This is a genomic window from Streptomyces sp. NPDC053673, assembly GCF_055585225.1.
Map to the genome: position 1 here is coordinate 340,185 of NZ_JBVJKN010000001.1, position 45,215 is coordinate 385,399.

The window sequence follows — 45,215 nt, forward strand, 5'->3', positions numbered from 1 at the left end:
TCGAACGCCGCCGCCGAGGCGGTCTTCGGTACGGGGCCGGCCGGGATCGCGCTGTCGGTGACCGCGGCAGTCCTGGGCACCGCGCTCGCGGGTGTGGTGTTCTGCGAGCTGCGTCGCCGGTCCGGGAGCCTGATCCCCCCGATGGCGCTGCACTGCGCCCTCAACAGCGCGGGCTATGCGCTGGCCTGGGCGGCCGGCCGCTGGTGGGGCAGCTGACCGCCGCGCCACCCACCCCGGGTCACTAGTGCCCCTCCCGGCAAGCTTTGCCCTGTCGCGCCGTCCGGCACGCACCCTCGCTGCGTTGGCCGAAAGCCCTGGTAGCTCCGCTACAAGGACTTCCGGCCGCCTTGCGATCGCACGCACCGGACGCCGCGGGCCCGCCCTCCGGGCGGACGGCGCTACTTTCGCAACACGCCCTGGCCCCGGGGCGGGCGGCGGCGTGCGAGGTCAGGCGCCCGTCGGTACGTGCGCCGGGCGGCCGTTGCCGCGGCTGAGGCGGTAGCCCCAGATACCCGCCAGGGCGGCGAGCACCGCGCCCCCCGCCGTCCACAGAATGCGGGACGACCACCAGCCGGAGGCCCAGCCGCCGTCCGGCTGGATCTCGGGGCCCGACGCGGGTACCAGCGGTGCGGCGAGGGTGCCGTCCACTGCGGCGGCGCCTCCGGAGTCGGCCGCCGTGACCTCCACCGAGGTGTCGACGGGCTGGCCGAGGTCCTCGGCGGGCGCGTCGACGACGGTCAGGCGCACGTAGTACGCGCCGGGCAGAGGGTCGTTCGCCGCCGGCTCGGACCAGGCCCGGACCGTGCGCAGTGCGCAGGACAGCTCGACGGACGCGGCCTCGGCCGGGGCCGCCTTGGCGTCGCTGCCGTAGCGGCACGCCTGACGGCGGCGCAGCCCGTCGTACACGTCGAGCCGCCAGGTGTGGGCGCCGTGCCGGGCCGCGGACTTGGGCAGCTTCACCGTGGCCCGTACGGTGGCCTGCTGCTCGGCATCGGCGGCGAACTGCCAGTAGAGGTAGTCACCGGTCGACGCCTGCGCCGTGGCCCGCTGGCCGGGGCGGACGACGGTGGCCGTACGGAAGGTCGTGCCTGCCTCGGTCGGCGCGGCGCTCTCCTCGGAGCCCTCACTCGGCGTGGGGGAGGCGGTGTCCGCGGCAGCGGTCCCGGGGAGCGAGATGAGTGCGGCGGCCGCGAGCAGGGCGCCTGCGAAGGTACGTACGGTACGCATCAGTTGGTCCTCCAGACGGCGATGCGCCAGCGCGAGATCCAGCCCCACAGCAGACCGGCCGCGAAGCCCGCGAGCGTCAGCAGTCCGAGCAGCCACCAGCCACGGCCGAGGCCGTAGAAGGCGACGTCGGAGGCGTCGTGCGGGCCGTCCACCACATCGAGGGTCAGCTCGACGGGCAGACCGGGAGCGGTCTTGACCGAGGCCGGGGCGGAGAAGGAGTTGCTCACCCGCAGGCAGACCGTCTCGGCCGCGGGTTCGTCCGTGTCCGAGTCCGTGTCCGAGCCCGAGTCCGCGTCCTCGGGCTTCGGATAGCGCAGTCCCGTCGAGATGACGTCGGTGCGTCCGTCACCGGCGGCCTCGCCGCGTACGATCTCCCGGCCGTGCACGGTCGATGCGCGCAGCAGCACACCGTAGTCGCGGTTGACGGCGCGGTCGGCCGCGATGCTCACCGAGGCGCGCAGCTCCTGCCCGGGCCGCAGGTCCACCCGGTACCAGCGGTGCTGGCCGAAGGTCTCACGGTCGTTGTAGAGGCCGGCCTTCAGCTGCGGCGCGTCGTCGCAGCTGTCGCCGCCCTTCGTCGCGACCGGAGTGACGACCGGTTCGGCGGCGCGGTCGACCAATTGGCTGACCCGGTCGGACAGTTCCTCCTTGTGCTGCACGGACGTGTACGTGCCGCCGGTGGCCTCGGCGATGCACATCAGCTGGGCACGCATCTTGGCGTTGGGGACCAGGCCGAGCGTGTCGATGGTGATGTTGATGCCCTTGGCCGCGATCTCGCGTGCCACCTCGCACGGGTCGAGCGGGGCGCAGGTGTCCTCGCCGTCCGTGATGAGCACGATCCGGCGGGTGGTGTGACCGCCTTCCAGGTCGTCGGCGGCGCCCAGCAGGGCGGGCCCGATCGGAGTCCAGCCGGTCGGTGCGAGCGTCGCCACCGCCGTCTTCGCCTCGGTCCGGTCGAGCTCGCCGACGGGGTAGAGCTGACGGGTGTCCTTGCAGCCCGTTTTCCGGTCCTTGCCGGGGTAGTCGGCGCCGAGCGTACGTATGCCGAGCCGGACCTCTTCCGGCACCGCGTCCAGTACCTCGTTGAAGGCCTGCTTGGCCGCGGACATACGGGACTGCCCGTCGATGTCGCGTGCCCGCATCGAACCGCTGACGTCGAGGACGAGTTCGACCTTGGGCGGTTCCTTCGCGGCCGGTTCGTCGGCGGAGTCGCCCGAGTCGGCGAAGGCGGCGGCGGGGAGGAGGCCACCGGTCAACGTGACCAGCAGCGCGCCGCACAGGGCGGCCGCCAGTCGTTTTCTTGTGATCATCGGCGGATCATAGTGATCGCGGCGGGTGCTGCCCAACTCCGTGCGGACGTGCCGGGGCCGCAGGAGCCGGCGACCACTTCCGACCGGCGTCCCGACCGCCGCAAGTGGCCCCCGTCCCGCGCTGAACTCCGTTGAAAGTCACCGTCGGTCGGCAGCGCCCGAATCGAGAAGCACGCCCGGGTTGAGGATGCCGGCAGGGTCGAGCGCCTGCTTCACGGCCCGCAGGGCATGAGCGAACGGCTCCGGGCGCTGGCGGTCGTATCCCGGACGGTGGTCGCGGCCGACCGCGTGATGGTGGGTGACGGTCGCGCCGTGGTCGGTGAGGATCTGCATGGCCGCGGACTTGATCTCGTCCCACATGGCGACTTCCTCGCCGCGCTGCCCGGGCGCGATGACGGTGAAGTACGGCGCGGGACCGTCCGGGTAGACATGGGTGAAGCGGCAGTTGATCGTGCCCGCGGTGCCCGTCACTTCCCTCACGACGTCTCCCAGTCGCCGGCGCACCGACTCGTACAGCTCCGGAGCACGGTCCCAGGTGCAGGCCGTCTCGAACGTCTCGGTGACCACGCTCATCCGCGCGAGCCCATCACGCAGGTACGGCATCCGCAGGAACGCCGAGCGCCAGGTGCCGGCGGCGGCGTCCCCGGCCGTGTCCTCGGCGCCGGGCGCAGCCGGCGCCGGTGACCCGCCGTGGTCACGCGCGAGGGTGACGAGATCGGCGAGGCGCTCACCGACGGGGCTGTGAGCCGACTCCACCCCGAGGACGAGCACGCTCTCGCCGTCCCGTGCGACACCTGCCAGAGCGGCTTCTCCGGGGTCGAGCAGCCGGCAGTTGGCCGGGTGCAGACCCGACTGCGCGATGGCGCGTACGGCGTCCATCGCATCGCCGAAGTCGCCGAACAGCACCGTGGCCGAGGCCTTGTGAAGCGGACGGTCCTGGAGCCGCATCCAGGCCTCGGTGATCACGCCGAGGGTGCCCTCGGACCCCAGGAACAACCGGTCGGGAGAGGGGCCTGCTCCCGAACCGGGCAGCCGCAGCGACTCGTTGACCCCCACGGGTGTCACCACGCGCATCGACTCCACCAGGTCGTCGATGTGGGTGTACAGCGTGGCGTAGTGACCGCCGGCGCGGGTGGCCAGCCAGCCGCCCAGGGTGGAGAACTCGAAGCTCTGCGGGAAGTGGCGCAGAGTGAGTCCGTGCGGCCTCAGCTGCGCTTCGAGGCCGGGGCCCAGGGCGCCGGCCTGGATCCGGGCGGCTCGGCCGACGCGGTCGATCTCCAGCACGCGGTCCAGTGACGAGAGGTCCAGCGACACCACGCCCCGGTGCCGCGCCGCGCGGTACTCGACCCCGCCGACGACCGAACTGCCGGCTCCGTACGGCACGACGGCGACGTCAGCGTCCGCCGCCCAGTCGAGAACATCGATCACGTCCTGCTCGGAGCGGGGGAAGGCGACCTGGTCGGGTGCGGCCGAGAGGTCACCGTTCAGGGCCCGGACCACATCGCGGTACGCCTTGCCGTAGGTGTGCGAGGCCCGGTCCCGCGGATCGGCCGACATCAGAGGCGCGAGCGCCGTGGGCGGCTCGATGCGCACCTTGGGCAGTTCGAGGGCGGAGATGTCGGGCACCGGCAGCGGGGTCGCCGCCGCGCCCGGGACCAGTCCGCCGAGTGCGGTGCATTCGGCGTCGGGCAGTGCCTTGTCCGCCGCGCCCCAGCCCCACCAGGAGCGGTTCCGGGAGAAGTTCGAGCTGGAGCTGGAGCTGGAGCTGGAGCTGGAGCTGGAGCCGGAGCTGGAGCCGGAGCCGGACACGGGCGGAGTACTGTCGACCACGAGATATGACCTCTCGGTAATTTACCTCTTGGTAAGTTACCGCAATGTATAGTTCCCGCTATGACCGCTGCAAGTGCCTCGGCCACTCCGGATCCGGCCGGCGCCGCCGCATCTGGCGGATCCGGCGGTACGCAAGGAATCCGGGGCCGCAGCCGCGGCGCCGGAACCAAGGGCGTCCCGCGTGCCCGCCGTGAGGAGCAGATCGTGGCCGCGGCCCTGGAGGAGTTCGGCCGGCACGGCCATGCCGCGGCGTCGATGGCCGCGATCGCCCGGCGCGTCGGGGTCACCAAGCCGATGCTGTACACGTACTTCGGTTCGAAGGACGGCCTCTACGCGGCCTGTCTCGAACACATCGGCGCCCGCCTTCTCGCGGCGATCAACGAGGCCATGTCATCGAGTCCGTCGGAGGACCGGTTGCCCCACGCCGTCCTCACCGCGGTCTTCGAAACGCTGGAGGACCAGCGGCACGCCTGGTTCGTGCTGTACGACCGGACCCTGCCGCACGGCTCCGAACCATGGCGCGCCGCCCACCGCCACCGCGAGGCCATCGACGACCTGGCGGCCTCCGGCACCGCGTCGCTGCTGCGTGGCCACGGCAATGACGACGTACTTGACGCGGACGCCCTCAAGCATGTGTGGACGGGCACGGTCAGCGCCCTCGTCGGCTGGTGGGTCTCCCATCCCGACCTGTCCGCGCAGGACATGAGCGCGCGCTGTGCCCGTCTGCTCTCCGCCATCCGCGACGGTGGGTGAGACTGCCGCCACGTGCGGTCGGACTGCCCTTGAGCCGTACCGAGAGCGCCGCGGCGTGCGAAAGGCCCGCCGCTGAGCAGCGGCGGACCCGTATCTCGTAGCCGGGCACCCCCCGCTCGAGGCGAGCGGGAGCTCGGTGTCATCTCACCAGTTGTCGTAGCCGTCCCAGCTCCCGTAGTCCGGATACTCCAGCGACCGCGGCCACGACGGTGGCCACGGCGATCACGGCGATCACGGCGACTACGGCGATCACGAGGCACGGTCAACAATTTAGAGCAAAATGTAGCAAAAGGGACGGAGTGTGCATTGTCTGTCACGCACTGCAGAGCGCTGCGCGTATGCGCGCCCGACCCGCACCTCAGGTCATCTGTCGCCGTACCAGCTCGTGCAGCCGCCCGCTCGTATCCGCCAACAGCTCCGCCGGCGGCCCCACCTGCACCACACGCCCCTCCGACATGACGACGACCCGATCCGCGTCCATCACCGTCGACAGCCGGTGGGCGATGACGACACGGGTGGCCCGCAGTGCACGCGTGCTCTCGATCACCGTGCGCTGGGTCGCGTTGTCGAGCGCGCTCGTCGCCTCGTCGAAGAAGAGGACCCGCGGCCGTCGTACGAGGGCCTGGGCGATCATCAGGCGCTGTCGCTGTCCGCCGGAGATCGCGCCGCCGCCGGCGATCATGGTCTGCATGCCCATCGGCATGCGCCGGATGTCCTCGGCGAGGCCCGCCATCTCGGCGGCCTCCCACGCCTCCTCCTGCGTGAACGGCTCGGCGCCGCAGATGCAGTCCAGGATCGACCCGGTGAACGGCTGGGCGTTCTGCAGGACGACACCGCACTGGCGACGGACCGCCGCCTGGTCGAGTGCGGCGAGGTCCTGGCCGTCGTAGAGCACGCTGCCCGACGCGGGTCTGTCGAAGCCGATGAGCAGGCGGAGCAGGGTCGTCTTGCCGCAGCCGCTGGGGCCGACGATCGCGACGAACTCGCCGGGCCGGACCGTGAGGGACACGTCGTCGAGGACGAGCGGGCCGTCGTCGGCGTAACGGAAGGACACCTTTCGGGCCTCGATCGACCCGGACAGCTCTCCGGGCTGGGTGCTGGCGCCGCGTACCTCGGGCGCCTCCTCCAGAACCGGCTTGATCTGTTCGAACATCGGCAGGACGGCAGCGGCGGAGACGAGCGCTCCGGTCAGCTGTGTCACCGACGCCAGCATCATCGTCACGGCGGTGTGGAAGGTGAGGAACTCACCGGCCGTGAGGCTCCCGCGCGCCGGGCCCGCCAGCAACATGAACATGATGAGCGCGCAGAGCGGCAGGTAGACCGCGTCGAGGACCGTGGTCAGATTGCGTATCCGCCCCGCCCGCCGCTGCAGCTCGCGGCTGCGCGCGAACTGCCGCGCCCACGCCGCGTACGCGAAGCTCTCCGCCGCCGCGACCCGCAGCTTGGGCAGCCCGCGAAGTGTCTGGAACGCCTGGTTGTTGAGCTTGTGGCCGAGCTCCACGAGCCGCCGCTGCCAGCGCAGCTGCCACAGCCCGAGCCCCAGGAACACGACTCCGATGACGGCCAGCATCGCGATCGCCGCCAGCGCCAGCGGGACGCTGTAGGCGAGCAGCAGAACGAGGTTCATCGCCCCGACCGTGCTCGCCTGGACGACCACGGGGCCCACGCCCGACAGCAGTCTGCGGATCGCGCTGATGCCCATCGCCGCGCTCGCCAGCTCTCCCGTGGAGCGCTCGGCGAAGAACTTGGTCGGCAGCCGTAGCAGCCGGTCCCACACGGCGGGCTGCAGCGTGGACTCGATGCGGCCCTCCATGCGCAGGATGGTGAGGTTCTGCAGCAGCATGAACGCGGCGGAGACGACGCCCGCGACCATGACGGCCACGGACACCTGCACGATGAGGCTGGTCTCGGCGTTCGGTACGTACACCCCGAGCACCTGCCCCGTGGCGATCGGCACCAGCGCGCCCAGAGCGACCGTCACCAGCCCCGCGATCGCGAGATTGCGCACGTCCGGGCGGCTGCCGTGGAGGCTGAAGCGCATCAGCCGCCACAGACTCATCGGGCGTTCGGGCAGCGGCCGGTAGAACATGACGGCACGCGGCTCGAACTCCTCCGCCGTGTCCTCGTCGACACGGATGCGGCTGCCCGTTGCCGGGTTGACCGCCTGATATCCGCCACGCCGCCACAACAGGGCGACCGGTGCACCGGACTTGGCACGGTGACCCACCAGAGGGCCGCAGTTCTCCCGCCACCACTTCCCGTCGAGCCGTACCGCGCGGGTGCGGATCCGCGAAGTGAGCGCGATGCGTTCGACCGGCCCGATCCGCTCGTTGACCGGGCCGCCCTGCGTGGGCTCCGCGAGCGTGACGCCGGCCGCCGAGGCGACCAGCCGGCAGACGGAGTACACGGCGTCGTCGGAGGCGGCGCCTGTCGACCGCGCGGAGGAAGTCCTGCGGGAGCGGCCCATGGAGGCCAGCAGCGCCTGGTCCGCGCCCGCGCGTACCGCTTCGCCCGCCTTGATGCCGGCGGCGGCCCTGTCCTCGTGGGCCCGTTCGAGCCGCTCGATCCAGCGGTCGAGCCCCGACAGCAGCCGGTACTGCTGGTTGACCATCTGCTGCCACAGGGCGCCGTCGACGAGGAGATCGGCGGCCGCCTCCGCGCTGAACGCTGCGCCGTACTGCACGCTGCCGGGGAAGACCGGCAGCCACAGGATGTCGTCGTCGGCGACCGCCTCGTCGTCCGTCGTCCGGCCGTCGAGCGGGGCTTCGAACAGCACGCGCTGGCCGCGTCCGACGCCGAGCGCGAAAGCGTGCTCCAGCAGGCTCAGGGTGCCGTCCTGGCTGTCGTACTGGCTCTGGTACTGGTTCTGGTACGACCACGCATCGGCGTACCCGGACGGCTGATGCAGCTCCCGCAGCGGGATCCGGCGCAGCACGCACCCCTGCAACGGCCTGCCGACCAGGGTGTGCTGGGGCCCCTCGACCGGGCCGAGCAGCAGGGTGCCCGTCTCCAGCCGGCCGAGGAAGTGCCAGTGCCCCTGCTGCACGGCGTCGACGGCGAACAGGTCGAGTGCCCCGCCCACGACGAGCCACAGCACCTGCGGTCCCTCCAGCGACAGACTCCGCAGTCCGGAGCTGTCCACCTGCCGGCCGAGGCCGCCCAGCGCCGCCAGTACCATGTCGTCGGGATACGCCGAAGGGGCCTGATGGCCGGGCTGAACGGGGATCACCTCAGTGCTCCTTGACCAGTTCGGCGTACGCGCCCCCGCGCGCGACCAGCTCTTCGTGCCGCCCACGCTCCACGACCGAGCCGTGGTCGAGCACCAGGATCTCGTCGCTGTCGCGCACCGTGCTGAGCCGGTGGGCGATCACCACGCATGCGCAGCCGCGACGCCGCAGATTGTCGATGATGAGCTGCTCGGTCTCCGCGTCCAGTGCACTGGTCACCTCGTCGAGGACCAGCACACTGGGCCGGCGGACCAGCGCCCGCGCGATCTCCAGACGCTGCCGCTGCCCACCCGAGAAATTGCGCCCGTCCTGCTCCACGCGGCCGTGGATCCCACCGGGCCGCCGGGCGACGACGTCGTACAGGGCCGCGTCCTTGAGCGCGTCGACGACGGCGTCGTCCGGGATCGAGGGATCCCACAGCGCCACGTTGTCCCGCACGGTGCCCTCGAAGAGGAAGACGTCCTGGTCGACGAAGGACACCGAGGCCGCGAGCGCACCCCGCGGGATGTCGTCGAGCCGCTGCCCGTCGATCCGGATCGTCCCCTCCCACGGGCTGTAGAGCCCGGCGATCAGCCGTGAGACGGTGGACTTGCCACTTCCGGAGCCGCCGACGAGCGCCACCTGCTGCCCCGGACCGACGGACAGCGAGAAGCCGGTGAGCAGCGGCTTGTCGAGCGGGCTGTAGCCGAAGGTGATGTCGTCCAGCGTCACATGACCCATCAGCCTGCGGGTGCTCGCGGCCGGTTCGCGGCGGGTGTACAGGCCGTCCGCGGGGAAGTTCTCGACGTCCTTGAGCCGGGTGACGTCGGCGGCGAAGTCCTGGATCCGGCTCGCCATCCCGTTGAGCCGGGTGATCGGCGCCGTGAAGCGGGTCACCAGCGCCTGGAAGGCGACGAGCAGACCGATCGAGATATGGCCCTCCACGGCACGCAGCCCGCCGATCCACAGGATCACCGCGCTGTTGAGTGTGGCGAGGGTGGGGGCGACGACCGCCAGCGCCGCGCTCGGCACGCCCAGACGCTGCTGCTCCTCCAGCGTGGTCGCGTGCTGCCCGGCCCAGCGGCGGAAGTACCCGTTCTCGCCCCCGGTGGCCTTCATCGTCTCGATCAACTGGATACCGGTGTACGAGGTGTTGGTGAGCCGGGCGCTGTCGGCGCGCAGCTTCTGCGTACGCGTGGCACGCAGCCGTACCACGACCCGCATCGCGACCACATTGAGCAGCGCGATCAGTACCCCGATGACGGTGAGCTGCGGGTCGTAGGTCCACAGCAGCACCGCGTAGAGCACGACGACGGTTCCGTCCACGCCGAACGCGGTGAGATCGCGGGCCAGGGTCTCCGCGACCGCGTCGTTGGACTGCAGCCGCTGCACGAGGTCGGCGGGGCTGCGCTGCGCGAAGAACGTCACCGGGAGCCGGAGCAGATGCCGGAAGAAGCGGGCGCTGCTCAGCGTGGACGAGATGATCCGGCCGCGCAGCAGGTTCGCCTGTTGCAGCCCGGTCAGTACGGCGGTCAGCGCCACCATCGCGGCCATGGAGGCGAACAGAACGCCCAGCAGCGAGGTCTGACGGCCCACCAGGAACATGTCGATGTACGTACGGCTCAGCGCGGGGAGCGCGGCGCCGACCGCGACCAGGAGGAGGCTGGCGAGCAGCGCGGCGGCCATCGTGCCGGTGGTTCCGCGCAGCCGGGCCGGCAGCGAACCGAGGATCCCGGGCCGGCGCCCGCCCGGGCGGAACGCCTCACCGGGTTCGAAGACCAGGACCACACCGGTGAAGCTGGTGTCGAAGTCCTCCGCCGGCACGAAACGGCGGCCCTTGTCGGGGTCGTTGATGTGCACGCCCCGGCGGCCGAGGCGCCGTCCCATGCCGTCGTAGACGACGTAGTGGTTGAACTCCCAGAAGAGGATGGCGGGTGCCCGCACGCCCGCGAGCGCGGCCGGCTCCATCTGCATGCCCTTGGCCTGCAGCCCGTAGCTGCGTGCCGCCTTGAGGATGTTGCTGGCCCGCGAGCCGTCGCGGGAGACGCCGCACGCGATACGCAGCTCTTCGAGGGGTACGTGCCTGCCGTAGTGGCCGAGGACCATCGCGAGCGCTGCGGCGCCGCATTCCACGGCCTCCATCTGGAGCACGGTGGGCGTGCGGACGGCCTTCTGCTGCACGGGCTTCTGTGCACGGCGGGGGCTCGCGCGGCGGGCGTTCGCGCGGCGCCGTGCGGGGGCGTTGCGGGGCGGTGCGGTCACGGCAGCAGCCAATCGATCGGACGCTGGTCGGCCAGATGGACGGCGCCGGTGGCCAGGGTCATGGAGTCGATCGCGTACGGCGGCCCGTCCGCCGACGACCACGCGTAACCGGACTTCGTACGGGACGACCGGTCCAGCTGCACCAGCACGGGCACCGGCCTGCCCTGCCGCGAGAACTGCTCGCCCAGCTGGCTGTCGCCGAGGAAGCCGGCGATCTGCGCCCGCGTCTGCGAGGTCCTGCCGATCGCCTTCACCCGGCCCCGCAGCACTCCGTACTGCTGGGCCGGCACGGACTGCACGGTGAGATCGACACGCGCGCCCACGGGGACCGTCGAGCCGTTGTCGGCCGGGAGGTAGAGCATCACCGTCAGAGGTGCGTCGGCGTCGTCGACCCGCTCCACGACCGCGACGTTCGCGCCGGTGGTGACGACGGCACCGATGGTGGCGACGAGGGTGGTCACCCGGCCCGCTGCGATCGTACGGATGACCGTGCCGTCCGCCTTGTCGCCGTCCGCCCCGTCGCCCTCCGCCGTTTCGCCCTGCTTCTTGTCGCCCGCCGTCCTGTCGTCCTGGGCGGTACGGACCTTCAGCAGCGGTGCGCCCGCGGGCAGCTGCTTGCCCTCCTCGGCGAGGACTTCGGTGACCTGGCCCGCGACCGGACTCTGCAGGACATAACTGCCCTGTGCGTGCGTAAGAATGCCGGGGACGGTGAGAGTGGACGAAACGGAACCTTTTACGGCCCAGAAAGAAGCCGCTGCCATGGCGACAACCGTGATCGTGAGGACGAGCCAGCCCTGTGGGCGGGCAAAACGCACCGGCAGATCTATTTCTTCGGGCGATTGCAGCTTGGAAAGGGCCTTTTGGCGGAACTGCACGTAACTCTTCCCTCGACTGCAAATGTCCGGGTCAGGGTATGATGACGCGGTGAGCCCCGGAACCTTGACCGTTCCGGGGCTCACTCATGCGGGTCTCAGAGGCTGGCGGCGTAGCCGGTGAGGGCCGCCGAGTTGAGACCGGCGAACGACTCGACGGCGCCGAGGGCTCCGGTCGCGACGTCGGAGACCGGGGCGATGGAGTCGAGGGTGGCCGTCGCGTTGCCGAGCGCAGCACCGGCAACGGCGCTGTGCAGGCCGCCGGAGACGTTGTCGAGGTCGGCGTCGGAGATCTCGGCGGTCTCGACCTGGGGGGTGAAGTTCATGATGGAGCTTCCCTTCATGTGGATATTTCTCAAAAGCCGCAGCCGGCCCCGCAGGAAACGACCTCGGCCGCGTAACGGTCGTGCGGACGCCCAATACATCAGGCGTCGTTCGTGCAACTCCCGCGGTGCGACGGATCAAAGCACGCCGAAGCGCCGGACAGCCAATCGGACAACTCCCGGTCAGGGCCTCATCCGGCACGGATTTAAGTTCACGTGCAGGCGCGTCCACGCCTCGGTGGCGACTTCTTCACAAGCTTCACGTTCCCGATTCCCTTCGGGTGGAGCGCGCCGCCGAAGCGGAATCGGACACTCCCGCCCCAATGGCCTGCCATGCCGCCAACCCCGCCGCACCCGGTGAGCCTCGGTCAGCTGCTGTGCACCGGTTGCGCGTTCGGTGTGCAGGTTTGCGGAAGACTGTGTTCCGGAGGCCGTCGGCCGGTGGAACCGCCCGAGCGGACCGGGCGTCCAAGTGCCATGACCAAGAGAGCCGGACGGATCGTGTGCGCCCTCGCGCTGGCTGCTGGTGCCCTCACGGGCTGCACCGAGTCGGGGGAGGCAGCGGAGGCCGGTGAGGCAGGGAAAGCCGGTACGGGCGAGGCCGTGGAGACGGTCCGGGCCCGGCCGTCCGGCCGGGCGATCCCCTACGACCTCTACACACACTGCGGGATCGACGAGGCCCGTATCGGCACGACGTACTTCGAGGCTCGGACGCCGCTCGACGACGGCGCGGGAAACCCGCCCGAAGGGTGGGACAACCCCACCCAGCGCGGCACGATGACTCTGACGTCCGGGACGCAGGCGGTCTTCACCGACGACGCGGGGCACGAGGTGACATTCCGGGCCCGGCCGGGGGCGACCGGCTACAAGCGCATCTGCGCCTGAACCGCGTCGTCGGGATTCCGTCCGCCCGGCGGCGTCCGGGCAGACACTTCCTGGTGCCCCGTCACCGCCGCACGGTGACGGTCCGTCGGCCGGCGCCGGCCGACCGGCGCCGCCGCAGGCCGGTTCACCTCACAACGCCGTACCGAACGCCTGCGTCCACCACGGCCCGCCCGACGCGTCGTGGATGCCCACGCCGATCTCCTTGAACGAGCAGTTGAGAATGTTCGCGCGGTGGCCGGAACTGTTCATCCAGGAGTCCATCACCGAGGCAGGGCTCTGCTGGCCCCTCGCGATGTTCTCGCCGTACGTGCTCCAGCGGTAGCCGGCCGCGGTGATGCGGTCGCCGGGATCGGTCCCGTCCGGGCTCGTGTGGTCGAAGTAGTCACGGGCCGCCATGTCCGCGGAGTGCCGCTGGGCCGCCGTAGCGAGCTTGTCGTTGCTGGTCACCGGTCCGCATCCCGCCTTGGCGCGCTCGGAGTTGACCAGGGCGACGACCTGCTCGGCGTCGCCGCTCGGCAGGGGCGGCTCCGGGTCCGGCTGCTCCGGCGTGGGCGTGGGCTCCGGCGTGGGCTTGGCCGGCGTGGGCTTCGGCTTGGGCTTGGCCGTCTTGCTCGGGCTGGGCTTCGGCGTGGGGCTGGGGGAGGCGGTGAGCGACGGGGAGGGGGACGGGCTCCGGGTGGGCGACGGAAGCAACGGGGACGCCGGGGCGGCAGCCGTGGCGCGCGGCTCCTCGTCGTCCGAGGGGCCGATGAGCAGATGGACCGCACCGCCGCCCGTGACGAGAGCGGCGACCGCGGCGGCCACGGCCGCGGTACGGCGGCGCCGCCGCGCCCGCTCCAGCCGGGCCTGGGTACGGCCGGAGGCGGGCGTCTGGGCGGAAGCGGTCGCGACCATGTCCGGCGACGCGGCGAACCGGCCGAGCGATGCCGCCACCGGTACGAGCGCGAGGCCGACGAGCAGGCCCTCCGCGGGCACCAGCCCCGACCAGTGCCCCGAGCAGACCGTGCAGCCGCGGGCATGGCGGGCCAGGCGCTTGCGCCAGAGGGCCGAGGGTATGCCGTCCCAGCCGGCGACGATCGGCTCCAGCAGGACGCAGCGCGGGTCGGCGGACAGCGCGCGGACCACGACACGGGCCGTCTCCAACTGGGCCTTCATTCGCTGCACCCGTACCGCGGTGTGCTGCGGGGACAGCTCCAGTGCCGCGGCGACCTCCGCCCGCGACAGCTGTCCGGCGGCCTCCAGCCACCACAGCGACAGCAGCGCCCGGTCGTCCTCGTCCAGCCAGCGGGTGGCCTCGGCGGTCTCGCGGCGCTGACCGGAGAGTCCGAGGCGGGTGATGGTGAGGTCCACGAAGTCCGCGCCGGGGTCGACGACGTCGTACGCGTCGTCCAGGCCGCCGCCGGTGGGTATGGCGCCCGACCGGCGCTCGCGCCAGTGGCCGCGTATCTGGTTCATCGTGATGGCGACCAGCCAGCTGCGGAAGTTCTCCGGGCTGCGCAGCCCCTCAAGGCCGCCGAGGACGCGGAGCATGGTCTCCTGCACCACGTCGTCCACGTCGGCGTGGCCGTTCATGGCCCGGCCGACGATGTTGTAGACGAGCGGAAGGTACTCGGCGACGAGCCGGTCCTGCGCCTGCTGGTCCCCGCCCTGTGCCGCCATGATCATCGCGGCTTCGCGTTCGCTGCTCACGCTGTGTCCACTCTCTTTCAGAACTCGGGCCTGTCCTCCGACACATGGGAGACGCGCCGCCCCCGCGCCGATAACAGAAAGCCAGAAAACCCAGCAACCCAGAAACCCGGAACCGGTCAGCCGGCAACGGGATAGCTGTGGGCCGGGACGTCCGGCAGCGTCAGCTCGGGCCGCCAGGCGCGCAGCACGGCGGCCGAGGGAACGAACAGCTCGGCCGGGACGGCGTCCGGACGGTGCCACTGCCAGCGCACGATCTTGTCCGGCTCGGTGACCTCCGGCTCGCCCTCGACGCCGGTGACCAGGCCCGCGGCGGAGATCCGGGTGATGCCGCGCTCGCCGTCGAGCACCACGGCGACGATCCGTACGTCTTCTTCGCGCACCCGGAGCGCTGTCTCCTCGGCCAGTTCCCGCGCCCCTGCCCGCTGGAAGGTCTCCCCGGGGTCGACCTTGCCGCCGGGCAGCTCCCAGCAGCCGTTGTGCGCGAGCCCGAGGAGGATCCGGCCGCCCACGTCGACGACGATCATGCCGACGCCGGTCACCCCGTTCGGTACGGGGAACGCCCGCGCGGGGCGTTCGGCGGCAGCGGACTCTCCGGCAGCGGACTCTCCTGCCGCGGCCGGAGTCGGCGAGAGGCGCGCGGCATTGCCAGGGGTCACCATTGGCCCTCCAGACGGGTGTCGCCCCGCCCGGGCGGGCGTGGCGGTGCCCGATCGTACGGGCCGCGCACAGGTGGCCGCTGTGACGCAGGCGGCATAGCGTGCTTGCGGGGGACCCCACCCCCGGAGGTACGACCATGAAGACTTCCCGTCCCGTCATCGGCGGACCTTGCTGGGTCGAGCTCGGCACCGGCGACATTCCGGGGGCGCAGGACTTCTACGGCACGGTCTTCGGCTGGCGCACGGCGACCGATCCGCGGGCCGAGGCCGGCGGCTACACCATGGCCCGCGTCGGCGACGCCGCGGTCGCCGCGCTCACGCCGCTGTACCAGCCGAAGCAGCCCGCGGCGTGGACCGTGTCCTTCGCGACGAACGACACGGACGCGACCGCGACAGCGGTCACCGACGCGGGCGGGACGCTGCTCACCGGACCGATGGACGTCTTCGAGGACGGCCGCTTCGCGGTGGTCGCGGACCCCGAGGGCGCGGTCTTCTCGCTCTGGCAGGGCCGCAACTTCGCCGGGGCGGAGCTGCTCAACGCGCCGGGTGCGCTGGGCTGGGTCGAGCTGCTGACCCGCGACCCGGCAGAGGCCAGGCGGTTCTATCCGACGGTCTTCGGCTGGACCGTGAACGTATCGGAGCACTACACCCAGTTCGGGGTCGGTGGCGACGACTTCGGTGGGCTGCTCAGGATGCAGGACGAGCGGTTCCCGCCGGAGACTCCGGCGCACTGGCTGCCGTACTTCCAGGTGACGGACGTCGACGCGACCGCGCATACGGCGTCGGACGAGGGCGGCGGAGTGTTCCTGGAACCGGTGCAGATGGAGGGAGGGCCGCGGTTCGCGGTGCTGCACGATCCGCAGCGCGCCGCGTTCGGGGTCCACACGCTGCCCGCCTCGAAGGGCTGACCGGAGGGAGGGGACTCAGCGCAGGATCGTCGTCGGCAGCGCCGGCTCCCCCGAGCGCTCCCGCCATTCACGCGGATAGCCCACCGACACCTCGTGGAACGGCACACCGTCGTGCCGGGTGGTACGGGGGATGTGCAGATGCCCGTACACCATCGCGCGGGCCCGGTGGCGGATGTGCCAGTCCGCGGTGTGCTCGGTCCCGCACCAGAGCGCGAACTCGGGATACCGCAGTACCCGCGTCGGCTCACGGACCAGCGGATAATGGTTGACCAGCACCGTGGGCAGCCCGTCGGGGACGGCGGCCAGCCGTGACTCGGTGAGCTCCAGCCGGGCCCGGCACCAGGCGTCGCGGCTCGGAAACGGGTCGGGATGCAGCAGAACTTCGTCGGTGCAGACGACATGCGCGCGTCGCGCCTGGTCCAGAGCCTCCTCCTGGGTGGCCGCGCCCTCCGGGCGGAAGGTGTAGTCGTACAGCAGGAACAGCGGCGCGATCGCGACGGGCCCGTCCTCGCCCGTCCAGACCGGGTACGGGTCCTCGGGCGTCACCACGCCCAGCCGTCGGCACAGCTCCACGAGCAGTTCGTAGCGCTCCACGCCGCGCGCCTGGACGGGGTCGGTGGATACCGTCCACAGCTCGTGGTTCCCCGGTGCCCACACGACCTTGGCGAACCGGTCGCGCAGCAGCGTCAGCGCCCACTCGATGTCCGACACCAGGTCACCGACGTCGCCGGCGACGAGCAGCCAGTCGTCGGCGGAGCCGGGCCGCAGACTGTCGACGTGCTTGCGGTTCTCCTTGTGGTTGACGTGCAGATCACTGATGGCGAGCAGAGACATCGCAACCCCCGTGAGTGGACAGCCTGCCGAAGCGTCATGGCGATCATCCCATCGGGAGGGGGTAACTGTCCTTCTCCGCCATACCGTTGCCTAAGGGCAGCGCTTAGGGTGAGGGCATGTCAGATGTCCCGTACGACCGGCCCGACCCGTTGCTGTCCGACTCGTTGCTGTCCGACCCGTACGGCGTCTATGAGCGGCTGCGCGGCTCCGCCCCCGTGCACAAGGTGGCGGGCCCCGACGGCAGCCCCGTCTGGCTGGTCACCCGTTACGAGGACGTACGCGCTGCGCTCGCCGACAGCAGGCTGTCGCTCGACCGGAGCAACGCCGGGGCCGGTGGCTACCGTGGTTTCGCGCTGCCGCCGGCGCTGGACGCGAACCTGCTGAACATGGACCCGCCGGACCACACCCGGATCCGCGGGCTGGTCTCCCGCGCGTTCACCCCGTCCCGGATCGAGGCGCTGCGGGAGCCCGTCCTGCGCACCGCGCACCGGCTCCTCGACGCGATCGAGCCGCACGGCCGGGCCGATCTCATCGCCGCGTACGCCGCGCCGCTGCCGGTCACGGTCATCTGCGACCTCCTCGGCGTGCCCGAGGAGGACCGGCGGGACTTCCGGGACTGGACGGACTCCCTCGTCGCGCCCGATCCGGCCAGGCCTGACGCGGCCAAGGACGCCGTTGTCAGCATGCTGTCGTTCTTCACGGCTCTGCTCGCCACCAAACGCCACAGCCCCGGTGACGATCTGATCTCGGCCCTGATCACTGTGCGTGACGAGGGTGGTGACCGGCTGTCCGAGGACGAGCTGATGTCGCTGGTCTTCCTGATCCTCTTCGCCGGGTACGAGAACACCGTCCATCTCATCGGGAACGCCGTCCTGGCGCTGCTGAGCCACCCGGAGCAGCTCGCAGCGCTGCGTGCGGACCCCGCAGGCCGGCTGGGACCCGCCGTCGAGGAGCTGGCCCGCTACGACGGCCCCGCGCTGCTGGCGATCCGCCGCTTCCCCGTTCGGGACGTCACCATCGGCGGCGCCACCGTCCCGGCCGGGGAGACCGTCCTGCTCTCGCTCGCGGCGGCGAACCGGGATCCCGGCCGGTTCCCCGCCCCGGACCGGCTGGAGCTGGACCGTTCGGACGCCGGCGCGCACCTGGCGCTCGGCCACGGGATCCACTACTGCCTCGGCGCACCGCTGGCCAGGCTGGAGACCGGGATCGCGCTCGGCGCGCTGCTGGAGCGCTTTCCCCGGCTGGCCCTAGACAGGACGGAGGGGGAGCTCGTCCACCGCCCCTCGATGCGGGCCCGCGGGCTGCTCAGGCTCCCTGTGCGCTTCTGAGCCCGTGACCCGCCCAGGCGGGCGCGGTGCCGGTGATCTGGCAGATCATCAGATAGAGCGGGATGGGCGGGGTGTAGGGACTGGTGTCCTCGGGCCAGTGGATCAGCCGCGCCGCCGCCGGTACGTAGGCCCCGCGGGAGTAGTACGAGGGCAGCGGCCACCTCAGCTCCAGGTCCGAGCCGGCAGGCACGATCCACCACCACCAGTCCGTGTCCGAGTAGACACAGCCCGTGCTCGGCAGCTTGGCCAGCAACCGGAATCCGTGCCGTGCGGGCACCCCGACCGCGTCGCAGCCAAGTGTTGCGGGCAGCCCCGGCGGGACCTCCAGACGAAGCTGCTCCTGAGTCCCGTGGCGTCTGCGGGAGAGCAGCCCGGCCATGGTCCTCAGCACGGACCCTCCAGGTCGAGCGTCAGCTCGGCCCAGACGATCCGGCCGGGACCCGGCTGTGCGTCGTGCGCGCCCCAGGCGCTGCTCACGGCATCCACCAGGAGCAGTCCGCGCCCCCGCTCGTCCTCGGAGATCCGGCACAGTCGCGGCTCGCCGGGCGGGCAGCCCTGGTCCTGCACCGCTATGCGCAACTGGCCTTCCGCGTCGCGCAGTTCGCACAGGACGCGCTCGCTCTCGGTGTGCACCACGGCGTTGGTGAAAAGTTCGGTCGCGACCAGAGCCACCGCGTCGAGGTGGTCGTCCCCGAGGCCCCAGCGCAGCATCCGCTCCCGGATCAGGCGCCGGGCGCGTGCGACCGAATCGGTGCGGCCGGGCAGCTCGAACCCGAAGCGGCGGATCGCCGACCCCGTGAAGGCCGGCGCGAACGTGCCGACGAGCAGCGGGTTGAGCGCGTTACCAGAAGCCACGACCAATCCTTAACGGTGGGGAAGCGGTGCCCGTCGTGCCTCTCCATGAGCAGAGCGCGGCAGCCTCGTGAACTGGTTCACCGACACACTTTCCACCCGGCGGCGACACTTGGCAAGAGGCACTCTGGAAATTGCAGAGTGTCGAGTTCTAGGGGAGAGTGTCATGGCACACTCGTCGTGACACCGAGTCGCGTCTCCCAACCAGGAGTCGTGTCACCGACTCGTGACGTCGTGACGTCGTGACATCGAGAACAGCGCGCTGGGGAGGTCTGTAGTGAGCGAGCCGCGGTCCGCCCCCACTGTGGGACAGGTCGTACTGGGCAAGCGACTGCAGGATCTGCGGGAGCGAGCCGGCCTGAAACGCGAGGAGGCCGCCAAGGTGCTCCGAGTGGCCCCCGCCACCATCCGCCGGATGGAGATGGCCGAGGTCGCGCTGAAAATCCCCTACGTGCAACTCCTCCTGCGGGCCTACGGCATCGCCGACGACGAGGCCGACGGTTTCGTCCAGCTCGCCGAGGACGCCAACAAGCCGGGCTGGTGGCAGCGTTTCCACGACGTCCTGCCCGGCTGGTTCAGCATGTACGTCAGCCTGGAGGGGGCCGCGAGTCTCATCCGGGCGTACGAACCCCACTTCGTCCCCGGACTCCTCCAGACCGAGGAATACGCGCGCGGCGTCATGCGCAGCGGAGCCCTCGGCGCCACCAGCGCCGACGACATCGAGCGGCATGTCGCCCTGCGGATGGAGCGGCAGGGGCTGCTCACCAGAGCCGACGCCCCCAGATTCTGGGTGGTCATGGACGAGACGGTGCTCCGCCGGCCGGCGGGTGCCCCGAAGGTGATGCGGGCTCAGATCGACCGGCTCCTCGAAGCCGCCGAACTGCCGAACGTCACCCTCCAGGTCGCGGAGTTCGCGACCGGGCCGCACCCCGGTACCTACGGACCGTTCGTTCTCTTCCGGTTCGCGGTGCCCGAGCTGCCCGACATGGTCTACAGCGAGTACCTGACCGGCGCGGTCTATCTCGACGCGCGTCCCGAGGTGGCCTCGCACCTGGAGGTCATGGACCGCATGGCGGCCCAGGCCGCCACCGCGCAACGCACGAAGGACATCCTCCGGGGCGTCCGCAAGGAGCTGTGAATGGATCGCATATACAACGGCATGCCTGCCCGGGAGCTCGGCTCGGAGGGGTGGCACAAGCCGTGGAGCGGCGGCAACGGCGGCAACTGCATCGAGGCCATGAAGCTGGCCGACGGCAGGGTCGCGGTGCGCCAGTCCGCCGACCCTGAAGGCCCCGCCCTCATCTACACGCACGGCGAGATCGCCGCTTTCATCCAGGGCGCCAAGTCCGGTCAGGCAGACTTCCTTCTGACGTGATCCGGGACCGACCGCCTGAGTGGTACGTGCAGTTCCGTTCGTTCGTCCTCATGTCGCCCACCCGTCGCAGACCCTTGGAGACGCCAGATGACCGGGCAAGACCCCGCCGCCGTACGGATCGACACCAGCAAGCCGCACCCGGCTCGTATGTACGACTGGTTCCTCGGAGGCAAGGACAACTACCCGGTCGACGAGGAGATGGCCAGACAGCTCCTCACCCTGGACGCGCGCGGCCGTGACATGGCCAGGGTCAACCGGGCCTATATGCACCGCGCCACGCGCTGGCTCGGCAGCAACGGCGTACGCCAGTACCTCGACATCGGCACCGGCATCCCCACCGAGCCCAATCTCCACCAGATAGCCCAGCAGGTCGCCCCCGAGTCCCGCGTCGTCTACTGCGACAACGACCCGATCGTGCTCGCCCACGCCGAGGCCCTGCTGCGCAGCACCCCCGAAGGCGCCACCGACTACATCCAGGCGGACGCCCGCGATCCCGAGGCGATCCTGGACGCGGCGGGCAAGGTCCTGGACTTCACCCGGCCGATCGCGCTGTCGCTGCTCGCGCTGCTGCACTTCGTGGACGACGAGGACGGCGCGTACGAGCTGGTGGACCGGCTGGTCCAGCAGCTCGCACCCGGCAGCTACCTCGTGCTGTCCCACACGACGGGCGACTTCGACCTGGAGAAGGCGGCGCAGGCCCGCGCGATGTACCAGGCCCGCGGCCTCACGCTGCGCCCCCGCTCCCGCGAGGAGTTCACCCGGTTCTTCGACGGTCTGGAGCTCGTCGAGCCCGGTGTGTCACTGACCGCTGAATGGCACCCCGAGCTCGGCGAGGTCATCGACGTGCTGGGCGACGGACCCATTCCCGGCTACGCGGGAGTCGCCCGCGTCAGCTGACGCTCCGTCCGGTCGGCGCCCCGGTGGGGGTCCCCCCCCGCCGAAGGCAGGGGGAGAACCGAGCCTCAGTCGAGCAGGGTGACGAGGAAACTCGTCGCCCTGCTGACGTTTCCGGCCGCGTCGATCGTCCGGTGCTCGACGGTGTGGGTGCCGTAGTCGGGCGTCGCGTCGTCCCACGGCACGGCACGGGGCGTACCGAGCTTGCCGTAGACGAGATCGTCGATGACGGTGCCGCTCGGGGTGAAGCGGAACGGCGCGTCGGCGTCCGTGGGCCAGCCGTAGTACGTGTACCAGCCGTCGCCGTCCACCCGGAACTGCGAGACGACGGTGCCGGGTTGGTCGTCGCTCGCCGTCAGCCGCATGGTGAACGGACCGTCGTAGACGTACTCGGGCGGCCGCCCGGGCCGGTGCACCGTCCGCAGCGGCTCCGACAGCTCGTGCGAACCCGCCGCCGGAACCGCGTCCACGGACCAGCGCAGCACGGCGTCCGTTCCGGCGATCCTGGCCGTCAGTGCGTGCGTCCCGGGACGGAGCCGCAGCGCGCCGAGGTCCAGATCGCGGTCGTTGCCGGGGTTCGCGAGCGGGCGGCCGTCGAGGGACCAACGGACGGCGTGCGTCCGGTCCGTGGGGTGCGTGGTGTCGGCGTACACGACGGACCCGGCCCCGACGGGCGTCCCGGTGGCGGTGTGGCCGGTGAAGGCCGCGGGGACCGGAGTGTGGTGCGTCCGTACGGACGTGTCGACCGTCCAGCTCACGGTGCGGGTCAGCGCGGTCGAGGCGCGGACGGCGGGATCGCGGACGAACGGCGTCGGGTCGGTGACGGTGGCCGTGAGGGTGTGTTTACCCCGGCCGATGCCGATCCTGCGCAGATCCACGGTGCGGGCGCCGTCGGTGTGCCGCAGCGGACGGCCGTCGAGCCGCCAGACGACGTCGAGTTCGCCGCCGACCGGGTGCAGGGTGTCCACCCACACCGTCCGGTCGGCGCCGATCGGAGCGGCGTCCGGGGTGTGGTCCTGGACCAGGTTCACCTTGGCGGAGATCGCGCGGACCATCACCTCCCGTTCCACCTGGTCGAAGGCATAACCCAGGGTCTTCATGATCGAGTGCTTGCTGGGCCGCCAGACACCCTTGGTGCTGTACATCCCGCCCTCGTGCCGTCCGATCACACCGCCCGACTCGCTCTTCTCGCCCAGCCAGCGCCACCACTTCGCCTGCTGGTCCCGCATCTGCTGCTCGGTGAGGAGGGTGTGGTGCGCGGACGCGGGCTCGCCGCCGGTGTACGTACCGCCGGGGACGCCCCGGCCGTAGTAGTCGTACTCGTCCTGGAGCTTGCCCAGCGAGTGGCCGATCTCGTGCGGGGTGATGAGAGAGGAGAGGGCATTGCCTCCGGACGCGGTGGCGTACGTGCCGCCCGCACCGCCGTACGTGTCGCTGTTCGCGAGCGCCACGATCTGGCGGTTGGCGCCCGTCGTCCCGGCGACGAGATCGGCCAGCGCGGTCGCCGCACCGCTGTCGACGGTGAGCAGTCGCTGCACGCTGCCCGGATTGCAGCCGCCCCAGAAGCCCATGTTCAGTGGGGTGTCACGGCGTGGGGCGTCCAGTGACGGGTCGCAGTCGACGCCCTGCTCGGGCGAGGGCACCTCGACCGCCCACACATTGATGTACGAGCGGTACGAGGCGAACGGCTCGGTGCTCCACAGCACTTTCAGATGCTTGTCGACGTCCGCGCGGAACTCGTCCATGCCGGCGGCGGTGTAGCCGTCGCCGAGGACGACGAGATTGAAGCGCTTGTCGGCCGGGCCCGTGGTCTGGACGGGGACGACGGTGGCGTTCTCGGCCACCGGCTCGTCGGCGACGGCTTCGGCCGTCGCGGGCGGCGCCGCGCCGAACAGACCGGAGAGGACCAGGGCGCCCGCGGTGGCGAGCGCCGCGGCTCTGGGAAAGCGTATGCCGGAGGTGTCCATGGGGCGGGAGCGTAGGTCCGTGCCCAATGGGCCGTAAAGACAGCCGAGTTGGCCATGAAGCCGGCCCGCTGGTCGCGCTCCTCGGACCGGCCACCGCTACGACCGGATCGACTGGGCAGGGCCGGTGCTGAGTTGCTCGTCGTCGCGGGAGCGTCGTCCTCGCCGCACGACGCAGCCGGCGAGCACCGCGCCGGCTGCGACCGCGTAGGCCGTCGCGGTGACCACATACGGATCGGCCTCGGACTGGGCCGTGACGTACTTCGTGGCGCCGGCCATGGCCACGCCCAGCCACTCCCACCGGCCGTCCAGGGCCACCAGCGCGACCAGCAGCAGCGCGTACCACGAGTAGCCGGGCGTGAGCAGCAGGAACGCGGTGCCGGTGACGAGCAGGGCGCCGCTCCACGGCCGTTCGGGATCACCGCGCAGGAGTACCTGTCCGACGACGCAGAGCATCGCGGCGACCAGGGCCCAGGCCGCCCAGTCGTCCGGCAGCACCAGCCGCAGCAGGGCGTACCGGCTGCGGGCCGAGGCGTCTTCGTACCCTTCCTCCTCGACGTAGCCGGTGAGATAGCCGAAGACCGAGCCGTGGGAAAGGAGGACGTACGGCAGATACGTCAGCGCGACGACGGCAGCGGCGGGCAACAGGACGGCGGCCGCGTCACGCCATCGGCGTACCCCGGACAGCGCCCCGGGCAGGAGGACCGCGGGCAGCAACTTGGTGGCCGTGGCGGCGCCGAGGAGTGCGCCGCCCGCCGCCCGGTGGCGTACGACGACCGCGAGTCCGGCCACCCCGAGCAGCACGCCGAGCACATCGGCATGGGCGTTGTTGACGGCTTCGAGGGGGACGGCCGGACACCACGCCCAGTACGCCGCGGTGCGCGGATCGCCACCGCGCCGCCGCAGGACCAGGAGCAGCGCGCCGGTCACTCCCACCGACAGCAGCGCGCCGCCGGTCTGGAGCGGTTTGTGCCGTGCGCCGTCGGGAGACAGCACGTGGACCAGCAGGAAGTAGCCCTCGGCGACCGGCGGATAGATGGTGTGGACATACGGACGGTTGATCCGGGTGCAGTGGATCGCGCCCTTCGGGCCCGGGATCCGGGCACGCTCCGGGCCCGCGCAGCCCGCGCCCGTGGGGAAGAGCCACGGATCGCGCAGCGGGGCGAGCGCCGGGTCGGCGGGCGCGTGGTCGTACGGGGAGATCCTGGCGGCCTGCACCCGCCCGTCCCAGGCGTAGCGGTACATGTCGCTGCTGCTGCGCGGGGGAGCGAGCAGACCGGTCGCGGCGACGATCACGCTGCCGCCGAGGATCAGCCCCACGGCGTGGCGCACCGGCACTCTGCGCAGGCACCACACGGCCGCGGCGAACAGCAGCCAGCAGGCCCCGTACCAGCCGGCCAGTCCGGCCGGGTCCGAGAAGTAGCCGTCCTTGCGGACCGTGAGGGCGAGCGCGGTGGTGAGGGCGGCGAGGAGGAGGCCGGTGCCGAGGGTGCGCGGGGTGATCACCTGCTCAGCGTGGCAGTCCCGGCGCCCCGGGGCCGTGCACCGGCGGTCGACGTCAGCGATCCGTAAGGTGTCAGAGCCGCCCCGCGGGCCGGTTCGGGGGGTGTGATGGAGACATGAGGTTCCGACCACCGGCACTGCGACCACCGGCACTGCGTCCACCGGCACTGAGGTGGCCCGCATCGATGCGGCCCGCGCTGAAGCGGCCACCCCTGCCGTCCTTCAACGGCCGGCTGCACGACCCCCGCACCGCCACCGCCGTCGGCCGCTGGCTCGGCGTGACGATCGCGGTGTGCTTCCTGACCGGCCTGATCAGCCATTTCCTGCAGAAGCCGCCGGACTGGCTGCTGCCGTTGCTGCCGCCCCGGCCCGTCTGGGGCTACCGGCTGACGCAGGGGCTGCACGTCGCGAGCGGAATCGCGACGATCCCGCTGCTGATGGCGAAGCTGTGGACCGTGTACCCGAGGCTCTTCGTGTGGCCGCCGGCCCGGTCGGTACGGCACGCACTGGAGCGGCTGTCGATCGGGGTGCTGGTGGCGGCGGCCGTGTTCCAGGTGTTCAGCGGGCTGCTGAACATCGTGCAGTGGTATCCGTGGCCCTTCTCCTTCGTACCGGTGCACTACGCGGTCGCCTGGGTGCTGGTGGGCGCGCTGCTGCTGCACCTCGCGGTCAAGGCGCCGGAGATCAAGGCGCACTGGACCCGGCGCTCGCCCGGAACACTGGAGCTGCCGGCGCAGGACGGGCCGGACCGGCGGTCGTTCCTGACCGGAGTCGCGGCGGCCGTCGGCGCGGTCACCGTGGTCACGGTGGGCCAGTCCCTCACCCCGCTGAAGAGCCTCGACCTGCTGGCGCCCCGCCACCCCGATCACGGCCCGCAGGGCCTGCCGGTCAACCGGACCGCGGCGGCGGCAGGGCTTGCCGCCGGGGTGCCGGCGGACCGCTGGCGGCTGTCGGTGGCCGGGCCCCGCCCGTACGAGCTGTCGCTCGACGACCTCCGGGCCATGCCCCAGCACACCGTGACCCTGCCGATCGCCTGCGTCGAGGGCTGGAGCAAGTCGGCCGAATGGACGGGGGTACGGATCCGGGACCTGCTGGAGCGGGCCGGCGCGCCGCCCGACGCGCTGCTGCGCGTGGTGTCACTGGAGCGGCACGGCGCGTACCGGATCATGGAGATGGGCCGGGGGTACGCGCGCGACCCGCTGACGCTGCTCGCCCTGCGGCTGAACGGTGAGGTGCTGTCGCTCGACCACGGCTTCCCGGCGCGCGTCATCGCCCCGAACCGGCCCGGTGTGCTCCAGACGAAATGGGTCAGCCGGCTGGAGGTGCTGTGATGCGGGTCGTCGTGGGCGCGGTGGGCGTCGCTCTGATGGGCCTCGGCGCGTGGCTGCTGTTCGGCGCGGGCGACGTACGCGACCCGTGGGACGTGGTGGTCTGGCTGGGAGGGGCGATCGTCCTCCATGACGGACTCATCGCGCCTCTGGTTCTGGCGGTGGGCTTCCTGCTGGCGGCCCTGCCCGCGCGCGGCACAATCCGGGCGGGGCTCATCGTCTGCGGTGCGCTCACCCTGATCGCCCTGCCGCCCCTGCTGCGACCGGGCGCCCCGACGAACCCGTCCGCGCTGCCGCTGGACTACCTTCGCAACTGGCTGCTGACGCTCGGCGTCGTGGCCGCCCTGACCGCCGGGGTGCTGCTGTTGCCCCGGGTGGCGCGCTCACTGTCGGGGTGGCCGGAGCGGCGGCGAGCGCGTCGTGAGGAGAAGGCCAAGACGGTCCCGCCTTCCGGCAACTGACCCCGGACGTCAACGGTGCACTCCGGACCGAGCTGCATGAGCGCTCCTCTGTGAGCAGCGATCGCCACCCACAGCACACCCAGGCACGGGAATGCCCGGGAGGGGAACGCCCAGGCACGGGAAGACCCCCGAGGGTCACAAGCCGCCGCTGAGTGCGCCCTCCGCCCTTGCGAGCGTCTCCGCGTGGCCGAAGAGTCCCGGCAGACCGCCCGAGTGCAGGAGGATCGTGCGCTGTCCGGGCACGATGTCGCCGTCCTCGATCGCTGCGGTCAGGCCGGCCATCGCGCGCCCGGTGTAGATCGGGTCGAGCACGATCCCTTCGGTGCGGGCCGCCAGAGTCAGGGCGGCCATGACCGGCTCGGTCAGCACACCGTAACCGTCGCCGACCTGGTCGAGCCTCAGTCTCAGGGTCTCGGCCGGGCAGGGCGTGCCGGACAGTCCGGCGGCCAGTTCGGACACGGTCCGGGCGGGATCGCCGACGGCTCCGCAGTGGACGCCGAGTACGCGCGCGGGGCCCAGCACGTCGACCAGGCCGGCCATGGTCCCGCCGGAGCCCATCGCGACGACGACCGTGGCCAGGTCGGGAGCCTGGGCGAGGAGTTCGCGTCCGCACTCGACGTAACCGCGCGCACCGAGCACGCTGGAACCGCCGAAGGGGATCAGCGCCGGGACGGCGCCCTGGTCCCGCAGTCGTTCGGTCACCTGCTCGGCGACGGAGCCGAGCGACTCACCGCCGATGTCACCCGCCCACACGACACGGGCGCCGAACAGCCCGTCGAGCGCGATGTTGCCGGAGGCCGACGATCCGGGCGTGCCGGCGAGCACCAGAACGACGTCGAGCCCCAGCCGGGCCCCGGCGGCCGCGGTCAGCCGTGCGTGGTTGCTCTGCGGTGCGCCCGTGGTCACCAGGACCGTGGCGCCGTCGGCCAGCGCCTCGCCGCAGAACCACTCGAGCTTGCGGATCTTGTTCCCGCCGCCGCCCAGGCCGGTGAGGTCGTCCCGTTTGATCCACAGGTCGTCCGGGCCGAGGCCGAGCGCACGGGCCAGCCGCGGCGCGGGTTCGAGCGGGGTCGGCCATGCGCCGAGCGTGGCCCGTCGCGGGGTACCGCTGTCGTCGGTCATCGTTTCGGCGCTGCTCTCCTGAAGGTGGAACGGTGTCTGGTGCCCGGCACTAGGCCGTGTCCTAGCGGCGTTCGAGCGAGCCCCGGACGAACGCGGCCTGCCCGGCATGCTGGAGATCGTCGGCGATGACGCTCACCAGCCGGACGCCCAGGGTCACGGGCGGGGACCACGAGTCGTCCACGACCCGGTTCAGAGCCGTGCCCTTCAGTCCTCCGACGAACGCGATGGTTTCCTCATGGACGGCGTCGAAGTAGCCGAGCAGCAGCTCGGGCGAGTCTACTTGGACCGCCGCGACCTGCTTGCGGGAGTGGCCGTAGCCGGTCGCTCCCTCGGCGAACGGCAGCCCGAAGCGGCCCGCCCAGTCCTGGGAGGTCCAGACCTGATCCCGGCCGGCCGCGTCGGCCACGTGGTCGTCCTGGATGCGCGTGAGGTGCCACACCAGCCAGGCGATGGAGTTGGCACCGGGGTCGAGCCTGGCGTTGAGTTCGTCCGCCGAGAGCCCCTCGACGGCCTCGTGCACCACCTCCTGGATACGTCCGAAAGCGTCGGCGAGCACATCTGCGGAGTTCATACGGCGAGTGAACCGCGCACGTCCCCTCGGGCGCAGTCCGACACGGCGGGGATTCGGCTCCCTTGGGGCCTCTCGTTCGGATCTTGCCGGGCTCGCGTGCCCTGGCACCGCACCTCGCTGCGTTGTCGTCAGTCGCCAATGTCCCCCGTAGCCCTTCGGGCACGGGAGGTGCCCCCACCGCAGTGGCTCCTTCCTCCGCCTTGCGATGTACGGCACCAGACCCCGCTCGCTGATCCGGCCTGATCCCAACGAGAGGCCCGAGCCCGGATGTCCCCCGTCGCGCCGTCGCCCGGCTCGCCCAGGACGCCCATTCCCCCTGGTCCAGGGCACGTTCTTCGTCATGCGTGGAACGTAACAGCCGCCACCGACAACGGCGTCGGGGCCGGGCGGCCACGGGACAGGCACACGAACGTACGCCCACCGGCCGTCCACGGCAGGGCTCGCGGCCAGCCCGTCGCCGCCGCGTGGCCGACCAGGGCGGAAAGCCCCACCCGGGCCCACGGGAAGGGGGCGCCCGGAGCGCCGTCGCCGTCGACCACCCGTACGTCCACGCGTTCGTCGACGTCGACCGGAGCGGCCTCGGCGATCAGTACCCCGTCCGGGGCGACGAGTTCGGCGACCCGGGAGAGCAGGGCGCGCGGATCGCCGCCGATGCCGATGTTGCCGTCGATCAGCAGCGCCGTACCCCAACTGCCCTCCCTCGGCAGCGGGTCGAAGACCGACCGGCACAGCGCGCTGCCACCCGAGCGGACCGCACGGGCGACCGCCACCGGGCTGACGTCCACACCCAGGGTCGTCCGCCCCAGCCCGGCCAGCGCGGCCACGAGCCGACCCGGGCCGCAGCCTATGTCCAGCACCGGCCCCCGGCAGCGGTCCAGCACCGTGCGGTCGGCCGGGTCCGGGTCCGCGCACCAGCGCTCGACCTCCAGCGGCAGCAGCCAGCCGTCGGGGCGGCGCAGGAACAGCGGGCCGCGCCCGGTGCGCAGCGCGTCGTTGTACGGATCGGCCCGCCACGCCGTGGCCGCGGCGGTTCCCGCAGGTACCGTCGCCGTCATCGCTCACCGGCCCGCGCCAGCCGCGCCACCGCGGCGGCGAAGCGGCTGACCGGCGCGGCGGCCGCCACCAGGCGTGCGTCCTCCGGCGTGTCGACATCACGCAGCTGTGGCAGATCGTGCACCGTCAGCCCCGCATCGACCAGCCGCCGCCGCTGAACCGCTCCCGTCTCCGGCACGGACATCGGTACCCCGGACAGCAGCCCCGGATCGGGCTCGGCCAGCCCCAGCGCCCAGAAGCCGCCGTCCTCGGCGGGCCCGAACGCGGCGCCGTCCACGGCGAGTTCCAGTCCGTGGGTGAGCAGGGCCGGTGTCACCTGCGGGGTGTCCATGCCGATCAGCAGCGCGGGCCCGGAGCAGGCCGCGAACGCGGCGGCCAGCCGCTCGTCCAGACCGCCCTCCACTTGCGGTACGACCTCGAATCCTGGCGGCAGCCAGGCTCCCGGCGCGCCGTCGAGCACCAGCACCCGGCGCGCCGCCGCGCTGGCGCTCACCGCGGCCAGCGTGTCGGCGAGGGACGCCGCGGCCAGTGTGGCGGCTTCCGCGGCGGTGTACGAGGGCGTCAACCGGGTCTTGACCCGGCCCGGGACCGGCTCCTTCGCGATGACGAGGACGGTGGTCATGCGGCCTTCCTTGGGGGTGCGGGTGCGGCTGTTCCAGCCCGTCCGGCGTTCGAGGACACGGCCGAAGGCCGTACGGGGGGCCGGGGGCGTGCCCCCGGCTCACTCATGAAGCACCGCCCGCATGTCGTGCACCGCCTGCCAGGTGCCCCGCCATGTGCCCGTCACCTTCGACTTCCCGGATCTGGGCCGGTACGGCACATCCAGCTCCGCGACGGTCCAGCGGGCGTCCGCCGCCCGCACCACCATCTGCAGCGGGTAGCCGCTGCGCCGGTCCGTCAGGCCGAGGCCGAGGAGGTCCTTGCGGCGGGCCGCGCGCATCGGGCCCAGGTCGTGCAGTCGCAATCCGGTACGCCGGCGCACCATCCGGGCCAGGGCCAGGTTGCCGGCGCGGGCATGGGCGGGCCAGGCGCCCCGGCCGCGGGGCCGCCGCCGGCCGAGCACGAGGTCCGCCTCGCCCTGCGCCACCCGCCGTACGAGCTCCGGCAGCAGCCCCGGATCCAGCGACGCGTCGCAGTCGCAGAAGCACACGTACTCCGCCTCGGCGGCCACCAGCCCCGCGTGACAGGCCGCGCCGAAGCCGCGCCGCGGCTCGTGGACGACCGTCGCGCCGAGCGACAGGGCGATCTCCGCCGACCCGTCCGTCGAACCGTTGTCGACGACGATCGCCCGCCAGCCCTCCGGAATCCGCGCCAGGACCCAGGGGAGCGCCTCCGCCTCGTCCAGGCAGGGCAGGACCACATCCACGGTGGCGTTCACGCGGTCGCCCCCCGCAGCCCCGCCGCCGCGAACTCCGCCATGCCTTCGGCGAAACCGATCAGCGGCCGCCACCCCAGCTCGGCCTTCAGCCGTCCCGAGTCGGCGGTGATGTGGCGGACGTCCCCCAGCCGGAACTCCCCGGTCACGACCGGCTCCGGACCACCGTGCGCCGCTGCCAGCTCGGCCGCCATCTCGCCGACGGTGTGCGGTGTGCCGCTGCCGGTGTTGTACGCGGTGAGCACTCCGGGCTCCCGGCCGCGCACCGCCTCCAGCGCCACGGCGTTCGCGCTCGCCACATCCCGCACGTGCACGAAGTCCCGCCGCTGGCGCCCGTCCTCGAAGACCCGGGGCGGCTCGCCGCGCTCCAGCGCGGAGCGGAAGAAGGACGCCACCCCCGCGTACGGAGTGTCGCGCGGCATCCCCGGCCCGTACACGTTGTGGTAGCGCAGCGCCACGGCCCGGCCGCCCGTGGCCCGTGCCCAGGACGCCGCCAGATGCTCCTGGGCGAGTTTGGTCGTGGCGTACACATTGCGCGGGTCGGCCGGGGTGTCCTCGTCGACCAGACCCGGGGTCAGTTCGCGCCCGCAGTCGGGGCACCCGGGCTCGAAGCGACCCGCCTCCAGCGCCGCGAGCGGCCGCGGCCCGGGCCGGACCCGGCCGTGGACCTGGCAGTCGTAGCGGCCCTCGCCGTACACGACCATCGATCCGGCCAGCACCAGATCGCGGACGCCGGCCTCCACCATCGCCGCGAGCAGCACCGCCGTACCGAGGTCGTTGCACGACACGTATGAGGGCGCGTCGGCGAAGTCCTTGCCGAGGCCGACCATCGCCGCCTGGTGGCAGACCGCGTCGACGCCGTGCAGCGCCCGCGCGACCACCGCCGGGTCGCGGACGTCGCCGTGGATCGAGCCGGTGCCCGAGCCGGTGCTGTTGTCGGTGTCCGTGGCGGTGCCGGAGGAGTGCCGGAGGTCGAGGACGACCGGTTCGTGGCCGCGCGCGGCGAGGGCGGCCACGACCTGTGTCCCGATGAAGCCCGCGCCTCCAGTGACGAGTACTCGCATGTCACCGACGCTACGCGGAGGATCACCTTCCACCCCTGTTGCGCGCCGCGCCGTCACAGGTCCGTAAGGACTAGGTCCTGTCCGGGCGATCTTCGAGGAACAGGCCGCGGCGTCAGATGCGGTGCATCGCAAGGCGGTGGGGGCACCTCCCAGGCGCAGCTCTGGGGGAGATCGCCCTCGTACTGGGTGTACTTGGGCGACTCCGACAACGCAGTGAGGTGCCGTAGCTGGCGTCGCGGGCCCGACAAGATCGCCCGGACAGGGCCTACGCGCGGGTCAGCCGCACCGTCACGATCTGGAAGGGCCGCAGCGCCAGCGCGACGGCGTCGCCCTCGACGTCGAGCGGTGGCTGCTCCGGCAGAGGGCGTTCCAGCAGATCGGTGAGTACTGCTCCGACCGTGTGGAAGCCCGTGCGCAGCGTCGTCGTCGCCCGGCCGCCCAGCGACTCGTAGAGCCGTACCACCACATCGCCCGAGCCGTCGTCCGCGAGCTTCACCGCCTCGACGACCACCGCCGCACCGTCCGTCGTCACCACCGGCGGCACCTGCGATCCGCCCGGTCCCACCCGCAGCGGCAGGTTCAGCGCGTACCCCTCCGCGACCGCGTCCTCGATCGTCGCGCCCGGCAGCAGGGAGTAGGTGAACCGGTGCGTGCCCTGGTCGGCCTCCGGGTCGGGGATGCGCGGGGCGCGTACCAGACTGAGCCGGACGGTCGTGGTCGTACCGCCGTCCTCCTCGCGGGTCGTGCGCGAGACGTCGTGGCCGTACGTCGAGTCGTTGATCACCGCCACGCCGTAGCCCGGCTCGCCGATGTGCACCCAGCGGTGCCCGTACACCTCGAACCGGGCCGCCTCCCAGCTGGTGTTCGTGTGGGTGGGCCGGTGCACATGGCCGAACTGGATCTCGGCGGTGGACCGGTCCGCGTGCACATCCACCGGGAACCCGGCCTTGAGGATCTTCTCCGCCTCGTGCCAGTCGATCTCGGTCTCGATGTCGACGCGGCGACTGCCGGCCCGGACGGTGACGGTCTGCACGATCCGCGAGCCCTTGCCGAAGCTCCGCTCCACGCGCAGTGCCCCCAGGAGGTGACTGTCCTCGGCGATCCTGATCGTCGCGCCCTCCAGCAGGTCGGTCCAGCGGCCCAGGTAGTGCTTGTCGATGTCCCAGGCGTCCCAGTAGTTGGGCAGATCGGTGTGCAGCCGCAGCAGATTGCCCCTGCCGCCGGGCGCGAGGACCTCACGGTCGGCGACCAGGTCGCGTACGGAGGTGAACGTGCCGTCGTCCGCCATCTCGACCCGTACGAGGCCGTTGTCGAGGGCCCGGTTGGTGACCGTGACAGGGCGCTGCACGGGGACGTGGGCGGCGACGGGCGCGCTGCCGGACGCGGGCACCTCGACGAACACCGCCGCCCCGCCGTCGGACAGCCGTGGCAGACCCGGGTCGAGAACGGCGGCCAGCACCGCCGGGATCCGGACGACCTCGGCCCGGTCCCGCGGGCCCGCGTTGTACACCCACGGCTCCACCGGCCCCGCCCCGCTCACCGCCTCCAGCGCCTGCGCGGTGAGCGCTTCCAGTTCCGTCGCGACACGCGCGTACTCCGCCTCCGCCTCCCGGTGCACCCACGCGATCGACGAGCCCGGCAGGATGTCGTGGAACTGGTGCAGCAGCACCGTCTTCCACAGCTGGTCCAGCGCCGCGTACGGATACGCGTACCCGGGAACGTGCAGCGCCGCGGCCGTCGCCCACAACTCGGCCTCGCGCAGCGCGTGTTCACTGCGGCGGTTGCCCTGCTTGGTGCGGGCCTGCGAGGTGTACGTCGCCCGGTGCAGTTCCAGATAGAGCTCGCCGGACCACACCGGGGCGTCCGGGTACTCCGCCCGCGCGGCCGCGAAGAAGGCGTTGGGATGCTCGATGACGACCTTCGCCGAGCCCTCCAGGTCGGCCAGCCGCCGCGCCCGCTCCAGCATCTCCCGGTTCGGGCCGCCCCCGCCGTCGCCGTGCCCGAACGGCGCCAGCGAACGCGTACCGCGCCCCTTGTCCTGGTAGTTGCGCACCGCGTGTGCCATCTCCCGCCCGGAGAAGACCACGTTGTACGTGTCGACCGGCGGGAAGTGGGTGAAGATCCGCGAGCCGTCGATGCCCTCCCACCAGAAGGTGTGGTGGGGAAGCTTGTTGGTCTGGTTCCAGGACAGCTTCTGGGTCAGGAACCACTTCATCCCGGCCAGTTTGGCCAGCTGGGGATAGGCCGCCGTGTACCCGAAGGAGTCCGGCAGCCACACCCCTTCCGTCTCCACCCCGAACTCGTCGAGGAAGAAACGCTTGCCGTGGACGAGCTGGCGGGCCAGCGCCTCACCGCCGGGCAGATTGCCGTCGGCCTCCACCCACATGCCGCCGACGGGCGCCCACTGTCCGTTCTTCACCGCTTCCTGGATACGGGCCCACACCTGCGGGTGGTTGTCGCGCACCCAGGCGTACTGCTGTGCCTGCGAGCAGGCGAAGACGAACTCCGGGTACTCCTTCGCCAGGGCGGTGACGTTGGAGAAGGTGCGGGCCGTCTTGCGTTTGGTCTCGCGGACCGGCCAGAGCCAGGCGCTGTCGATGTGCGCGTGACCGACCGCCGAGAGGGTGTGCGCGCTGGCGTGGGCGGGCCGGGACAGCGCGGCCGCGAGAACGGTACGTGCGACGGCGGCCGTGCCGGAGACGTCGTCGAGGTCCAGGGTGTCCAGCGCCCGCTCCAGCGTGTGCATGATCTCGTGGCGGCGCGGCTCGTGCTCGCCCAGCTCCAGCATCAGTTCGCGCAGCACCTGCATGTCCAGCGACAGCTGCCAGACGTCCTCGTCCAGCACGGCGAGATCCGCGCCGGCGAACGTGTAGAGGGGATCGCTGCCGGCGGTGCGCTTGTCACCCATCGGGGTGGGGCGGCGGAAGTGATCGGCGAGGATGTCGGGGTTGGACGCGGCCTCGACGAGGAAGGCGACCTGCTCGCCTCCTTCGGCGGGGGAGGCGATGGGAACGTACTGGTTCTGCGGATTGACCGCCTTGACCGGGGTGCCGTCCGGCAGATGGACGAGTGCCTCGGCCTGGTTGCCCGGCCAGCTGCTGACGAAGCCCAGGTCGAACCACGCCTCCACACGGCGTCCCGCCCAGTCCGCGGGCACCTCGCCGCGCACCCGGAACCAGGTCGTGCCCCAGGGCGGACCCCACGGCGTGCCCGTCGCGAACGGCTCGTACACCGCCTCCCGCGCCTGCTCGAACGGCACCGGCTCGTCCGGCACCTGCCAGGCCTCGACGGTCAGCGGCACGGTGGCGGAGTGGATCAGCGGCCGGATGCGCTGCTCCAGGACGCGCTCGACGCGCTGTTCGATCCTGTGGCGTTCGTCGTGCATCTGACTGGCACCTACTTCCGGTTGAGATAGGCGAGGCCCGGGTGCACGCCCGTATAGCCGTCGAGGAGACGGCGGGCGACGGTGACGGAGTCGACCAGGGGATGCAGGGCGAAGGCCTTGACGGCGGTGGCGCGTGAACCGCTCTCCGCCGCGGCGAGGACCTCCCGCTCGACGGCCTTCACCGAGGTGACCAGGCCGGCCGCGTGAGGGGGCAGCGGGGCGACCGCGCACGGATGGGCGCCGTTCGCGTCGACCAGGCACGGCACCTCCACCACGGCGTCCTCGTCGAGCACCGAAAGTGTCGTGCGGTTGCGGACGTTGAGGATGAGGGTGGCCCGCTCGTCACGGGCGATGGCGCGCATGAGCGCGAGCGCCACCTTCTCGTAGCCGCCGGACCCGAGGTCGGCGGCGGCCCGCTCGCCCGCGCCTGACACCTCGCGGCCCAGCGCCATGTACGTGGCCTCGCGCTCGGCGCGGGTCAGCTCCCAGCGCTTGAGGGAGGGGTCCGCGTAGAAGGCGGCCTGCTGGTCGCTGAGGAACTCGCCCCGCGTCCGCCCGGCCGTCCGGTACGCCTGTACCGTCTCGCGGTTGAAGTAGTAGTAGTGCAGATACTCGTTCGGGATCGCGCCCAGCGAGCGCAGCCACTCGGCGCCGAAGAGCCTGCCCTCCTCGAAGGAGCCGAGGGCCTCGGAGTCGGCCAGCAGCCGGGGAAGTTCGTCCCGGCCGGCGACCCGCAGGCCGCGCAGCCAGCCGAGGTGGTTGAGCCCGGCGTAGTCGATCCACACCTCGTCGGGGTCCGCGCCGAGGACGCGCGCGACGCGCCGGCCGAGCCCGACGGGGGAGTCGCAGATCCCGATGACCCGCTCGCCCAGCAGCCGGGACATGGCCTCGGTGACCAGCCCGGCCGGATTGGTGAAGTTGATGACCCAGGCGTCGGGCGCGAGCGCCGCGATCCGCCGGGCGATGTCCATGGCCACGGGCACGGTCCGCAGCCCGTACGCGATTCCGCCCGCGCCGACCGTCTCCTGGCCGAGCACCCCCTCGGCGAGAGCCACTCGCTCGTCGGCCGCGCGGCCCGCGAGTCCGCCCACCCGGATCGCGGAGAAGACGAAGTCGGCGCCGCGCACGGCGTCATCCAGGACGGTGGTGACGGTGACCGCCGGCGCGTCCGGGATCCCGGCGGCCTGTTCGGCGAGCACCGTGGCGACCGCGCCGAGCCGGGCGCGGTCCGGATCATGGAGGGTGACGTGGGTGATCCGGCCCTGGGCGTGGTCGCCGAGCAGTGCGCCGTACACCAGCGGCACACGGAATCCTCCGCCGCCGAGAATCGTCAGCCTCATGCCCCGACCGTCCTCATGCCGTCCGCCGGTGTCCGGTGAATCTCTCCTGCCCAACGCTGTCACCTTTGGGACGTTCGCGCGAGAACCAAGGAGGCCTCGGGCAGTGCCCGTTGCGGCGACGCAAGCACCTCGCGGGCGTTGGATTCTGTCTGATTCCGTTGGATACTGTCGGCGTCCGTCGGGTGACTCCCGACCTGGCCGAGGGGACCCTTCGATGACCTTCAGCGTTGCCGTACGACCCTGGGAATCACCGACCCTGCGCGTCACCACCGCGGACGATCTGCCCTGGGCCCCGGCCGGGACCGGGCTCTGCACCCCCCGCATCCGGCTGCGCGAACGCCCCGCCGTGTTCACCGGTGAATCACCGAGTGGCACGGTCGAGACCGGCGCCGAAGGCCTGCTCGTCCACCCCCTGCTCACCGCCCCGCCCGTGCTGAGCCTCTGGCGGGCGCCCACCGACAACGACCCGCTCGGTGGGGCCGCCGGACGCTGGAGCGACTGGGGCCTGGACACGCTCGTCCGCAAGCCGGTCTCCGTCACCCGCGAGGGAGACTGCCGGGTCACCGCCGTGGCCGAATACCCCACCGCCGCGGGCACGGTGGTCCATGAGCAGACCTTCACCGCACGCGCCGACGGCTCGGTCCTCGTCGAGGAGAGCGCCACACTCCCCGAAGGGCTGTACGACGTCGCCCGCGTCGGCTCCGTACTGGAAACCGTCCCCGGCCTCGACACGGTCGAGTGGTACGGGCTCGGCCCCTGGGAGAGCTACCCCGACCGGTGCGCGGGCGGAGCCGTGGCCCATCACCGGGCGCACGTCGACGACCTCTTCACCCCGTATCTGCGGCCCCAGGAGAGCGGCGGACGCAGCGGCGTGCGGGGCTTCACACTCACCCGCCCCGACGGGACCGGACTGGCCGTACGGCTCGACGCACCCCGTCAGGTCTCCGTCACCCGCCACCGGGCCGTCGACGTCGCCGCTGCCGCTCACCACGACGAACTCACCCCGCGCCCCGAGTGTGTCGTCCACATCGACGCCGCCCACCGGGGCCTCGGCACCGCCTCCTGCGGCCCGGACACCCTGCCGCCGTATCTGATCGCGCCCGGAACCCATCGCTGGGCCTGGAGCATCTCTCCCCTCTAGTTCGTGTCTTCAAGAGCCCGGCGAGGATCCACCGGACAGGCCGGGGCATCAGCCCAGGTCGAACACGTTGCGCAGCCCCAGCCGGTAGCGGGTGCGGTCGTGGCGTTTGAGGTGATCGAGCTCCGGAGCGCGGAACAGGGGCTTGATCGTGCAGCGCTCGGCCGGTGATCCGATGCGATCGAGGAGTGCGTTGACCGCGGCGCGGGCCGAGGCGTTGGCGCCCTCCATCGTCGCCAGGTCGATGTCGACGGCGACGTAGTCACCGGAGAGATAGAGGTTGGGTACCTTCGAGGCCGCCGCGGGACGGTTGTGGAACGTGCCCACGGGGTGGATGAGCAGCTCGTCGTCGTTCGTGGGGTGCGGGGTGCCCAGGCCGTCCACTCCCGGGTCGAGGAACCAGGAGTGCAGAGCGCTGTCCTTGAGGACCGTACGGCCGGTGTCGTTGAGCGCCGCCTTCAACTGCGCCCACACTTCGCGGGCGACCTGCTCGCGCGTGCACTGCTTGGCCGTCTTCCCGTAGAGGATGCCCGGCCTGTCCCACTCGGAGATGTCCACGGACACGCAGTCGACCGCCACCCCGTCGCCGTAGTCCTGCGGGAACCGGCGGTGCGGCCAGTGCTCCGCCTGCTGAATGGCGGTCAGGGACCAGGGGGAGTCGATGCAGTTGAGATGGCCGTGCAGCAGCGGTGCCTTCTCCGTCAGATAGAACTGGATACCCGTCATCCAGTCGGTCTCGAGCTTGTCGCAGCGGGCGAGCTGTGGATCCGCGGCCCGCAGCGCCGCTCCCCAGGTGCGCCGGGCGTGCTCCACCGGTATCGCCGAGACGTAGTGGTCGGCGGTGACCGTCCGCGGGGCCCCGTCGGCATCCTCCATGACCGCCCCGGTGATCCGGCCCGAGCCGTACGCCAGCTCGCGCAGCGTCCAGCCGACCTTGAACTCCACACCCAGCGAGCGCAGATGCCCGACCCAGGGATCGATCCAGGCCTCATTGGTGGGGGCGTTGAGGATCCGGTCCAGCGGACCGTCCGCACCCCGCCCCAGCGCGTTGAACACGAACGCCTCCAGCAGCGTGGCGACCGTACGCGTACTGGCCTCCTCGGCCTTGGTCGCCACGATGTTGCGGGTCAGCCCGATCGCGAGAATGCGCTGGTAGTCGTACGACATCTCCTCGGCGCGGATGAAGTCCCACCAGGGGGTGCGCTCCCAGGCCTCGTCCCGCCGCTCGTCGCAGCTGGTGAGGAAGACCAGTCCGCGGTTCACGAAGTACGCCGCCTCGTGCAGCGGGATGCCCAGAGCCGTGTCGAAGAACGCGGTAAGGGCCCGGCGGATCTCGTCGAGGGTGAGCTGGGCCGGGCGGTGCCCGGGCCAGGGGAGCGGGATGCGCAGATCCTCGCGCCCGGTGCGGGCGAAGGACATCTCGGGCGGCGCGACGAGGTTGTCCCAGACGCCGTTGGCGTTGCCCGGGAAGGGGATGCGCCGCATCGTGTCCGGCAGGTTGTGGTAGATGCCCGGGATGAAGCGGAAGCCGTGCTCGGCGGGGAGGGGGCGGCGCCCGCCCTTCCCGGTGCCCGGTACGTCCATGCTGCGGGCCTTGCCGCCCAGCGCTCTGCGCTCGTACACCGTCACGCGTAAGCCGCGCTCGGCGAGTTCATGAGCAGCGGTGAGCCCCGCGACGCCGCCGCCCAGGACGGCGACCGAGGGCGAGGGCGAGGCGGCCGCCGCGGCCGCCGTCCCGCTTCCGGTGGTGAGCGCCGCGGCGGATCCGGCCGCCGCGGCCCCTGCGATGAAGGTGCGCCGTGTGGTGCCCGACCGATCCATGCCCAGCCCCCTACTCGACGGTAACTGTCACGTCCGGCGCAGGAGCATACGGTCGGCCCCGGTGACCCGGAACCCGCATGCGGGCCCATTCACCCAGCGCGACACACGGCGCGAGACAATGGAGCCATGCCCCGACGTACCGCCCGCCCCGAGCAGCCCACCGTCACCGCCGAGTCGCCCTGCCCCTGCGGGCTGCCCGCCTCGTACGGTGCCTGCTGCGGCCGGTTCCACACCGGACAGGCCGCCGCCCCGACCGCCGAGCTGCTGATGCGGTCCCGCTACTGCGCCTTCGTCGTCCGCGACGAGGCGTATCTGCTGCGCACCTGGCACCCCGCCACCCGGCCGGCCTCCGTCGACTTCGACCCCGGCATGAGCTGGAGCGGTCTGGACATCCTGGACACCGCCGACGGCAGCATGTTCCACACCACCGGCACGGTCACGTTCGTCGCCCGCTACACGTACGACGGAGAGCCCGGCGAACTGCACGAACGCAGCCGCTTCGAGCGCCACGAAGGCGCCTGGGTGTACGCGGACGGTACGTTCGAACAGTGAGCGGGGGAGCGTCGCGGACCGCGACGAGACCGACCGGACAGGACCTGGCACGAAAACTCAGTCGCGGCCCGGTCCCCGGCGCCCTACGGTCCGATCATGTTGCCTGTGGTCGAGACGGACGATGAGTGGGACGCGATCGTCCCCGACGAGACGGTCATGCGGCCCGGCGCGGAGGATCTCTGCGCCCGCCTCGGGCTCGCCGGAGCCCCGCTGACCCGCTTCACCGAAGGGTCACAGCCGGTCTACGCGGTCGGTGACGAGCACGTTCTCAAGCTCTTCCCCGGGGCGGTCGCGCGGGACGGCGTCGCCGAGGGACGGGTCCTGACCCACCTTCAGGGCCGACTGCCCGTCCCCACCCCTCGGGTCCGTGACTTCGGCCCGTACGAGAACGGCTGGCAGTACGTCCTCATGTCCCGTCTCCCAGGCGAAGGCCTGGCCGTCGCCTGGGAGCGCATACCTCGGGCCGACCGGGAGCGGGTCGTCACCGAGGCCGGCGAGACCCTCGCCGCGCTGCACGCGCTCGACCCCGGGCCGCTCGCGGACGTCCTCGGCCCCGGCGACTGGGGGGCGTTCGTCGACCGGCAGCGCGCGGGCGCCGTCGAGCAGCAGCGTCGGCACGGACTGCCGGAGCCCTGGCTGGAGCAGATCCCCGGTTTCCTCGGCTCGGTGGCACTGACGCCGGACCCGCAGCACTGCCTGCTGCACACCGAGTTCATGCGCCAGCACCTGCTCACCGACCCGGACGGATGGCGGCTCACCGGGCTCTTCGACTTCGAGCCCGCGATGATCGGCCACCGGGCCTACGACTTCGTCGGCGTCGGCCTGTTCGTCAGCCGCGGCGACCCGCATCTGTTGGCCCGGTTCCTCACGGCATACGGCCGCACCTTCGAGCCGGCCGAGCTCCTCGCGTACACGCTGCTGCATGTGTACAGCAATCTGCCCTGGTACCTGCGCGAGCTGCCCGCGCCACCCGAGCCGACGCTCGAGTCCCTCGCGCAGCGGTGGTTCGGCACGGTCTGATCGGTCCGGCCCCAGGGCCTGTCCGGTGAGGAGGGAGTCAGACGCCCGTCGTCGACCCGGGCCGCACGATCATGAGTATGGTGACCGTCGCCCACAGAAGGTTGAACATCCCGGTGTACATGGCGAGCCGCTTGGTGTCCGCGATCTCGGCAGGACCCTCCAGCACGGCGCTCTGCCGGGGCAGCACCAGCGCGGCGAGCACGGCGGCGGCCGTCGCGGTGAGCACCATCGACACGATCAGCCAGGTGTCGCCCAGCACATGGAGGCTGTTGGCGGTCGCGAGTCCGAAGACGGGCACGACGACGCCGACGAGTGCGTACACCCGGCAGACGCGGTGGAGATTGCGGAGAACGGCGCGCGCCCGGTCGTCGCCGGGCTCGGCCAGGACACGGCGGGCGGCTGCGGGGAACATGCTGGCCGCCACGGTCACCGGGCCCACGGCGACGATCGCGGCCAGGACATGGACGATGAGGAGGATCTTGGTCACGGGGCGACGCTAACGAGAGCCCCGCCGCTCCTGACAGTGGCAGGAGCGCCAGAGTCCAACGGGTTCCTGCCAGCCGGTCAGCGCGCCCCGCCGGGTCGCACCACCAGCCCCGGGTTGTACGCGGCCAGCACTTTGTTCGCCCTGGCCAGCGCCGCGAGGGCGTGCTCGCGGTCCGCCTGGTCCTCGCTGCAGAAAGGTGCCCGGAACCGGAGGGCCTCGCGCGCCGCGCACTCGGCGTCGATCTCCGCGTGCAGGATGCCGACCGGCATGCAGGACCCGATGAGGGCTGCGACGCCGTCGGGGATCGGGACGGGGACAAGGTTCGACGCGGTCACGTGAGGTCCTTTTCTGATGTTGCTCGTCGCCGGGCGTGGGTGGTGTTCTCCCTCTATACGTACCGGATGCGCTTCACCGTTCGTCAGCGGGTCCGTCTCTGTGCCGCAACCGTTCCGGAACCGACCGTTGATTTCGCCTTGCGCAAGAGTAGGCCGACCTCCCTGTGACCCCGGTAAGTCCGACGTCGCACCCGCGGAACAGGAGCCGGCTGTCTCGTCGCGGTCGGCCTGGAGCCCGGCGGACGGGTCGCGCTGTCGTGGTCCGAAGCTCAGCCGCCCGACCCCGACAGCACCTCCGAGAGGTCGTACCGCACCGGCTCCTCCAGCTGGGTGTACGTACAGCTGTCGGGTGTGCGGTCGGGGCGCCACCGCCGGAACTGCGCGGTGTGCCGGAAGCGATCGCCCTCCATATGGTCGTAGGCGACCTCCACGACCCGCTCGGGTCGCAACGCCACCCACGACAGATCCTTCTTGCCCGACCAGCGGCTCGGCGCACCGGGCAGCCGGGCCGACTCGTGCGCCGCCTCCTCGGACCACCGCGCCCAGGGATGGTCCGACACATCCGTCATGCGCAGTGGCTCCAGCTCCGCCACCAGTTCCTCGCGCCGCTTCATCGAGAACGCGGCGCACACGCCCACGTGCTGGAGTGCGCCCCCGGCGTCGTACAGGCCGAGCAGCAGGGAACCGACGACCGGCCCGCTCTTGTGGAAGCGGTAGCCGGCGACGACGACATCCGCGGTCCGCTCATGCTTGATCTTGTACATCAGCCGGGCGTCGGGGCGGTACGGAAGGTCGAGCGGCTTGGCGATCACCCCGTCGAGCCCGGCGCCCTCGTACCGCTCGAACCACTCCGAGGCGACCGCGGTGTCCGTCGTGGCCGGTGCGAGATGCACCGGGTCGCGGGCGCCGCTCAGCGCCTCGGCGAGCGCCGCCCGCCGGGCGGCCATCGGGGTGTCCAGCAGCGCCTCGTCGCCGAGTGCGAGGAGATCGAACGCGACAAAGCTCGCCGGGGTCTTCTCGGCGAGCATCCGCACCCGCGAATCCGCCGGATGGATGCGCTCCGTGAGCCGGTCGAAGTCCAGCCGTCCCTCGTACGCGATCACGATCTCGCCGTCGACGACACAGCGCTCCGGGAGATTGTCGCGGAGCGAGACGACCAGCTCGGGAAAGTAGCGGGTGAGCGGCTTGCCGGTGCGGCTGCCGATCACCACCTCGTCACCGTCCCGGTGGACGATCGCACGGAAGCCGTCCCACTTGGCTTCGTACTGCATCCCGGGCGGGATCTTCGCCACGGACTTGGCGAGCATCGGCTTCACGGGCGGCATCACCGGCAGATCCATACGGCGATTGTCCGGTATGCGAGCCGTCGCGGCACGGCCTACGCTGGCGGGCATGGCCGGAGCGGTGGAACTGGAAGTGGGGGAGCGGACCGTCCGTGTGTCCAACCCCGACAAGGTGTACTTCCCCGAGCACGGCTACACCAAGCTGGACATGGTCCAGTACTACCTCGCCGTCGGCGAGGGCATCACGCGAGCCCTGCGCGACCGCCCCACGACACTGGAGCGCTACCCCGACGGAGTGACCGGCGAGTCCTTCTTCCAGAAGCGCGCCCCCAAATACCTTCCCGACTGGATCCCGACCGCCCACATCACCTTCCCCAGCGGCCGGTCCGCGGACGAGATGTGTCCCACGGAGCCCGCCGCCGTCGTGTGGGCCGCCAACCTCGGAGCCGTCACCTTCCACCCCTGGCCCGTACGCCGCGACGACACCGACCACCCCGACGAACTGCGCATCGACCTCGACCCGCAGCCCGGCACCGACTACGCCGACGCCGTGCACGCCGCCCACGAACTGCGTGTCGTCCTCGACGAGGCAGGCCTGCGCGGCTGGCCCAAGACCTCCGGCGGACGCGGACTCCATGTGTTCGTACCGATCGAACCGCGATGGACCTTCACCCAGGTCAGGCGCGCCGCGATCGCCTGCGGCCGGCAACTGGAGCGCCGGATGCCCGACCAGGTCACCATCAAGTGGTGGAAGGAGGAGCGCGGCGAGCGGATCTTCGTCGACTACAACCAGACCGCCCGCGACCGCACCATCGCCTCCGCCTACTCGGTCCGCCCCCGCCCCAACGCGCCGGTCTCCGCGCCGCTGCGCTGGGAGGAGATCGACGACGCCGTGCCGGAGGACTTCGACATCAAGACGATGCCCGCCCGGTACGCCGAAGCCGGTGACGTCCACGCGGACATGGACGACCACCGCTTCAGCCTGGAGAGCCTGCTGGAACTCGCCCGGCGCGACGAGGCGGAGCACGGGCTCGGCGACCTGCCGTACCCGCCGGAGTACCCGAAGATGCCGGGCGAGCCGAAGCGGGTCCAGCCGAGCCGTGCCAAGAAGGCCAAGGACGAGGACTGACCCCGTCCCTCGGGCCACTGCTTCGGCTTCCCCCACTACCCCTTGTAGTTCTTGTTGGGGACGTACTTGCCCAGGGAACCGTCCGGCTTCACCTCCCAGACTCCCTTGATGTACTCCGGACGGATCCCACCCGGGAAGGCGATCTCGTCCTCGTGGGAGTAGGGGCTGTCGTCGAAGGTCTGGTTGATGTCGATCCCACCGGGCGCATCGATGTCGTAGACGTACTTGGCGCCCCACTTGGTGGCGAATTCCTCGTTGTACGTGGTGCCGACGAAGGCGGACGGCTCACTGTCGTTGACGTAGCTGTCCAGGTCCGTGTTGTACTCGTTCCGCGGCGCGAAGCCCTCCTCGAAGATGACGCTCGGCGGACGGTCGTCATTGCGGAAGAGGGGCTCACGTGTGTCACGCCATGTCAGGCTGCCCTGACCCTCGATGCTTTCCTGGATGCTCTCCACATCCACGTCGGGGTCAATCGCCACCTCCGGGTGAGGATTGGGCCCCGGACCAACGTCCTTGTCTTGATCCTTGTCGCTGTCGTGGTCTTTGTCGTGGTCTTTGTCGGTGTCCTGGTCTTTGTCGTTGTCCTTGTCGTCCTGCCGCGTCGGATCTGAACAGGCGCCGGAGCCGAAAGCGGCATTCGCGGCATCTTCGGCCTCTTGATAGGTGTCGTAGCCGGGGACCGCGGCACTGGCGGTGCCCATGGCGGCGGCGGCAAGGGCGGCGAGACTGGACTGCATGGACTGCATGCCCGCTCCGGGACCGCCACCGGCCCCATTGCCGGGGCCGACGGCCAGGGTGACCCGACCGCTGGAGCCGCGCACCGACATGGAGATGCCGGCGCCCATGCCACCACCGACGCCGGTGGTGTCGCAGTCCTTCTCGGGGTCCTCGGGCTGATCGGGGTCCTCGGGCCCCGAGTCCTCAGGGTCTTCCGGCTGGCCGCCGGAGCTGCTGCCACCGGTCGATCCGCCGGAGGAGCCACCACTGCTGCCACCGGTCGATCCGCCGGAGGAGCCACCACTGCTGCCACCGGTCGATCCGCCGGAGGAGCCACCACTGCTGCCACCGGTCGATCCGCCG

General features: G+C 71.6%; 40 protein-coding genes and 1 pseudogene (1 of these 41 only partly in view). 14 read left to right on the forward strand and 27 right to left on the reverse strand.

Annotated elements, in window-relative coordinates; all coding sequences use genetic code 11:
* Positions 1–216, forward strand: partial view of a lysostaphin resistance A-like protein gene (locus ACZ6ZQ_RS01505; RefSeq protein ID WP_469766511.1) — the 3' end only. Its footprint begins 480 nt before the window's first position; the window shows 216 of its 696 coding nt (coding positions 481–696); the start codon falls outside the window, past its left edge; the stop codon is at positions 214–216.
* 231 nt (positions 217–447) lie between these two features.
* Here the strand turns inward: ACZ6ZQ_RS01505 and ACZ6ZQ_RS01510 are convergent, their stop codons facing one another.
* The 3 genes from ACZ6ZQ_RS01510 to ACZ6ZQ_RS01520 form a co-directional block, all read right to left on the reverse strand.
* A complete protein-coding gene (locus ACZ6ZQ_RS01510) occupies positions 448–1,227 on the reverse strand; it encodes a hypothetical protein (RefSeq protein WP_469766512.1) in 780 nt (259 codons plus the stop codon).
* The gene (locus tag ACZ6ZQ_RS01515) at positions 1,227–2,537 is read right to left on the reverse strand and encodes a VWA domain-containing protein (RefSeq protein WP_469766513.1); all 1,311 of its coding nucleotides are present in this window, start codon (positions 2,535–2,537) and stop codon (positions 1,227–1,229) included. Before ACZ6ZQ_RS01515 ends, ACZ6ZQ_RS01510 begins: the two co-directional genes overlap by 1 nt.
* Positions 2,538–2,675: 138 nt before the next feature.
* On the reverse strand, positions 2,676–4,367 hold the full coding sequence (locus ACZ6ZQ_RS01520; RefSeq protein ID WP_469766514.1) for an FAD-binding oxidoreductase: 1,692 nt from the start codon (positions 4,365–4,367) through the stop codon (positions 2,676–2,678).
* A gap of 60 nt (positions 4,368–4,427) precedes the next feature.
* Between ACZ6ZQ_RS01520 and ACZ6ZQ_RS01525 the strand changes: the two genes are divergently transcribed.
* On the forward strand, positions 4,428–5,120 hold the full coding sequence (locus tag ACZ6ZQ_RS01525) for a TetR/AcrR family transcriptional regulator (protein ID WP_469766515.1): 693 nt from the start codon (positions 4,428–4,430) through the stop codon (positions 5,118–5,120).
* Between the two features lie 358 nt (positions 5,121–5,478).
* Here the strand turns inward: ACZ6ZQ_RS01525 and ACZ6ZQ_RS01530 are convergent, their stop codons facing one another.
* From ACZ6ZQ_RS01530 to ACZ6ZQ_RS01545, 4 genes are all read right to left on the reverse strand, one after another.
* Positions 5,479–8,298: an NHLP bacteriocin export ABC transporter permease/ATPase subunit gene (locus ACZ6ZQ_RS01530; RefSeq protein WP_469766806.1), complete on the reverse strand. Its 2,820-nt coding sequence runs from the start codon at positions 8,296–8,298 to the stop codon at positions 5,479–5,481.
* 52 nt (positions 8,299–8,350) lie between these two features.
* Positions 8,351–10,588, reverse strand: a complete 2,238-nt coding sequence (locus ACZ6ZQ_RS01535) for an NHLP family bacteriocin export ABC transporter peptidase/permease/ATPase subunit (RefSeq protein ID WP_469766516.1) — start codon at positions 10,586–10,588, stop codon at positions 8,351–8,353.
* Complete coding sequence (locus ACZ6ZQ_RS01540) at positions 10,585–11,463, reverse strand: hypothetical protein (protein WP_469766517.1); 879 nt, start codon at positions 11,461–11,463, stop codon at positions 10,585–10,587. Before ACZ6ZQ_RS01540 ends, ACZ6ZQ_RS01535 begins: the two co-directional genes overlap by 4 nt.
* Before the next feature lie 95 nt (positions 11,464–11,558).
* Positions 11,559–11,786, reverse strand: coding sequence for a type A2 lantipeptide (locus ACZ6ZQ_RS01545; protein ID WP_469766518.1), 228 nt, complete (start codon positions 11,784–11,786; stop codon positions 11,559–11,561).
* Positions 11,787–12,260: 474 nt separating this feature from the next.
* Here ACZ6ZQ_RS01545 and ACZ6ZQ_RS01550 point away from each other — a divergent pair, with 474 nt between their 5' ends.
* Positions 12,261–12,668 (forward strand): hypothetical protein, encoded by a 408-nt coding sequence (locus tag ACZ6ZQ_RS01550; protein ID WP_469766519.1) that lies wholly within the window; start codon positions 12,261–12,263, stop codon positions 12,666–12,668.
* Positions 12,669–12,797: 129 nt separating this feature from the next.
* Here the strand turns inward: ACZ6ZQ_RS01550 and ACZ6ZQ_RS01555 are convergent, their stop codons facing one another.
* The gene (locus ACZ6ZQ_RS01555) at positions 12,798–14,357 is read right to left on the reverse strand and encodes a sigma-70 family RNA polymerase sigma factor (protein WP_469766520.1); all 1,560 of its coding nucleotides are present in this window, start codon (positions 14,355–14,357) and stop codon (positions 12,798–12,800) included.
* Positions 14,358–14,473: 116 nt separating this feature from the next.
* On the reverse strand, positions 14,474–15,016 hold the full coding sequence (locus ACZ6ZQ_RS01560) for a nucleotide triphosphate diphosphatase NUDT15 (protein WP_469766521.1): 543 nt from the start codon (positions 15,014–15,016) through the stop codon (positions 14,474–14,476).
* Positions 15,017–15,150: 134 nt separating this feature from the next.
* Here ACZ6ZQ_RS01560 and ACZ6ZQ_RS01565 point away from each other — a divergent pair, with 134 nt between their 5' ends.
* On the forward strand, positions 15,151–15,921 hold the full coding sequence (locus ACZ6ZQ_RS01565) for a VOC family protein (protein WP_469766522.1): 771 nt from the start codon (positions 15,151–15,153) through the stop codon (positions 15,919–15,921).
* A gap of 15 nt (positions 15,922–15,936) precedes the next feature.
* Here the strand turns inward: ACZ6ZQ_RS01565 and ACZ6ZQ_RS01570 are convergent, their stop codons facing one another.
* Entirely contained in the window at positions 15,937–16,755 is an 819-nt protein-coding gene (locus ACZ6ZQ_RS01570; protein WP_469766523.1) for a metallophosphoesterase family protein, read from the reverse strand.
* Between the two features lie 116 nt (positions 16,756–16,871).
* Between ACZ6ZQ_RS01570 and ACZ6ZQ_RS01575 the strand changes: the two genes are divergently transcribed.
* Positions 16,872–18,083 carry a cytochrome P450 family protein gene (locus tag ACZ6ZQ_RS01575; protein ID WP_469766524.1) on the forward strand — a complete coding sequence of 404 codons (1,212 nt, stop codon included), beginning with the start codon at positions 16,872–16,874 and terminating at the stop codon, positions 18,081–18,083.
* Here the strand turns inward: ACZ6ZQ_RS01575 and ACZ6ZQ_RS01580 are convergent.
* A complete protein-coding gene (locus ACZ6ZQ_RS01580) occupies positions 18,061–18,462 on the reverse strand; it encodes a hypothetical protein (RefSeq protein ID WP_469766807.1) in 402 nt (133 codons plus the stop codon). The two genes, ACZ6ZQ_RS01575 and ACZ6ZQ_RS01580, sit on opposite strands and share 23 nt — an antisense overlap.
* A 5-nt stretch (positions 18,463–18,467) precedes the next feature.
* On the reverse strand, positions 18,468–18,938 hold the full coding sequence (locus tag ACZ6ZQ_RS01585; RefSeq protein ID WP_469766525.1) for an ATP-binding protein: 471 nt from the start codon (positions 18,936–18,938) through the stop codon (positions 18,468–18,470).
* A 274-nt stretch (positions 18,939–19,212) separates the two neighbouring features.
* Here ACZ6ZQ_RS01585 and ACZ6ZQ_RS01590 point away from each other — a divergent pair, with 274 nt between their 5' ends.
* The 3 genes from ACZ6ZQ_RS01590 to ACZ6ZQ_RS01600 all read left to right on the forward strand — a co-directional run bounded on the left by ACZ6ZQ_RS01590 (position 19,213) and on the right by ACZ6ZQ_RS01600 (position 21,207).
* The gene (locus tag ACZ6ZQ_RS01590) at positions 19,213–20,073 is read left to right on the forward strand and encodes a helix-turn-helix domain-containing protein (protein WP_469766526.1); all 861 of its coding nucleotides are present in this window, start codon (positions 19,213–19,215) and stop codon (positions 20,071–20,073) included.
* Complete coding sequence (locus ACZ6ZQ_RS01595; RefSeq protein WP_453663046.1) at positions 20,074–20,310, forward strand: DUF397 domain-containing protein; 237 nt, start codon at positions 20,074–20,076, stop codon at positions 20,308–20,310.
* 87 nt (positions 20,311–20,397) lie between these two features.
* Positions 20,398–21,207 (forward strand): SAM-dependent methyltransferase, encoded by an 810-nt coding sequence (locus ACZ6ZQ_RS01600; RefSeq protein WP_469766527.1) that lies wholly within the window; start codon positions 20,398–20,400, stop codon positions 21,205–21,207.
* 65 nt (positions 21,208–21,272) lie between these two features.
* On the opposite strand, the gene ACZ6ZQ_RS01605 is transcribed toward ACZ6ZQ_RS01600, so the two are convergent.
* Positions 21,273–23,171 carry a M64 family metallopeptidase gene (locus ACZ6ZQ_RS01605; protein ID WP_469766528.1) on the reverse strand — a complete coding sequence of 633 codons (1,899 nt, stop codon included), beginning with the start codon at positions 23,169–23,171 and terminating at the stop codon, positions 21,273–21,275.
* 96 nt (positions 23,172–23,267) lie between these two features.
* Complete coding sequence (locus tag ACZ6ZQ_RS01610) at positions 23,268–24,674, reverse strand: glycosyltransferase 87 family protein (RefSeq protein WP_469766529.1); 1,407 nt, start codon at positions 24,672–24,674, stop codon at positions 23,268–23,270.
* A 182-nt stretch (positions 24,675–24,856) separates the two neighbouring features.
* On the opposite strand from ACZ6ZQ_RS01610, the gene ACZ6ZQ_RS01615 reads away from it, so the two are divergent.
* Together ACZ6ZQ_RS01615 and ACZ6ZQ_RS01620 are read left to right on the forward strand one after the other, a co-directional pair.
* Positions 24,857–26,002, forward strand: coding sequence for a molybdopterin-dependent oxidoreductase (locus ACZ6ZQ_RS01615; RefSeq protein WP_469766530.1), 1,146 nt, complete (start codon positions 24,857–24,859; stop codon positions 26,000–26,002).
* A complete protein-coding gene (locus ACZ6ZQ_RS01620) occupies positions 26,002–26,460 on the forward strand; it encodes a hypothetical protein (RefSeq protein ID WP_469766531.1) in 459 nt (152 codons plus the stop codon). The genes ACZ6ZQ_RS01615 and ACZ6ZQ_RS01620 overlap by 1 nt, the downstream gene beginning before the upstream one ends.
* 135 nt (positions 26,461–26,595) lie before the next feature.
* On the opposite strand, the gene ACZ6ZQ_RS01625 is transcribed toward ACZ6ZQ_RS01620, so the two are convergent.
* The 8 genes from ACZ6ZQ_RS01625 to ACZ6ZQ_RS01660 form a co-directional block, all read right to left on the reverse strand.
* On the reverse strand, positions 26,596–27,582 hold the full coding sequence (locus ACZ6ZQ_RS01625) for a D-cysteine desulfhydrase family protein (RefSeq protein WP_469766532.1): 987 nt from the start codon (positions 27,580–27,582) through the stop codon (positions 26,596–26,598).
* A 61-nt stretch (positions 27,583–27,643) separates the two neighbouring features.
* Complete coding sequence (locus ACZ6ZQ_RS01630; protein ID WP_469766533.1) at positions 27,644–28,153, reverse strand: mycothiol transferase; 510 nt, start codon at positions 28,151–28,153, stop codon at positions 27,644–27,646.
* Positions 28,154–28,491: 338 nt separating this feature from the next.
* Entirely contained in the window at positions 28,492–29,208 is a 717-nt protein-coding gene (locus tag ACZ6ZQ_RS01635) for a methyltransferase domain-containing protein (RefSeq protein ID WP_469766534.1), read from the reverse strand.
* Positions 29,205–29,828, reverse strand: coding sequence for a TIGR04282 family arsenosugar biosynthesis glycosyltransferase (locus tag ACZ6ZQ_RS01640; protein ID WP_469766535.1), 624 nt, complete (start codon positions 29,826–29,828; stop codon positions 29,205–29,207). The genes ACZ6ZQ_RS01635 and ACZ6ZQ_RS01640 overlap by 4 nt, the downstream gene beginning before the upstream one ends.
* Positions 29,829–29,927: 99 nt before the next feature.
* On the reverse strand, positions 29,928–30,584 hold the full coding sequence (locus ACZ6ZQ_RS01645) for a glycosyltransferase family 2 protein (RefSeq protein WP_469766536.1): 657 nt from the start codon (positions 30,582–30,584) through the stop codon (positions 29,928–29,930).
* Positions 30,581–31,645 carry an NAD-dependent epimerase/dehydratase family protein gene (locus ACZ6ZQ_RS01650; protein WP_469766537.1) on the reverse strand — a complete coding sequence of 355 codons (1,065 nt, stop codon included), beginning with the start codon at positions 31,643–31,645 and terminating at the stop codon, positions 30,581–30,583. Before ACZ6ZQ_RS01650 ends, ACZ6ZQ_RS01645 begins: the two co-directional genes overlap by 4 nt.
* A gap of 265 nt (positions 31,646–31,910) precedes the next feature.
* Positions 31,911–35,030: an alpha-mannosidase gene (locus tag ACZ6ZQ_RS01655; RefSeq protein WP_469766538.1), complete on the reverse strand. Its 3,120-nt coding sequence runs from the start codon at positions 35,028–35,030 to the stop codon at positions 31,911–31,913.
* Positions 35,031–35,041: 11 nt separating this feature from the next.
* Positions 35,042–36,370 (reverse strand): 6-phospho-beta-glucosidase, encoded by a 1,329-nt coding sequence (locus ACZ6ZQ_RS01660; RefSeq protein WP_469766539.1) that lies wholly within the window; start codon positions 36,368–36,370, stop codon positions 35,042–35,044.
* A 184-nt stretch (positions 36,371–36,554) separates the two neighbouring features.
* Between ACZ6ZQ_RS01660 and ACZ6ZQ_RS01665 the strand changes: the two are divergent.
* Positions 36,555–37,511 (forward strand): annotated as a pseudogene (locus ACZ6ZQ_RS01665) (beta-galactosidase small subunit); the annotation flags it as partial.
* Positions 37,512–37,559: 48 nt separating this feature from the next.
* On the opposite strand, the gene ACZ6ZQ_RS01670 reads toward ACZ6ZQ_RS01665, so the two are convergent.
* The gene (locus ACZ6ZQ_RS01670) at positions 37,560–39,329 is read right to left on the reverse strand and encodes a hydroxysqualene dehydroxylase (RefSeq protein WP_469766540.1); all 1,770 of its coding nucleotides are present in this window, start codon (positions 39,327–39,329) and stop codon (positions 37,560–37,562) included.
* Positions 39,330–39,455: 126 nt separating this feature from the next.
* Between ACZ6ZQ_RS01670 and ACZ6ZQ_RS01675 the strand changes: the two genes are divergently transcribed.
* Both ACZ6ZQ_RS01675 and ACZ6ZQ_RS01680 read left to right on the forward strand, forming a co-directional pair.
* Positions 39,456–39,881, forward strand: coding sequence for a YchJ family protein (locus ACZ6ZQ_RS01675; protein ID WP_469766541.1), 426 nt, complete (start codon positions 39,456–39,458; stop codon positions 39,879–39,881).
* A 96-nt stretch (positions 39,882–39,977) separates the two neighbouring features.
* Positions 39,978–40,901 carry a phosphotransferase family protein gene (locus ACZ6ZQ_RS01680; protein WP_469766542.1) on the forward strand — a complete coding sequence of 308 codons (924 nt, stop codon included), beginning with the start codon at positions 39,978–39,980 and terminating at the stop codon, positions 40,899–40,901.
* A 37-nt stretch (positions 40,902–40,938) separates the two neighbouring features.
* Here the strand turns inward: ACZ6ZQ_RS01680 and ACZ6ZQ_RS01685 are convergent, their stop codons facing one another.
* The 3 genes from ACZ6ZQ_RS01685 to ACZ6ZQ_RS01695 form a co-directional block, all read right to left on the reverse strand.
* On the reverse strand, positions 40,939–41,388 hold the full coding sequence (locus tag ACZ6ZQ_RS01685; protein WP_469766543.1) for a hypothetical protein: 450 nt from the start codon (positions 41,386–41,388) through the stop codon (positions 40,939–40,941).
* Positions 41,389–41,465: 77 nt separating this feature from the next.
* On the reverse strand, positions 41,466–41,723 hold the full coding sequence (locus ACZ6ZQ_RS01690; protein ID WP_453664232.1) for a hypothetical protein: 258 nt from the start codon (positions 41,721–41,723) through the stop codon (positions 41,466–41,468).
* A 269-nt stretch (positions 41,724–41,992) separates the two neighbouring features.
* Positions 41,993–43,063, reverse strand: a complete 1,071-nt coding sequence (locus tag ACZ6ZQ_RS01695) for an ATP-dependent DNA ligase (protein WP_469766544.1) — start codon at positions 43,061–43,063, stop codon at positions 41,993–41,995.
* 52 nt (positions 43,064–43,115) lie between these two features.
* Here ACZ6ZQ_RS01695 and ligD point away from each other — a divergent pair, with 52 nt between their 5' ends.
* Positions 43,116–44,135, forward strand: coding sequence for a non-homologous end-joining DNA ligase (gene ligD, locus ACZ6ZQ_RS01700; protein ID WP_469766545.1), 1,020 nt, complete (start codon positions 43,116–43,118; stop codon positions 44,133–44,135).
* Positions 44,136–44,170: 35 nt separating this feature from the next.
* Here ligD and ACZ6ZQ_RS01705 read toward each other — a convergent pair.
* The coding region (locus tag ACZ6ZQ_RS01705; protein ID WP_469766546.1) for a scabin-related ADP-ribosyltransferase at positions 44,171–45,215 on the reverse strand (1,045 nt) is incomplete at its 5' end.

Excerpts from the sequence above, each read along its gene's own strand:
- ACZ6ZQ_RS01550 (WP_469766519.1), top strand. The coding sequence starts at position 12,261 with ATGACCAAGAGAGCCGGACGGATCGTGTGCGCCCTCGCGCTGGCTGCT.
- ACZ6ZQ_RS01640 (WP_469766535.1), bottom strand. The coding sequence starts at position 29,828 with ATGACCACCGTCCTCGTCATCGCGAAGGAGCCGGTCCCGGGCCGGGTC.
- ACZ6ZQ_RS01655 (WP_469766538.1), bottom strand. The coding sequence starts at position 35,030 with ATGCACGACGAACGCCACAGGATCGAACAGCGCGTCGAGCGCGTCCTG.
- ACZ6ZQ_RS01515 (WP_469766513.1), bottom strand. The coding sequence starts at position 2,537 with ATGATCACAAGAAAACGACTGGCGGCCGCCCTGTGCGGCGCGCTGCTG.
- ACZ6ZQ_RS01565 (WP_469766522.1), top strand. The coding sequence starts at position 15,151 with ATGAAGACTTCCCGTCCCGTCATCGGCGGACCTTGCTGGGTCGAGCTC.
- ACZ6ZQ_RS01625 (WP_469766532.1), bottom strand. The coding sequence starts at position 27,582 with ATGACCGACGACAGCGGTACCCCGCGACGGGCCACGCTCGGCGCATGG.
- ACZ6ZQ_RS01650 (WP_469766537.1), bottom strand. The coding sequence starts at position 31,645 with ATGCGAGTACTCGTCACTGGAGGCGCGGGCTTCATCGGGACACAGGTC.
- ACZ6ZQ_RS01675 (WP_469766541.1), top strand. The coding sequence starts at position 39,456 with ATGCCCCGACGTACCGCCCGCCCCGAGCAGCCCACCGTCACCGCCGAG.
- ACZ6ZQ_RS01510 (WP_469766512.1), bottom strand. The coding sequence starts at position 1,227 with ATGCGTACCGTACGTACCTTCGCAGGCGCCCTGCTCGCGGCCGCCGCA.
- ACZ6ZQ_RS01525 (WP_469766515.1), top strand. The coding sequence starts at position 4,428 with ATGACCGCTGCAAGTGCCTCGGCCACTCCGGATCCGGCCGGCGCCGCC.
- ACZ6ZQ_RS01595 (WP_453663046.1), top strand. The coding sequence starts at position 20,074 with ATGGATCGCATATACAACGGCATGCCTGCCCGGGAGCTCGGCTCGGAG.
- ACZ6ZQ_RS01600 (WP_469766527.1), top strand. The coding sequence starts at position 20,398 with ATGACCGGGCAAGACCCCGCCGCCGTACGGATCGACACCAGCAAGCCG.
- ACZ6ZQ_RS01695 (WP_469766544.1), bottom strand. The coding sequence starts at position 43,063 with ATGGATCTGCCGGTGATGCCGCCCGTGAAGCCGATGCTCGCCAAGTCC.
- ACZ6ZQ_RS01635 (WP_469766534.1), bottom strand. The coding sequence starts at position 29,208 with ATGACGGCGACGGTACCTGCGGGAACCGCCGCGGCCACGGCGTGGCGG.
- ACZ6ZQ_RS01615 (WP_469766530.1), top strand. The coding sequence starts at position 24,857 with ATGCGGCCCGCGCTGAAGCGGCCACCCCTGCCGTCCTTCAACGGCCGG.
- ACZ6ZQ_RS01670 (WP_469766540.1), bottom strand. The coding sequence starts at position 39,329 with ATGGATCGGTCGGGCACCACACGGCGCACCTTCATCGCAGGGGCCGCG.
- ACZ6ZQ_RS01605 (WP_469766528.1), bottom strand. The coding sequence starts at position 23,171 with ATGGACACCTCCGGCATACGCTTTCCCAGAGCCGCGGCGCTCGCCACC.
- ACZ6ZQ_RS01580 (WP_469766807.1), bottom strand. The coding sequence starts at position 18,462 with ATGGCCGGGCTGCTCTCCCGCAGACGCCACGGGACTCAGGAGCAGCTT.
- ligD (WP_469766545.1), top strand. The coding sequence starts at position 43,116 with ATGGCCGGAGCGGTGGAACTGGAAGTGGGGGAGCGGACCGTCCGTGTG.
- ACZ6ZQ_RS01560 (WP_469766521.1), bottom strand. The coding sequence starts at position 15,016 with ATGGTGACCCCTGGCAATGCCGCGCGCCTCTCGCCGACTCCGGCCGCG.
- ACZ6ZQ_RS01660 (WP_469766539.1), bottom strand. The coding sequence starts at position 36,370 with ATGAGGCTGACGATTCTCGGCGGCGGAGGATTCCGTGTGCCGCTGGTG.
- ACZ6ZQ_RS01530 (WP_469766806.1), bottom strand. The coding sequence starts at position 8,298 with ATGGTACTGGCGGCGCTGGGCGGCCTCGGCCGGCAGGTGGACAGCTCC.
- ACZ6ZQ_RS01620 (WP_469766531.1), top strand. The coding sequence starts at position 26,002 with ATGCGGGTCGTCGTGGGCGCGGTGGGCGTCGCTCTGATGGGCCTCGGC.
- ACZ6ZQ_RS01680 (WP_469766542.1), top strand. The coding sequence starts at position 39,978 with ATGTTGCCTGTGGTCGAGACGGACGATGAGTGGGACGCGATCGTCCCC.
- ACZ6ZQ_RS01570 (WP_469766523.1), bottom strand. The coding sequence starts at position 16,755 with ATGTCTCTGCTCGCCATCAGTGATCTGCACGTCAACCACAAGGAGAAC.
- ACZ6ZQ_RS01545 (WP_469766518.1), bottom strand. The coding sequence starts at position 11,786 with ATGAACTTCACCCCCCAGGTCGAGACCGCCGAGATCTCCGACGCCGAC.
- ACZ6ZQ_RS01630 (WP_469766533.1), bottom strand. The coding sequence starts at position 28,153 with ATGAACTCCGCAGATGTGCTCGCCGACGCTTTCGGACGTATCCAGGAG.
- ACZ6ZQ_RS01575 (WP_469766524.1), top strand. The coding sequence starts at position 16,872 with ATGTCAGATGTCCCGTACGACCGGCCCGACCCGTTGCTGTCCGACTCG.